Origin of the sequence: Paenibacillus sp. JJ-100 (genome assembly GCF_948329825.1) — a bacterium.
In the GTDB taxonomy this organism is placed as follows: Bacteria; Bacillota; Bacilli; order Paenibacillales; family Paenibacillaceae; genus Paenibacillus.
Genome location: NZ_CAOJCM010000008.1, coordinates 57,672 through 115,342, shown reverse-complemented (window position 1 = coordinate 115,342; position 57,671 = coordinate 57,672). Strand labels below are relative to the sequence as shown.

Genomic DNA, 57,671 nt, shown 5'->3' with positions numbered 1-57,671 from the left:
CGATCGTCTTCAGCAAGCCAATTCAAGCAGAGATGAAGTACAGTACGGCTCTGACTGACAAACTCGACGTAATTATCGTAAAAACAGCGATGGCTAAACCTGAAGAATTCGAAGCTGTATATGAAAAAGAAATAGCTGACTATATGTCTTTGGGTGGGGCTGAGCTGAAAAAAGAACTGGAAGCAGCTGAGCAATAAACAAGAAACGATGAATATGTAAAGCGAAGTATTTCGAGGGGCCTGTGCCGCCGCTTGGGCGACGGCACAGTGTTTCTTCGTTTGTGAGGAGGAGAGAGATATGATCACATACTTGAAGAGATACTGGCAACTGTATGCTCTGATTTCACTGCCCCTTATCTATTTTATTATTTTCCGTTATGGACCAATGTATGGTGTTCAGATCGCTTTTAAAGACTTTAACCTGTTTCAAGGAATTAACGGTAGTGAGTGGATCGGTTTCGATGCTTTTCGCGAGGTATTCGCAATGCCGGATTTCTACACTACATTGCGCAACACCTTTATGCTGAATTTTCTTGATCTGATCGTTTCATTCCCTGCTCCAATTATTCTAGCCATCATGCTCTATGAAGTAAGGTTCAAATGGTTTAAGAAAATTTCTCAGACCATTCTGTACATTCCTCACTTTATCTCCTGGGTTATCATCGGGGGGATTGTATATCAATTGTTCGGCAATCAATCCGGTATGGTAAACGGTCTTTTGGAGAGCATGGGCTTGAATCCGATTCCATTTTTGACAGAAAAGAACCCTTGGCTTGTTACCTACCTGTTCACAGGTGTGTGGCAAAGTGCTGGGTGGGGAACCATTCTATATCTGGCTGCATTAACCGGTGTGAACAAGGAATTGTTCGAGGCAGCAGAGATTGATGGCGCAACGCGGCTGAAGAGAATCTGGCATATTACGCTGCCAAGCATTAAACCAACCATTGTGACATTGCTTATCCTTAATCTTGGAAATATGGTCAGCATCGGTTTTGATCGGCCTTTCGTTATTGGTAATACGGCTGTGCGTGAATATTCCGATGTACTTAGTACCTTCGTATATAGAATGGGTATACAATCCGGCCAATATACACTTGCAACGGTTGTAGGCTTATTCCAGGCAGTTGTTGGATTAATCTTTGTCCTCGGTTCCAACTATATATCGAAGAAAACAACGGGAGAAGGAATTCTCTGATCCAGGAAAAATAATGAAGTGCGCGCCAATAGACTTGTTGCACGTATAGATCATCAGTAAAGGAGTTGTGCGCAGATGAGTGACCGCACCTCGAACCGAATTTTCGATATTGTTAATATCACCTTTATTTCTTTGTTTGTCATATTCTGTCTTGCTCCGTTTCTGCACACTATTGCCATATCCATGAGCTCGAACCGGGCCATTACATCAGGTGAAGTAACGATCTTCCCAAAAGAGTTCACTTGGGATGCATATGGTCAAGTATTTTCAGATAGTTCCATGATTTATTCCTTAGGATTCACAACGATTCTAACGATTGTAACGACGTTACTCTGTATGTTGTTTACCATTGCCGCAGCATACCCATTGACGAAGAAAAAATTAAAAGGTCGCAAGCTGTTTATGTACATCATTATCATTACGATGTTCTTCAGTGGTGGTATTATTCCTGAGTATTTGTTGATTCGTGATCTCCATTTGCTTAACTCGGTATGGGCACTCATTCTACCCGGGTTGGTGAGTCCATTTAACCTGATTATCCTAATCTCCTTCTTCCGTGGAATCCCGGATAGCTTGGAAGAGTCTGCCGAAATTGACGGAAGCTCTCATGTGCACACACTCTTTAAAATTATTTTGCCACTATCTTTGCCTGTGCTTGCTACACTGTCTCTGTTTTATGCGGTCGGACGTTGGAATGGCTTCCAGGATTCACTGATGTACATTAACGATCCGAAATTATATCCACTGCAGCTGAAGCTTTATCAGATGGTACAGAACAACATGGTGAGTGAGCTCACATTGCTAGAGGGTGCAAACCGTACAAGATTAACACCAGAGAGCCTTAAGGCAGCTACAGTTGTCTTTGCAACAGTACCAATCCTGCTCGTATACCCATGGTTGCAAAAGTATTTTGTGAGTGGCGCAATGCAAGGGGCTGTTAAAGGTTAATTCGTAGTCCCCATATACGAAAACATCACAATCGGGGAAGGAGAAGGAATGTTATATGCAGGGAAATGGCAAGGGAGAATACTCATTCTCGACATGTTGGAACATCAGGAGACATCCTGTAGGAGAAGACATGATTCGAGAGATCACAGAGCTTGGTTTTCGCCGGGTAGAGCTTAATTACAACGTAACGAAGGATATGCTTACTACAATTGAGCCGATGATCGAACGTGGAGAGATCGGGGTATCCAGTGTACACAACACATTTCCTCATAATCCTGACCCCGATTACGGAACGGACTCTGTATTGCTAGGCTTTGAGGATGAAGCGAAGCGTAAGCGAGCCATTGATCTGTTGGTTGGATCGGCTGAGTATGCACATCGATATGGAGCAGAAGCGGTCGTGGTACATCCAGGTGAGGTGCCTTTCCCATATGATATCAGCAAGGACCTGGAGAAGCTATATCGAGAGGAAGGAACAGATTCAGCGCAATACCGAAGCAAATGGTCGGAGTTAATGGAACGGCGCGAAGCCCTGAGTGCAGGGTATATTGAGAAAATTATCATCAGTCTGGATGAAGTTTGCAACCGGGCGTTATCCAAGGGACTGGACGTCCGTTTTGGAATCGAGACCCGCTCCAGACCGCAACAGATTCCTACTCTTGCTGAAGCGAAGATGATCATTCAAGCTCTTAAAGGGGCGCCTGTGGGCATCTGGTACGATACGGGTCATGCGATCATGATGGATCGATTGGGACTGTATGACAGTGTAGGTGAGATGCAGGGATTGATGGATGATATCGTTGGTGTTCATATCCATGAAACGCTGGGGCTGTCTGATCACTGGTGTCCGTACGTTCACAGTAAGGATATGCACTTCTATGATGCATACCTTCCTATGATTCGTAAGGCACAAGTGAAGGTGTATGAGCTGAAATCGGCCTGTGAGCCGGGAGCAATCCACGAGAGTCATCATCTGTTGATGCAGAAGCTTGCAGATTTAGAAGGATAGTTTAGAGGATGAATCAGATCGGTTGGCTAGGCCTTTTTGAAGCGCATAGCCTTCTGATCTTATCTTTTTAGCAGGTCAATTGACAGGAGTATTGCAGAACAATTGCACAGAGGGGGGACTGCAGATGTATAGACAGCTGGTAGAGAGCAACGACAGAGCAGCAGAACAAGGGATGAACCGACAGATGTTAGATCCGGATAATCGCTACTTTGGTGGGACGATTGATCCTTATACCGGGGTGGCGTGGGTCAATCATACGACTGGAACACCAACAGAGATGTGTTTCTGGGGAGCCGCTCTCTCTAATCCTGATTCTAAATACTATCGGAATGAAGCTTTGTTAGAGCGACTTCGGTTAGCGAGTGAGTTTGTGTTGCGTCAGCAGCATGATGATGGCTCTATATCACCCGGCTGGACCAATTATCATTCTCCACCTGATACTGCATTTGTTGTTGTAGGGTATTCGCAGTTGTATCAGCTTCTGAATCGGCAGGAATGGCCTCCGCTCAAGCCCGTACTAGATAATATGCGTTTGTTCCTGGAGAGAACCATCCCGGTGATGTTAACTGGAGGCTGCCATACACCAAACCACCGCTGGGTATTGTGTGCGGCACTTGGTTTCCTCCATGAGATATTCGGTATAGAAGAGGCAGTACAGCGCGCCGAGCAGTGGCTGGCAGAAGGGATAGATATTACGCCAGATGGGGAGTGGACAGAGCGCAGCAATGGAATCTACAATGCGGTGAGTGACATCATGCTAATTCATGCAGCGCGTCTGCTGGATCGGCCTGAACTGCTCGATCCTGTTCGTCAGAACCTTCGGATGATGGTGTATCTCGTGCACCCCACCGGTGAGATTGTGACGGATTATTCTGGTCGTCAGGATCTGGGCAGTATACATGACTTGTCTTCGTATTACTTACCCTATGCCATTCTGGCTACATTGGATGAAGACCCCGTTTTTGCAGGGATGGCTGCATGGGCAGAAAAGGCACTAACAGATCCTGGCGTGTGTTCGGTTAATACTCTGGTTCGATTGCTGCTGGAACCTGAGCTTCAACAGACAAGCGAGACAGCGTATGCCCTTCCGGAGCAATATGAAGTTATGTTGAATGAGCACTTTGTACGGGGAAATTATGTGAACCAGATGGAGAATGTGGGTCACCATGGGCGAATCACGCATAGCCGAATGCATACGGATTTTGGTGCCCCTGTTGCCCGAATCCGTGATGGCGAGACTAGCGTGACCATTATGACAGAGGTGCCGCCATTTTTTGCACTCCGTCACGGTAAAGTGCGTCTGCTTGCCGTGCAGTTGGCTTCCTACTTCAACCCTGGGTATATCCCCATGCAAAGTATGATTAAATTGTCTGAGGGATATCGACTGACCGGAGAACAGAAGAAAGGTTATTACGGCCCTGTACCTTCGGCTGATTTACCTGCTACAGCATCCTCATCAATCAGTCCGTGGTATTTGCTTCCACATCAGACTCGAACACTTACACATGAGCAGACATTCCGTGTTGGTGCTGAGGTACTTCAGACAGATAGCGGCTGGGTGATGCATCTGACTGGTGAGGAACCACAGGACATCATGATGCAGTTATCCTTTGTGTTTGGTAACGAAGGAGAGCTTAGCTGTGAGGATGGTATCGAGACCAGGGATGGAAGTATTATGTGGAGAAGTGGCAAGCTTCGTTACACATGTGGAGAAGACTGGCTTGAGATGGATGGAGGAGAAATGGGACATCTGGCGGCAACGGTGCGTGAGGCCAAAATGCCTGATAATTGCAAGGTTGTCCTTGTTAATTTTATGACTCCATTTGATAAAACAATAGAGATAACCCTGTCTCCATCACTTGCAAAAAAATGATTGAATTTCAATCCTCTAATGGATGGAGTGAAATAGTACAGAATGTTCGATACGGATGGCATTTCATTCATAACCGGGATGAAATGCCATCTTTTTTTGTATTTTTTTCATGAATGACATGAAACTACATATAGCAAAGAGAGTATAAAGATGTGGTATACTGAAGAGTATGAATGAAAGCAAAGAGGAGGTGCCTTGGAAGATGAAGGGCAAGCTAGTGCGGACCGAGGATCACCTTGCCAATATTATACCGATTCACTTGGATGCTTCTTTCTTTTTTGAAAGAGCTGTCCGCTCGCTGGACCGTAATCATGTCGACAAGGCATTGAAATATTTTCGTAAAGCTGTTGAATACGAGCCGGAAAATCCGGTGAATCATTGTAATATGGCGGGTATATTATCAGAGAAGGGTGACTATGAAGCTTCCAACTCTATTCTGGCTCATGTGCTGGATGTGATTGACCCGTCCATGACGGAATGTTATTTCTATATGGCGAACAATTTTGCCAACATGGATCAATTTGAGGAAGCCGAGCGTGCACTGGTGACCTATCTGGAGGAAGACTCGCAGGGGCAGTTCATGACAGAGGCCGAAGAGATGATGGAGCTTTTGTATTATGAGTTGGATCGTCCGGCCAAATTAAATCGAATCAAGTCACGTAAAGGTGTCGTAGAGCACGATCAGGCAAGAGAATTGCTGGAAGAGGGGAAGTTTGCCCAGGCCGCAGAGTTGCTTGAAGGCATGTCACCCGATTATCCGGATTATTTCGCTGCCCGTAACAATCTGGCTCTCGCTTATTATTATATGGGACTGTTCACCAAAGCAAAAGAGACGATCGCTGAAGTGCTGGAACAGGAACCCGGCAATCTCCACGCACTCTGTAATCTGGCGATCTTTTATCAAAATGAGAACCAGACGGACCAAGTGTTAATGCTGATCAAAAAATTACGTGTGATTGTGCCATACCAGAACGAACAGGTGTACAAGCTAGCGACGACGATGGGGATTCTGGGTCAGCATGATGCCGCTTATACCCATTTTCGTCGGTTGCTGAAGAATGAAGAGACGGCTGGTGATCCGGCTCTGGCACATTATGCAGCAGTGGCCGCGTACAACACAGAGCGTTATGATATGGCGAAGCGACTGTGGCATTACGTCAACAAGCTCGATCCCGGGTCAGAAGTGGCCAGCTATTATCTAGACGATCTTGAGGAAGTGCTTCAAGGGTTACAGGAGCCGAGTAAGCTGAGTTATCATTACCATCTTCCTTTTGACGAGCAGTTCAGGCAATGGGAGGACTATGGGAACGGCATTCCGGACGAGATGAAAAATGACCCATTAATTCGTTCCTCGTTTTTTTGGGCATTGCGTCATGGTGATCATGCAACTAAGCTTCAGGTTATTCATGCACTCGGCATGATTGGAGATTATGAGGTTCGGCAGGCACTACAGTCGTTTATTAATGAGCCTGGTGAAGATCCAGACTTGGTTAACGCGGCACAACATGTTTTAAGTGATCTGCAAATAGCTAAAGGTTATGAGCAGGAAGCAAGCGTGTCCCACCTTTTCTCTGGCGGGGATATAGATTCCATTCGTAATAAGGATCAAGCCCTAAATAGAGGAAATCTGTCAAGAATGGAGGCCCCACACTGGCAGGTCGTCGTAGATCGAGCGCTTCAGATGTCGGAGGCCAGAGCAGAGCTGCAACAAGAGATGGAACGAATCTGGATAGATTATGTTTCCAGGGTTCATCCCGAGTTGTCAGGTTCCAAGCAGATCGAAGGATGGGCTGCTGGACTGGAATACCTAGCTTCCAAGAACCATAGTCGACCTGTTACGTATCAAAGTGTTGCAGAACGTTATGGTATATCCGCATCCACTGTTAGCAAATATGCCAGACAGCTCCTTGAGATCTGTAGCACAACTCCGCCGAAAGGCTACAGCTGAGTCTTGTGAAACGAATGGAACAAGCAAAAATGTAATGTTGTTCTGAAGTGAAGGATACATTAACCGGGAAAACGGGTAAACTTAACGAATAGGTCTAAAATGTCTGTAGGATATCATCTTTGCAAGTTATTCGCGACTATTACACATTCTCAACCCGATGAAGGAGGCTGTATCTACATGTCTAAATACAGAACGATTGTGATCGGAACCGGACCTGCGGGTCTGACAGCAGCGATATATCTGGCTCGTGCTAATCTGAATCCACTGGTGATTGAAGGTCTGCAACCGGGCGGACAACTGACAACGACAACAGACGTTGAGAATTTCCCGGGTTTCCCGCAAGGTATCCTGGGTCCTGAACTGATGGACAACATGCGTAAGCAAGCAGAGCGTTTCGGTGCTGAATTCAAGAATGGCTGGGTGGAAGAAGTTGATTTCAGTAAGCAGCCTTTCAAAGTCACCGTTGGGGGCATGGGCGAACTGGAAGCAGACTCCATCATCATCTCCACAGGTGCTTCGGCTCGTTATCTCGGTATTCCGGGAGAGCAGGAGAACGTTGGTCGTGGGGTAAGCACATGTGCAACATGTGACGGATTTTTCTTCCGTGGCAAAAAGATTGTGGTGGTCGGCGGTGGTGACTCTGCGATGGAGGAAGCAAGCTTTTTGACTCGTTTTGCCACGGAGGTTACACTGGTTCACCGTCGGGACGAGCTTCGTGCATCCAAGATCATGCAGGATCGTGCTCGTAGTAACGAAAAGGTGAAGTGGGCCTTGAATCGCACACCGCTTGAAGTTGTACCCGACGCAATGGGTGTAAAAGGGTTGAAGGTGCGCAACAATGAGACGGGGCAAGAAGAGCTGATCGAGGCAGATGGTGTGTTCGTTGCCATCGGGCACACGCCGAACACTGGCTTCCTTGGAAATGCCATTACGCTGGATGAGCATGGTTATGTTGTCGTTAAACCAGGCACAACAGAAACGAATATTCCAGGCGTATTTGCATGTGGTGATGTTCAGGATACGAAGTACCGTCAAGCCATTACAGCAGCAGGATCAGGATGTATGGCAGCGATGGATTGTGAGAAGTTCCTGGAGGGAAGCATCGTCCACGACTGGAGCGAAACACTGGATAAGTAATAGGCATGATAGCCCTATGGATTAGAATAAGTAAGTTATAAGAGACAACGGGAAGTCTCATAAACGTGAGAGAAGCCGGAAGGCTTCTCTTTTTTTGAAACGATGATGGAAGTGATCTCGTATACATAAGGGGTATATTAGCTGTGAGGTGAAGAGGTTGGGGGAAATGATAAAAGAGTGGTTGCAGAATGTGACAGTGAGGCGTTTTCTAATCCTGCTGTTGTTCTGTTTAATTTTGTTCAGTATGGGGAGTATGCTCCATATGATTCTGCTGCTATTCTTGGTGACGTACGTCATGAACAGATTGCAGCATCTTATTACTAGAGGGTTGAATCGATTTTTTCCAATCAATTACAAAGTCGTAGTCATTCTACTTTATATGATTGTGATCGCCGGGATTGTACTCGGTATATCCAAATATTCTCCTCGGATTGTAGATCAGGTTGTGCAATTGACGAATGAAATTATGAAGTTCCTCGACACAGCCGATGGTGACAATTTTGCCTCCAAGATCGCAGGCTACCTGCAATCCTTTGACATTAAAAATTACACCAACGAAGCATTGAAATACATTTTCGCCTTGAGCAAATGGTTGGAATTCATTCTGTTGGTTATTATTTTGAGCCTGTTCTTCCTGTTGCAGAAGAAAGAAATCTACAAATTCACGTCTAAGTTTAAAACGAGCAAAATCGGCTGGTTCTATAATGAAGTAGCATACTTGGGCGACAAATTTGTATCTTCTTTTGGTAAAGTCATTGAAGCACAGCTGCTGATCGCCGTATTTAATACGGTACTAACCATGTTGGGACTATGGATCTTAGGTTACCCTTATCTGTTTGCACTGACCATTATGGTTTTCCTGCTCAGTTTGGTGCCTGTTGCAGGTGTGATGATCTCCCTCGTGCCACTTTGTCTGATCGGATATCAGATGGGTGGACTACAGATGGCCATCATTGTAATCGTTATGATCATCATTATTCATGCGCTGGAAACGTATTTCCTGAATCCAAAGCTGATGGCACACAAGACCAAATTGCCGATGTTCTACACCTTTATCGTGCTGATTCTATCGCAGCATTTCCTCGGAATCTGGGGATTGATCATTGGTATTCCAATCTTTGTCTTCATGCTGGACATTCTAGATGTGAACAAGATGGAGAAAACTGACGAGCCTGTGCGAGTAGAGACGAAGCTATGATCTAATCTTTCATTGAATGGTTAAAAAAGAATAAACGCCTCCAGTAGTTTGCTGGAAGGCGTTTTTTGCTGTACCCGCCCCTCTGAGGTGATGGGCACCGCTACAGATGTTTTATTGTCCAAGAGCAGAGGTCAGAGCTCAAAGCCAGCCCTTTTTCTCAGCGATGGAGACAGCTTCTATCCGGTTCTTTGCATTCAGTTTGGCAAATGCCTCCGACAGATAGTTACGTACCGTTCCATAAGACAGGTGTAGGGACGCAGCCATATGGCTTGTGCTCATGCCGGTTGCTGCCAGTTTCAGCAATTCTTTTTCTCGCTCTGTGAGTGGATTAACCGATCTGGCTGCACCGAATACAAGCTCTGGTGATACTTCACGGCCTCCGTTCATGACACGCCGGATGGCTTCAGCCAGACGATCACTAGGTTCGTCTTTGAGTAGATATCCTTGCACACCTGCCTGAACAGCACGTTCCAGAAATCCCGGGCGAGCAAATGTGGTAAGGATCATTATCCGGCAGTTTAGCCCAAGCTGCTGCACTTGTTCAGCAACATCCAGTCCGCTCATAACAGGCATCTCAATGTCCATCAGACATAGGTCGGGTTGGAGTGAGATGATACGTTTCAAGGCTTCCTCTCCGTTCCCGGCTTCACCAATGACCTCAAAATCATCCTCTAGATCAAGCAGGGAGGCTAAAGCGCCCCGAAGCATACGCTGATCTTCAGCGATCAATATACGAATCACATGGATGCACCTCCTTGAAGTTCAGTTGCGACGATGGGGAAGAAAAGGTCCAGCCGTGTACCTGTTGTATCAGAGTATACCTCCAAGGAGCCGTCAATCAGATGTAGCCGTTCCGACATGCCCTTTAGGCCGTTACCTGGAAAATAATCCTTTGGCATCCCCGTACCGTTGTCTTGAATTGTAATATACATTCCATCTGTTTTACGCTCCAGTAAAATACGGCTCAGGGTTGCCCGGCTGTGCTTCACAATATTAGTCACTGCTTCAAGTAGACACAAGCTAACCATGTTCTGGGTCAGATCTGGAACATCATTGCAGGTCTCCTGCTGAGCAACCAGCTGGAGATCAACATTTGCGCTCCGCAGCATCTCCTGAGCATCTGCTAATGCTTCCATAATGCTGATTGCTCGCATATCGGAGACAAGCAGACGCACTTCCCGCAAGGCAGCGCGGGAGGTGCGCTCAATCTCACGAGCTTCCTGAATGGCTCGTTCTGGATTTTTGGTTATAAGTTTTGTCACCAGCTCGCTCTTAAGCGTAATTAATGAGAGAGTGTGTCCCATCGTATCATGCAAATCTCTGGCAATGCGCATGCGTTCCTCACGTTTAATTAATTCTTCGATATGCTGCTGAGCCTCATCAAGTCTAGCTTCTAATTGTTGCCGATCCAACATGGTTCGAATGCCGTAGGGAGAGACCAACATAATGAGATAAAACGGGATGAAAAACAATAGCTTCTGAGGGCTAAGCTGGTTGTAAGCTACAGCCATAACGATTGGAAACGCCTGAATGATAGCAAATGCGAATGAAAATAATTGAAAGACTCGTTTTTCGGTGTACCATCCTATGAAATTGGCTGTAAAAAACCCAAGAAAAAACATGTTAAGATCAATAACCAAGGTGAGGATCAGAACGCATCCCATTTGCAGAACGAGCCAGTAAGAAAAAAGAAGGCTGCCTGCTGTCATATACAACTGTCTATAAGTCAGGACAAACACTATAAAAGCAGTAATCCCGATGTATTGTTCATGTCCACGAGCATCCGCCATGTAGTATAAAGGCATCGCTAAATAGATCATCCAGATGTAGGGGTAGATTCCGAAACGTTTAGGAAAAAGCTCAAATCCTCGAAGCATAGATTGAGATTACGCCTCCTTCTGTGTGCTGCGGATATATGTGGATAGTACCATAAATACCACCAGATAACCTGCCAAAAGAAGAATATCCCGTAATTGCGGCATACCACCGCCGACGATGATCCATGCGCCATTGCCAAAACTGTATGAAGGAAGCCACCGGCCGATCTCAGCAAGCCATTCTGGCATAACGTCGAGCGGCATCCACATGCCTCCGAGTAAGGCAAGGGAAAGATACAAGACATTGCTTAATCCATTTGCCGTATCCACCCGGCGGAATGTCCCAATGCAGGTACCGAGGGCAAGAAATGGTAAGGAGCCGGCGATAATCCATAGTGCTGATCCGATCCACTGGGCGAAGGTGAGAGAGACACCGTTAATCAAGTAACCGGATATAAAAATAACGATAATCGAGCACATATGGATGAAAGTCTGACCTATCATTTTCCCACCAAAATAAATGGAGTTCGGTAGTGGAGTGACTCTAAGGTAGGTAACCCAGCCATAAGCTCTTTCTTGTACGAGACGAATACCGAGGGTCATAATGGATGATCCCATCACACTGAAGCAGGTCATGGACATTAGATAGTGGGCATTCCATCGCTCTGCATCTACAGCATTGGTTGTAAATATACGTGTATATAGAACGTAAAACAGCACAGGAATTAGCAAAGACCAGAACATAAAGTAGACGTTACGGACCATACGAATTATTTCAGCCCGGGATTGAGCAAATAGCATAGACATATTATTGTTCCTCTCTAACATTATTCAACATAGAAGCATAGGCGTCGTCCAGTTGTCCAGCTTCTATGCGGATGTCCTGCACAGGGAGTTGCCTCAAAATAATCTGACGGATCAAGGCATCGGTATTTTGGGTATGAAGAATACACCGGTTCTGGTGATACGTTACTTGATCCACGCCGGACAACTCTTGAATCCAAGGGGGAGTGGGCGATGTATCAGTCTCTGAGGTTTTGGAAAAAGTAAAATCCCGATCCTCTGGGGGAGGAGGGTATGTAAAGGACAATGTTCGCCTCGTCATCCCATTTTTGATATGTTCTGGTGTTCCGTCAGCGACTATCGAACCTTCATTGAACAGAATGATTCGATCAGCGGCTGTATCGGCTTCTTGCAAGTAGTGCGTGGTGAAAACTACGGTTTTACCTTGCTGTGCAAAGGCACGGATATGAGACCAGAAAGTTCTGCGCGATTCGGCGTCAAGCCCAACAGTAGGTTCGTCAAAAAATAGAATGTCAGGGTTACCAGCCATTGCTAGTGCAAAATTCAAGCTGCGCTTCTGTCCCCCGGATAACTTCTCCGCTCTTCGGTTGAGATCAACCGGAGCCAGCCCAGTTAATTTCTCTAAAGCGGCTGTTTCCATGGGAGCTACATAATAGCTCTGTACCATGCGGATGATCTCGCGTACGGTGAGTAGATCCATAACACTGACATCTTGCATCATGACACCGATCCGTTGTAAAACCTGTTGGTGACCTGGAGGCATGCCTAGAATATGGATTTTGCCTGAGGAAGGGCTGGTCAGCCCAAGAATCATGTTAATTGTTGTTGTCTTTCCTGCGCCGTTAGGCCCGAGAATAGCGGTAACGGAACCTTGTGTAATCTGAAGTGAAACCTCGCGTACTGCCGTTGTATTTCCAAACTTTTTACTAACATGATCCATTTGAATAACAATCTTGTCTGAACACATATATCATCACGTCCTTTGTCTAATTTGGATGAGATATTTCCATCTTACCTATGAAGACAAGGGCCGTTTAGTAAACATTGTCACGAATATCAGGTGACAATTGTCATTTTTAATGAATGGAACGAGCAGAAATGAAATATGATGAGTTGAGATTCCCCCCTTTTCTATGAGGGAAGGAATGAGCATCGCGTTTTAATGGAGTGGAAGATTAATGTATACGCATTCAAAATATTCAAAAAAATAATTGTGATAATATTCACAAAATGGCAAGAGCTTGGCGTGTCCTAAGGTCTTATCGTCTTGACCCCGGCGTATCCTTCAATTATAGTTGGTACGTAGGACTAAACTATTTTAGATAAATAAAGGTGGCTTGCAGCATGTCTGAGAAAATCTACGTTGGGGTCGATCTCGGCGGAACAGCAATTAAAGTCGGTATATGTGATGATCAAGGTCAGCTTATGCATACGTATGAAGGACCGACTGAAGTAGATCAGGGCGTTGACACCGTTATCGCCAACATCGAGAAGTATGTCCGTCATATCGTTGCAGAATCACCATACAGCTGGGAACAGCTTGAAGGTGTTGGTGCAGGGGTTGCCGGTTTCACAAATGTACGCGAAGGTATTATTGTTCATGCTCCTAACATTGGATTTCGGAATGTAGCCATTCGTTCGGTTCTGGAAGAACGTTTGGGCAAGCCAGTCAAAATAGATAATGATGCGAACGTTGCTGCTCTCGGTGAAGCTTGGGCTGGAGCCGGGAAGGGTGTAGACAACTGTGTATGCTTTACACTTGGTACAGGTGTTGGTGGCGGTCTCATCCTGAATGGTAAAATCTATCAAGGCTTCTCGGGTATGGCAGGAGAACTGGGCCACATCTGTGTTGTGCCAGATCTGGAAGCAATTAAGTGCGGCTGTGGTAAAATGGGATGTGTTGAGACGGTATCATCTGCTACAGGTATCATTCGCATGGCAAAAGATGCTGTAGAGCGTGGTGATCATACGTCGCTTGCTCTGGTAGACAAGATTGCGGCCAAAGAAGTATTCGACGCTGCTAAAGCAGGGGATGAAGTGGCACTGCGTATTGTAAACCGTGCAGCTTATTATTTAGGTAAGTCCATGGCAACCGTAGCTGCTGTGCTAAATCCGGAAGTGTTCATTGTTGGCGGAGGTGTATCCAAAGCAGGTGATTTCCTGTTTGATGAGATCCGTACCGTGTTCGCTCAATTAACTCCGGAACCATTGCAACAGGGTGTTCAGATCTTGGAAGCTACGCTGGGTAATAATGCAGGTATTGTAGGTGCAGCAGGTCTCCTCTTGCGTTCGTAATAACCTCATAACAAGATATTCCGACGACAACAAAATGATAAGGAGGGGACATTTATGCTTGAAGGTGAAGGCTTACCAGGCACAGGCGCCACGCTCATTATCATTACAGGTATGTCCGGAGCGGGTAAAACGATAGCTGTGCAGAGCCTGGAGGATCTGGGTTTTTTCTGTGTAGATAATTTACCGCCTGTTCTGATTCCCAAATTCGCAGAGTTGATCGAACAGTCGAATGGTAAGATTGGTAAGGTAGCGCTTGTCATCGATCTGCGAGGACGTGAATTTTTCACGGCATTGTCTGAGTCTTTGAACTATATTAAAGATCATTTTACCATTCATTGCGAAATTTTATTCCTGGATGCAACGGATTCCGTACTAGTTCAGCGTTATAAGGAGAGCAGACGTAGACATCCGCTGGCTCCGGAAGGCATGCCTCTTGATGGCATTAAGCTGGAGCGCAAAATGTTAGAAGAACTCAAAAATTCAGCAACACAGGTGCTGAATACCAGTACGATGAAGCCGGCGCAACTGAAGGAGCGCATTATCTCGCGTTTCTCTCACTTGGAGAGTCGCACGTTGTCGGTGAATATAACATCCTTCGGTTTCAAATATGGCATTCCGATTGATGCAGATCTTGTATTTGATGTGCGGTTCTTACCAAACCCGCATTATATTGACCATTTACGCCCGAACACAGGGCAAAATAGTGAAGTGTATGAATATGTGATGAAATGGCCTGAAACACAGTCGTTTCTGACCAAGCTACTGGATATGCTGCATTTTCTGATTCCGCAATATCGGAAGGAAGGCAAAAGCCAGGTTATTATTGGAATCGGTTGTACTGGAGGCAAGCATCGTTCGGTAGCAATATCGGAATATTTGGGCAAGATGCTCGGGAGCAGCGAGACTGAAGCTGTTACCGTAAGCCATCGTGATGCTGACCGGGACCGTCATTGAAGAGGGTGAAGGGATGAAAGAGGCCGGACCACGAAGAGAACGTCCGAGAATCGTTGTAATGGGAGGCGGAACCGGACTATCTGTGATGTTACGCGGTTTAAAAGAAAAGCCGATGGATATCACAGCCATCGTTACGGTTGCAGATGATGGTGGAAGTTCGGGTATCCTGCGCAGTGAGTTGCAAATGCCGCCTCCTGGCGACATTCGTAACGTGCTTACCGCACTAGCGGATGTTGAACCACTACTCTCTGACATGTTAAAATATCGATTTAATACAGGCGCGGGGCTTGCAGGCCACAGTCTGGGTAATTTGATATTGGCTGCAATGACCGATATATCAGGCGACTTTGTTACCGCTGTGCGGGAACTTAGCCGCGTGTTTGCCGTTAGAGGTAAAGTGCTTCCAGCAGCCGGTCAGGCTGTTGTGCTGCATGCTGAGATGGAGGATGGATCGGTTATTACCGGTGAATCCAAAATTCCAGAGGCAGGTGGACGTATTAAGCGTGTTTTCCTTGAACCGGACCACGTGGAGCCGTTGCCAGAAGCTGTGGAAGCCATACGTCAGGCCGACGCAATTCTAATTGGTCCAGGTAGCCTGTATACAAGCATCCTTCCCAATCTGCTAGTGCCCAAACTGGCAGAAGCTGTCGTCGAAGCAGATGCAGTCAAGATGTTTATCTGTAACGTCATGACACAACCAGGGGAAACTGATGACTATACGGTGAGCGATCACCTTAAAGCGGTACAGGAGCATATTGGTCACCAGCTCTTTGATTACGTGATCGTGAACAATGGTGATATACCGCTACAAGTGCAAAATAAATATGCAGAAAAAGGTGCAAAACCAGTTGTACTTGATATGAATGTGCTTAAAAGTTCAGGTTATCAGGTTGTTGCAGATACGTTGGTTTTGTTCAAAACTTATCTGCGCCATGATGCCGACAAGCTCAGTCATCATATTTACCAGCTGGTTCAAAATTGGATGTTACGGAAGAGGTGAAGTCCCATGTCATTTGCAGCACAGACCAAAAAAGAATTAACGATGATTGAGAGCGAAACGTGCTGCGAACAGGCGGAACTTTCAGCCCTTATCCGTATGCTTGGTGCGGTGCAGTTATCGAATAAAAAAGTCATATTGGATATTTCGACAGAGAATGCTGCAATTGCAAGGAGGGCATACTCCCTGCTGAAGAAGCATTTTCAAGTGCATACGGAATTGTTGGTTCGCAAAAAGATGCGGCTGAAAAAGAACAATGTATATATTGTTCGCGTTCCGTCTATGGTTCAAGAGATTCTAAAGAGTCTGAGCATCGTCTCCGAAGGTTTTTTGTTTACGCCGGGCATTAATGCAGAACTGCTGAAGAAGAACTGCTGCAAGCGAGCGTACCTACGCGGTGCATTTCTAGCAGGCGGATCAGTGAATAACCCGGAAGGTTCCTCGTATCATCTGGAGATTGCTTCAATGTATGAGGAGCATTGTCAGGCGCTCGTAGATCTAGCTAATGAGTTTCATCTTAACGCACGATGTATAGAAAGGAAAAAAGGATTCATCCTATACATTAAGGAAGGTGAGAAAATCATTGAGCTACTTAGCATTATTGGTGCTCACCAAGCCCTGTTCAAGTTTGAAGATGTACGAATTATGAGGGATATGCGCAACTCCGTGAATCGGATCGTGAATTGTGAGACAGCTAATCTGAACAAAACAATTGGAGCAGCAGTCAGACAAATTGACAATATCCGTTTGTTACAAAAGGAAGTCGGCTTGGAATCGCTTCCGGATAAGTTGCGTGAGGTCGCTGAGGTGCGGCTCGCCCATCCAGACATCAATCTGAAGGAAGTTGGCGAATTGCTGAAGGGTACAGTAAGTAAATCAGGTGTGAACCATCGTCTTCGGAAAATTGATGAATTGGCTGAGAAAGTTCGTGCAGAACGTTACAGCTAAAGGGCACATTAAGGGGAAATAGACAGCTGCTTCACCTAAGGAAGTATGCTTCGTTTTTTCTGCTAGTGTCCTGCACGGGTTAATGGTATAATGTTATATAAATATAATTGTGTATTTAATGTCTAGATTTCATAATAGGGGGTAAGTTTCTATGACAAAGCACCCGGTAGTTGTCCGTTTAAAAACGGGTCTCCATGCAAGACCTGCAGCACTTTTCGTTCAAGAAGCGAATAAATACTCATCTGAAGTATTTGTAGAGAAGGACGATAAAAAAGTAAACGCAAAAAGTATCATGGGAATCATGAGCCTTGCAATTAGCACAGGTACTGAAATTCATATCAGTGCAGAAGGCGCGGATGCGGATCAGGCTGTAAACGCTTTAGTTAGTCTGGTAAGCAAAGAAGAGTTAGAGAACCAATAAGCTTGAATAAGTTCAAATGAATGAATGCAGAAAAGCCCTGAAAGGGGCTTTTTTGTGTTTTGCTCAGGTAAACTTATATATAAAAATTTTTGTAAGCGCAATTATAATCTGTAGCACAGGTGCAACATTATGGAATTTGTCCCGTCTGTTAAAGTATCAAATCGCTTCAAGTTTGAGAACCTAACATATGAGGAGGTTGGACGTAATGGGTAAACAATGGTTAAAGCCTTTCGGTGCAGTACTGGTGGCAAGCTCTTTGCTAGCTGGAGGATCGGCCTGGGTTGCACCAGGGAACTATGCGTACGCTGCGGAAGTTCAAGGGGTACAGCAGAATGTGATTAACGTTGTAGGTAAGGGTGAGATTCAGGTTAAGCCGGATATCGCTTATCTCTCCATTGGTGTGAACAGTAAAGCAGAGACTGCAGCTTCAGCTCAAAAGGCAAATGCGGCCAAAATTCAAAAAGTCACAAATCTGCTGAAGAACACGTGGAAGATCAGTGCAGATGATATTCAAACTAGTCAATTCTATGTTCAGCCGAACTATACTTACAGCGAGAAAGATGGACAAAAAGTCAAAGGATACACAGCACATCATACATTGACGGTTACCTACCGAGATATGGACAAGATTGGTGATTTGCTGGACGCGGCATCACAGGAGGGTGCCAACACGATTGAAAATGTACGCTTTACGGTAGAGAATCCGGAGAAATATGAATCCGAAGTGATTGCCAAAGCAGTAGCTAATGCCGATGTAAAAGCAGGAGCGATTGCCAAAGCGGTGAAACGTGAGTTGGGCACTGTCCTTTCGGTAAGCCAACCAGATGCGAATGTACCTGTATTTTACGCGTCAGAGCAGACAGCTAAAGCTCAAGTTATGAGTGATTCCAAAGCAAGCACACAGATTGAAGCAGGACAGGTCAAAGTGAGCACTGTTCTCAATATCACGTATGAGATGAAATAAGTAACACACTACACTACATTACATTTTAAAATTAAACAAAAAGAATTAAAAAGAAAAAAGAATGATAAATGACAAAAGTGCTGTCCGTTCGATAGTACTTTTTTTGTTTTATACACCGTCTTTGAGGAAGCACAGGGATACGTAGTATTTAATACTTGTAGAATAAAGGAGTCAAAACATGTCGTTTTTGTATCATTGTTCGTGACAAAGCGTTCATCTTCTTATCATTCTATGACGCGAGTTTCATCAACATTGTAACTGGGGCTGTAAACCTTTCCGGTTATAGGTTAATTATAATAAGAGAGCAAAAGGTCTTTAACATCCATTCTGCCTACTGCCTACTGATGTAATGACCTAATGGCAATTTGGAGAGGAGTTATATACATGAAATCATGGAAAAAGTGGACAAGTGCATTGTTAGCAACAGGAGTGATTATAGGGGGCAGCACAGCATGGGTAGATCAGTCTGCTCAAGCTGCAGCGGTATCTTCTAAGGTAATGGCACCAATCGAGGTGACGTTAAAATCTGGTGGCAAAACATTAACTCAAAAAGGGTTACTCCATGGTGGATCAACTTGGGTATCCCTCACAGCGGTAAAAGATGTCGCAGGCGGTACACTGCAATATGATGCAAAAACGAAGTCATATACGGTAAAAGCCGCTAACAATGCTATGACGGTTACTGTGATAGATGGCCAGACGAGCGTTTATATTAACGGTTATTATCCTCAGGTGGAGGCCAAACTGATTCAAGGCCGTCTATACATTCCATTCTCTGCGATGAGAGATTATTTGGGTGTACAGGGCGATTGGGAGGCCAAGACGAAAACATTGACCCTGAGTAAGGTGAAGCAAAATAAGTTACAGGTGAAATCAACTAAAAACAACGTTACTGTTAAACATGCTGAAGTGAATATTCAATACCCGCAAGTGAGCGGACTCGCCAATAAAGAAGCGGAAGCAGCAATTAACAAAGTGCTCAAAGAAGAAGTGGATACCGCTTTCGCAGCCTTCAAAAAACAAACGGCTGAATTCGGTGGCGCTACAGCAAGCGTTCCTTATGGATTCGAGACCTCCTATGTAGTGACTTACAATGAACAAGGTGTTCTTGGACTCATTACTCAACGTTACGAGAACTATGCGGGGGCGCACGGCATGACGTATCGTACAGGCCACACGTTTGACCTCAACACAGGCAAAGAGTTAACACTCGATGATGTGCTGCAAAACAGTAAATCCATGCGGGAGACGATCGGCAAAAAGGTAAGAGAGCGACTGAAATCGAACTCAGGATATTTGAACGGTTACAAAGGTCTGAACAAAGATCAGGATTACTATGTGACCCCTTCAGGTGTAGTGGTGTTCTTCCAGTTGTATGAGTACACATCGTATGCTGAAGGCTTCCCTGAATTCAAATTCGCGTACAAGGATATTTTACCTAAAGGTAGCGCACCATTCAGCAATCTACTTTCAGACAAGTAAGTTTGTTGGGCCGAAGAATAATGAACGATCAATAGCAGGAGAGCACTAAGAGCAAAGGTCACAGGGGACAAAAGGGACACAAACAGCACTGATACCTCTTCCTCGTGAAAAAGTAAACAAGAAGCCCGCGTCAACGTATCATGACGGGGCTTCTTGCTGGTTCAGGCAATACACCCCACTATCGGGTGGTGATATTGCCTGTTTACACAAATATAGCGCAGGACGGGCTCACCTATAGGAGGTGACACTCGCCCTGCGCTATTCTTGCTAGCTTCCCAGGTTAGAGTTAGATACCTTGGGAACCTACCTTTTGAATCACTTTATCGATGATACCGTAATCAGCTGCTTCAGCAGCACTCATGAAGTAATCACGATCTGTATCTTTTTCGATGCGCTCCAGTGGTTGACCTGTGCGTTCGGAGATGATGCGATTGAGCGTATCACGCATTTTCAGAATACGGCGTGCGCGAATCTCGATATCAGATGCTTGACCTTGTGCACCACCCAGTGGCTGGTGAATCATGATCTCACTGTTCGGCAACGCAAAACGTTTACCTTTTGCACCGGCATTCAACAGGAATGCACCCATCGAAGCTGCCATACCTACACAGATCGTAGATACATCCGGTTTGATGAATTGCATGGTATCGTAGATGGCCATACCTGCGGTAATCGATCCGCCCGGACTGTTGATGTATAAGTGAATGTCTTTCTCCGGATCTTCGGCTGCCAGGAACAACATCTGTGCCATAATGGCATTCGCCACAACGTCATTCACGTCGCTGCCAAGAAAAATGATACGATCCTTCAGCAATCTGGAATAAATATCATAGGCACGCTCACCCCGGTTGCTCTGTTCAACGACCATTGGAATATAACTCACGTGAAAAACCTCCTCGGAAATGTGAATATTAAATTGGTGTTTATTTTTACTGTTACCGTATTAACCACATCATAAACAATCTCAAACAAAAAGTCAAAGAAAGTCAAACTAACTTTGAAAAAAAAGAAACCTTTCCGGTTTCGTTGGTTAAATGCTTAATGAGCTGTTGAAAAATAGATGGCGCGCCCGCCAAGAATCGAACTTGGATCTCAGGCTTCGGAGGCCTACGTCATATCCATTGGACCACGGGCGCAAAATAATGTGACAGCATTAATGATTATATCCTATGGATTAGTGAATTGCAAGAAGTTGCTTTGGATGAAAAAACGGATATTTTCTTAGTTGAATAGTTTGAGGTGAGTTGGCTGCAAAGGATGATTGGAGTTATTCCGTAGACGGTTTGAATTAATCGGGAAATGATCATGCTAAAGAAGAATAATGCTTGCATTTAGGTGCATGCTATTAACTGTTTTGGACAAGCCTTGTAAAAGGGTTCATACAGCAAGATATAGATACGAATGATCGTGTTCCTTCTATATAAGGTATATAAGTTACTGTTCATGATCTAAGTGCTCAGGTTGTGAAAAAAGGCGCGTACAAATGTCCTCTAGAATGGGCGAAATAAGCATTTGAAACACTTGCATATCGCATTAATTTTAGGTAGAATAAACGTGGGACTTAAAAAGTTTACCCGGGACATTTTAGGGCCATGTAAAAGCTTGGAGCGAGAAGCTTGCGGGAGTGGAAAGCATGCGAACGATTTTAGAAGTGCAAAAGCAGCTTCTGCCCGATCTCATGGATGTGTTGAAAAAACGGTATACGATTCTGCACCAAATCATGTTATCGGATGTGATTGGGCGGAGAACGTTAGCGAATTCCTTAGAGATGACCGAGCGGGTTCTGAGAGCTGAGACGGATCTGTTAAAGGCTCAGGGACTTATTGAAATCGACAGTGCTGGCATGAAGATCAGCGAAGCGGGTTACAATCTGCTGCAGCAGTTAGAACCTGTCGCGAAAGAGCTGTTTGGATTATCGGAGCTGGAGGAACGAATCAAGGAAGTCTACGGTCTGCAAAAGGTAGTTGTAGTTCCCGGCGATTCAGATATATCTCCTTTTGCTAAGAGGGAACTTGGAAGGGCCGGAGCGAAAGCTCTTGGCAGTATCATTCATGACAACGACGTTGTCGCCGTTACAGGTGGATCAACAACGGCCGAAGTCGCAGAACAACTCACAGCACCGACGGCGCTGAAGGGCGTCTGGTTTGTACCAGCACGAGGTGGCTTAGGAGAAAGCCTGGAGATTCAGGCCAATACAATTGCATCCACTATGGCAAAGCGGGCAGGAGCCCAATACAAACTCTTGCATGTACCGGATTTGCTCAGTGACCATGCCTATGAGTCGCTAATCCAGGACCCGGGTGTTCAGGAGATTCTACAACTCATCAGGCAATCACGCATCGTCATACATGGTATTGGTGATGCTGTGGAGATGGCGAAGAGACGTAAGCTTGCACCGGAGATCATCGACGAACTTCAGGAGCAGGGGGCGGTATCGGAGTCCTTCGGGTATTACTTTAATGGTCAGGGTGAGGTGGTACATACCATGCTTACACTGGGGATGCGACTACAGGATATTGAACGAACGGACGTTGTTATAGGTATTGCGGGCGGCAAAAGCAAGGCGGCTGCCATTCATTCCGTACTTCGTTTCGGGCAGGAAGATATTCTGATTATCGATGAGGCTGCGGCCGAAGTCATCGTTGCGGAGATGGGATGATTCCTATTTTCAGAGCTGAAACAGTTTGTTTTTCACATAACTCTTGTTGTCTTGACGGACTTCACCGTCTGTCTTGAATATATAGTTTCAACAAAAAAATAAATCAAAACTTGGGAGGAACTTACTCATGATTAAAGTAGGTATTAACGGTTTTGGACGTATTGGTCGTTTGGCATTCCGCCGTATTCAAAATGTAGAGGGCATTGAAGTTGTAGCAATCAACGACTTGACTGACGCTAAAATGCTGGCTCATTTGCTCAAATATGATACAACTCAAGGCCGCTTCGATGGCGATGTTGAAGTACACGACGGCTTCTTCAAAGTGAACGGCAAAGAAGTTAAAGTTATGGCTAACCGTAACCCTGAAGAACTTCCTTGGGGAGATCTCGGTGTAGATATCGTTCTGGAATGTACTGGTTTCTTCACAACTAAAGAAGCTGCTGAGAAACACTTGAAAGGTGGAGCTAAGAAAGTAGTTATCTCCGCACCAGCAACTGGCGATATGAAAACTATCGTTTACAACGTAAACCATGACATCCTTGATGGTACTGAAACTGTAATCTCCGGCGCATCTTGCACAACAAACTGCTTGGCTCCTATGGCAAAAACGTTGCAAGACAAATTCGGAATTGTTCAAGGTTTGATGACTACAATTCACGCTTACACTGGCGACCAAAACACGTTGGATGCTCCACACCCTAAAGGTGACTTCCGTCGTGCTCGTGCAGCAGCTGAAAACATCATTCCTAACACAACTGGTGCTGCTAAAGCAATCGGTCTGGTTATCCCTGAACTGCAAGGTAAATTGGATGGTGCAGCTCAACGCGTACCAACACCAACAGGTTCCCTGACTGAGCTGGTTACTGTTCTGGGTAAAAAAGTAACAGCTGAAGAAGTTAACGCAGCAATGAAAGAAGCTTCTGATTCACAATCTTTCGGATACACAGAAGACGAAATCGTATCTTCCGACATCGTGGGTATCACTTACGGTTCCCTGTTCGATGCAACTCAAACTAAAGTTCTGACAGTGGGCGACCAACAATTGGTTAAAACTGTAGCTTGGTATGACAACGAAATGTCCTACACAGCTCAATTGGTTCGTACACTGGAGCACTTTGCAAAAATGATCAAGTAATATCTGTAATATCATAGAGCGGAAACAGATTGTTATTGTTTCCGCTCTTTATATATGGAACTTTTGCAAATTTCTCATGAACACCAGAACAGACAAGGGACTCAACCCTTGAAAGGTTCACCAAATACATGGGTGCGGAGGAAATACAGATGAATAAAAAAAGTGTACGTGATATCGAATTGAATGGAAAACGGGTATTTGTCCGTGTAGATTTTAATGTGCCGCTCGAAGATGGTAAAATTACAGATGACAAGCGTATTCGTGCAACACTGCCAACGATCAACTTCCTGATCGAAAAAGGAGCTAAAGTGATCTTGGCGAGCCACATGGGTCGTCCTAAAGGTGAAGTCGTAGAATCCATGCGTCTGACGCCTGCTGCTGAGCGTTTGTCTGAACTGCTTGGTAAAAAAGTGGTTAAAGCTGATGATTCTGTTGGCGAAACGGTTAAAGCTCAAATCGCTGAACTGAACAACGGTGACGTATTGTTGCTTGAGAACGTTCGTTTCCACGCTGGCGAAGAGAAAAACGATCCAGAACTCGCAAAACAATTTGCTGAGCTGGCTGACGTTTTCGTTAACGACGCTTTTGGTGCGGCGCACAGAGCGCATGCTTCAACAGAAGGAATCGCACACTTGCTTCCAGCAGTATCCGGTCTGTTGATGGAGAAAGAGCTTGATGTATTGGGTAAAGCAATCTCCAATCCTGAGCGTCCTTTCACAGCAATCATCGGTGGTTCCAAAGTAAAAGACAAAATCGATGTGATCGACAACCTGCTGAACATTGCAGACAACGTAATCATCGGTGGAGGTCTGTCCTACACGTTCATGAAAGCTCAAGGTCACGAAGTAGGTAAATCCCTGCTGGATGAGTCCAAATTGGACGTAGCACTTGGCTTTATCGAAAAAGCAAAAAAACTGGGCAAAAACTTCTACCTGCCAGTGGATATCGTAATCTCTGACGACTTTAGTGCGAATGCAAACACAAAAATCGTTGAAGTTGGCGACATTCCTGCTGAATGGGAAGGTATCGACATCGGTCCAAAAACACGTGAGATCTATGCTGACGTTGTTAAAAACTCCAAGCTGGTTGTATGGAACGGACCTATGGGCGTATTCGAAATCGAGCCATTCTCCCACGGTACGCGTGCAGTAGCTGAAGCTTGCGCTACAACATCTGCATATACCGTAATTGGCGGAGGCGATTCTGCGGCTGCAGCTGAGAAATTCAAATTGGCTGACAAAATGGACCACATCTCCACAGGTGGCGGTGCATCACTCGAGTTCATGGAAGGCAAAGTGCTTCCAGGCGTAGTTGCATTGAACGACAAGTAAGCTTTAAGCTATAGCATGAAGGAGTTGAAACCAATGAGAACACCAATTATTGCGGGTAACTGGAAAATGTTCAAAACGGTTTCCGAATCCAATGACTTCATTCAAGAAGTTAAAGGAAAAGCGGAAGTCGACGGCGTAGAAACGGTAATCTGCGCACCTTTCACAAACTTGCCATCCCTGGTAGAAGCTGTGAAAGGCACTAGCATCAAAATCGGTGCACAAAATCTTCACTTCGAAGACAATGGTGCATTCACTGGTGAAATCAGCGGAATCATGTTGAAGGAACTGGGTGTAGATTATGTAATTATCGGTCACTCCGAGCGCCGTCAATATTTTGCGGAAACAGATGAGACCGTGAATAAAAAGTTGCATGCAGCATTCCGTCATGGATTGACTCCAATCTTCTGTCTTGGTGAAACGCTGGAAGAGCGTGAAGCGAACCAAACAAAAGACGTATGCAAAGTGCAAACGGAAGCAGCTTTGGCAGGTTTGACTGCTGAGCAAGCAGCACAAGTGGTTATCGCTTATGAGCCAATCTGGGCGATTGGTACAGGCAAATCCTCTACATCCCAAGATGCGAATGAAGTTATTGCTTACATCCGTACATTGGTGAAGGATCTGTACAACGAGCAGGTTGCGAATGCAGTTCGTATTCAATACGGCGGTAGCGTGAAACCAGAAAACGTAACAGAATACCTCGGACAAAGCGACATCGACGGCGCACTTGTTGGCGGTGCCAGCTTGCAGCCAGCTTCGTTTATCGCGCTTGTTGAGGGGGCGAAGTAAGATGACAGCTCCAAAACCTGTAGCTCTGATCATCATGGATGGCTTCGGTCTGCGTAATACGGTGGAAGGCAACGCAGTTGCGCAAGCCAAGAAACCGAACTATGACCGCTTTATGAGCCAGTTCCCACATACAACCTTGACCGCATGCGGTGAGGCTGTAGGTTTGCCGGAAGGCCAAATGGGAAATTCCGAGGTAGGTCACCTGAATATTGGTGCCGGCCGGATCGTTTATCAGGATTTGACCCGTATCTCCAAGTCTATTCGTGACGGTGAGTTCTACGACAATGAGACACTTGTCAAAGCCGTGCGCGAAGCGAAAGAGAACGGTAAAAAACTGCATCTGTATGGCTTGTTGTCCGATGGTGGCGTACATAGTCACATCGAGCACCTGTTCGCTATGCTGGATCTAGCCAAAAAAGAAAACATGAGCGAAGTGTATGTTCATGCTTTCCTTGATGGCCGTGATGTAATGCCAGATAGCGGTAAAGACTTCATGCAGAAGTTGATTGCTAAGATCGATGAAGTCGGTGTAGGTAAAATCGCAACGGTTCAAGGCCGCTATTACGCTATGGACCGTGATAAACGCTGGGAGCGAGTGGAGAAATCCTACCGCGCTATCGTTTATGGTGATGGACCGAAGTACACTGACCCACTCCAAGCGGTTCAAGAATCGTATGAGAAATCCGTGTTTGACGAGTTCGTTGAACCAACGGTGATCGTTCAAGCGAATGGTGAGCCGGTAGGTCTGGTAGAGAGCGGCGATTCCGTTGTCTTCCTTAACTTCCGTCCTGACCGCGCAATTCAGTTGTCGCAAGTATTCACGAACTCCGATTTCCGCGGTTTCGATCGTGGACCGAAGTTCCCTGTGGGCTTGCACTTTGTCTGCCTGACACTATTCAGCGAGACTGTTGAAGGTTACGTGGCTTATGAGCCGAAGAATCTCGACAATACGCTGGGTGAAGTGCTGGTTCAGAACAATAAAAAACAACTGCGTATTGCAGAAACTGAGAAATACCCGCACGTAACTTTCTTCTTCAGCGGCGGCCGTGATGTAGAGCTTCCAGGCGAGACTCGCGTGCTGATCAACTCACCTAAGGTTGCAACCTATGACCTGCAACCAGAGATGAGCGCTTATGAAGTTGCAGATGCAGCAGTCCGCGAGATTGAAGCGGATAAACACGATGCGATTATCCTGAACTTTGCTAACCCTGACATGGTTGGACACTCCGGTATGCTGGAGCCAACGATCAAAGCGGTTGAAGTGACGGATGAGTGCATGGGTCGCGTTGTAGACGCGGTACTTGCCAAAGGCGGCGTGGTGCTGATCACAGCGGATCACGGTAATGCGGATATGGTGTTTGATGAGCAAGGACGTCCGTTCACAGCTCATACAACAAACCCTGTTCCATTTATCGTTACAGATCCGAATGTTACACTGCGTGAAGGTGGAATTTTGGCCGATATCGCGCCAACGATTCTTGACCTGATGCAGCTACCTAAACCGGAAGAAATGACAGGTACATCCGTTATTGCTTCCCGTAAATAAGCTGCACAGCCACTATATATGAAATTGGGAAGTTTGGCGTTTACCCCTGAACGAAGGTAGCAGAAATGGTCTGGAGAAGCGGTAGCGTTCGCCTTTATCACATGATTCCAACTTATGAGAATAAGTTCAAAGGAATCAGGGGATAACAGCGATCGAAAGACGATTCTGCTGACGTAGTGGATAAGGGGAAACACAAGGTGTCCCGATCTTAAATAAACTTAAAATTAAAGGAGACTATTACTCATGACTATTATTACTGACGTGTATGCACGCGAGGTCCTCGATTCCCGTGGTAACCCTACAGTTGAAGTTGAAGTATATTTGGAGTCCGGCGCACTTGGACGCGCAATCGTTCCATCTGGCGCATCTACTGGTGCCCACGAAGCTGTTGAGCTTCGCGATGGTGACAAATCCCGTTACCTCGGTAAAGGTATACTGCAAGCTGTTAAAAACGTAAATGAAATCATTGCTCCAGAAGTGATCGGTATGGACGCTACGGATCAACTGGGCATCGATAAAATGATGATCGCTTTGGATGGTACGCCAAACAAAGGTAAATTGGGTGCGAACGCAATTCTGGCTGTATCCATGGCTGTAGCTCGCGCAGCTGCTGACGCTTTGGAAATTCCACTGTACGTTTACCTGGGCGGATTCAACGCGAAAACTCTGCCAGTTCCAATGATGAACATCATCAACGGTGGTGAGCACGCTGACAACAACATCGACGTACAAGAGTTCATGGTTCTGCCAGTGGGCGCACCAACATTCAAAGAAGCTCTTCGCGTTGGCGCAGAGATCTTCCACAACCTGAAATCCGTACTGAGCTCCAAAGGCTTGAACACGGCTGTAGGTGACGAAGGTGGTTTCGCACCAAACCTGAGTTCCAATGAAGAAGCAATCACTACAATCATCGAAGCAATTGAAAAAGCAGGTTACAAACCAGGCGTTGACGTATTCCTGGGTATGGACGTTGCTTCCACTGAGTTCTACAAAGATGGTAAATATACACTGGCTGGCGAAGGTAAATCTTACACTTCCGCTGAGTATGTTGACCTGTTGGCTTCATGGGTTGAGAAGTACCCAATCATCACAATCGAAGACGGTATGTCCGAAGACGACTGGGAAGGTTGGAAATTGCTCACTGAAAAATTGGGCGACAAAGTACAACTCGTTGGTGATGACTTGTTCGTAACGAACACAGAGCGTCTGTCCCAAGGTATCGAAAAAGGTATCGGTAACTCCATCCTGATCAAAGTGAACCAAATCGGTACACTCACTGAAACATTCGATGCAATCGAAATGGCTAAACGTGCAGGATACACAGCTGTTATCTCCCACCGTTCCGGTGAGTCCGAAGATAGCACAATCGCTGATATCGCGGTTGCTACAAACGCTGGACAAATCAAAACAGGTGCACCTTCCCGTACAGACCGTATCGCGAAGTACAACCAATTGCTCCGCATCGAGGATCAACTGGATACACGTGCTCAGTACGTTGGTCTTAAAGGATTCTACAACCTTAAAAAATAAGCTGTGTACACAGCTTTGCAGGCAAGCTGGGTAACCGGCTTGTCTTTTTTTTAATAGCTTAAAGTAAATTTATATGGACATCAGGCATCTGTGGTATCGTGAATAATCTCAGTTTCCTTTGGTTGATTAAGGAAAATAGCGTGTAGTATAATACTTGTATCCATTCCATGGCTATGCTACAATTAAAGTAACTGTTTTTATGGTGAGATGCTATGCCCACATGGGTAGGAGGTGGATAGAATGGATATTGCTTTGAAATTGCTGCTTGTTGTCTTCTCGATCGGTCTAATCACTGTAGTATTGCTGCAGCACGGGAAAAGCGCTGGTTTGGCGGGTGCCATCTCCGGTGGTGCGGAACATCTTTTCGGTAAAACGAAAGCGCGTGGATTGGATCTTTTTCTGCAACGTGCAACGGTTGTACTGGGTGCAGGATTTATGATTTTGGCTATTATTGTTACGGTGGTCTCCAAGTAACTCTGGATTTCAACGACCAAATAGCTGAAGCTAATGGCTTAACGGACAAACCTTCGTTTCGTGCAGAAACGAAGGTTTTTTAATAAGTATAGATGCATCCAAAGAATTCCAATGTTGTGTTACTGACTGTAGATATTGCTTCTTCAATTCTTTGTTTCCAATGTGCTAATCCTCTTTTTCTTATTTTCTTCTGTCCGACCCCTTTCCTGTGCGACTATGCACCTCGATGCAATGAGGTAGAACGTAGTAAAATCCTTGCAAGCACTCTATATCCTGTTGCAATCCTTCAATTGATTTGATCTGTGGTTCCGCCTCTGATTTATTCATATGTCGAGCTGATCCAGATATCAGCATTCGTTCCGTTGCATAAAATGTTTTTAAAAAGAGCAAAGTGTAACGTGCGTCATTAGGGATGAAAAACAGGCTCTGACGGTTTTTTGGGAGGGTACGGATGGGCTGGATTGAATTCGTGTATACTAGGGTATGAGATAGTAAGGCTGCCGGGATAGACCTCAACAACTGATTATGCAGGACAGAACCTGTATGATTTGCGCACGAATTCCGATACATAAAGAGAAGAGACCTAATTAAACTCTTACGTTTCCCGAGGTGAAAACTAATGATAACCGAACAACAATTGCTTGAATTCATGCGGGAGACCGCTTATAAACCGATGACTTATCAGGAACTGGAACAGCACTTCCAGATTGAAGATGCTGCTGATTTCAGAGCCTTTTTGATTATGCTCAATACACTGGAGGAATCCGGTCAGATTTTGCTAACAAGTAACAATCGCTATGGTATGCCGGAACGAATGAATCTGGTACGCGGGCGCCTGCAGGCGCATGCGAAGGGATTTGCCTTTTTAATTCCTGAAGATCGAGATCACCCGGACGTTTACATCCATGCGAATGATATGAAAAGCGCAATGAATGGCGACATCGTACTCGTTAAAGTCACCTCCCAAGGCCCGTCTGGCGGACGTCTGGAGGGGGAGATTGTACGAATTGTGACGCGTGCGATCACACAAGTGGTGGGTGTTTTTCAGAGCCACGAAGTGTACGGATTTGTAATTCCGGATGATAAACGGATTAATCGTGATATTTTCATCCCGCGTACGAATTTTGCTGGTGCAGTGGATGGACAGAAAGTCGTTGCCAAGATTGTCAGCTATCCGGAAGGCCGTGCAGCGGCTGAGGGAGAGATTATTGAGATTCTGGGTCACAAAGATGAACCGGGCATTGATATTTTATCGGTGATTCGCAAGCATCAGTTGCCTGAAGCTTTCCCGGATGAAGTGATGGAAGAAGCCGATCAGGCGCCGGACTCCATTACGGAAGAAGAGATTATCGATCAGGGACGCCGTGATTTGCGTGGTCTTAACATCGTTACGATTGATGGTGAGGATGCGAAAGACCTGGATGATGCGGTGAACGTGGAAAAACTGCCAAACGGTAACTACCGTCTAGGTGTTCATATCGCCGATGTAGGGTATTACGTGCGTGAGAACTCGAAGCTGGATCAGGAAGCATACAACCGTGGATGCAGTGTGTATCTGGTGGATCGGGTTATTCCGATGTTACCGCAGCGTTTGTCCAACGGTATATGTAGCTTGAATCCGCAGGTGGATCGTCTGACATTGTCCTGTGAGATGGAGTTTAATGACCAGATGAAAGTCGTGAAGCACGATATTTTCACAAGTGTCATTAGAACGAAAGAGCGTATGACGTATTCTAACGTACGTAAAATCCTTGAAGGCGAAGAGCCGGAGCTGCTTGAGCGTTACAAAGATCTCGTGGATGACTTCCACTTGATGAAGGAGATTGCTTTGAAGCTGCGTGCAATGCGGATGCGCCGCGGAGCTGTTGACTTTGATTTTGAAGAATCCAAAATCATTGTGGATGAGAACTGCAAACCGATCGATATCGTCAAACGTGAGCGCTCGATTGCGGAGCAAATTATTGAGGAGTTCATGTTGGCTGCGAATGAGACCGTTGCTGAGCATTTCCACTGGCTCAAAGTACCGTTCATCTATCGTGTGCACGAAGATCCGGATCAGGAAAAACTGCAAAATTTTCTCGCCTTCGCGGCGAATTTCGGACACCACGTCAAAGGACGCGGCAATTCCGTTCATCCACGAGCGCTTCAATCACTCTTGGAGGATATTAACGGTACCAAGGAACAAACGGTCATCAGCACGATGATGCTGCGTTCCATGAAACAGGCGAAGTATGATTCCGAAATGTCCGGCCACTTTGGTTTGGCGGCAGAGTTCTACAGTCACTTTACATCACCGATCCGTCGTTATCCCGATCTGGTTATTCACCGGGTTATTCGGGAAGTGATTGAGAACAAAGGAGCATTACCGGAGAATCGTCAGGAGTATCTGGCAAGCCGGATGGCCGATATCGCACAGCAGTCTTCAGAACGTGAGCGTGTGGCGGTGGAAGCAGAGCGTGATACGGAGAAAATGAAAAAAGCCGAGTACATGCTCGACAAGGTGGGCGAAGAGTTCGAAGGTATTATCAGCAGCGTGACCAGCTTTGGTATGTTTATTGAGCTGGAGAACACGGTGGAAGGGCTGATTCGTCTCAGCGCTTTGACCGATGACTACTACCATTTTGATGATCAGCACATGGCGTTGATTGGTGAGCGCACCTCGAAGGTGTTCCGCATCGGTGACGAAGTGAAGATTCGCGTAGCACGTGTGAGTATGGAAGAGTATACGATTGATTTTGAGATGGTCGATATGAAACCTCGCAGAGAACGTGATGGTGGATTCGACCGTGGTGGACGCGGTGGTAAAGGCGGTCGTCCTGGAAGCGGCGGCGGACGAGGCGGAGCCAAAGGTGGTTTTGGTGGTGGCCGTGGCGGCAAAGGCGGTGCTAGTGCTGGTGGCGGCAAGCGTGAGCGTGGTGGCCGATCGGCAGAAGAGAGCGGCAGAGATCGTGGGGGACGCGGTGGAGCAGCAAGTGCAGGTGCAGGATCTTCCACTTCCAGCGGATATGCGGGTAAGGGCAGTGGCAGACCGAAAGGCGAGCATCGTGCAAGTGATGCGGGCGCTGGCAATTCAAACAGCCGCGGTAAAGGTGCGGTAAGCTTTAGTTTTGGCTCAGGTAAGGGCGGATATAGCTCCGCACCAGATAGTAGTTCCGCGGGTGGCCAAGGAAGTGGCCTTAGCGGCAGCCGAGGAGAAGGAAGCTTCAAGTCCGGTAAAGGCAGCAGTGGTAAAGGTGGCAAAGGCGGAGGTAAGCGTAAGAATACGTCGCCGAGCGGTATTTTTATCGGGGAAAATGCTACACCAGGCGGAGTGCAGGAAAGCGGAGCCCCACGTCGCAAACGTAAGAAAAACAAAGGTGGCTCTGGCAATGGAACGGCGGCTTTTGTCCGGAAGAAAAAGAAGTAAACGAAAAGTTATTAAAAAGCATTTGAAAAGTACTCAGAAAGTACTTGGAAATGTAGCAATATCCGTTACCTTGGAAGCTGGTATAGATATGGTTTCAAAGGGAACGAATCAGGTGTAATGAGAAGGGGCGGCAGAGACCGCCTCTTTCTTGATTTTAACAGCCGTCCTTGCTACAATTAAGGTCTGGCACAGGTGTTTTGGTGCGACATGGATGCTATGTTATTACAGCATAGTACGGTTGATTTTACGAAGAAGGAGTGAGGACATGGGCAAGAATGATGGGCAGAATAAAGTGCTTGCACAGAATAAAAAGGCTTCCCATGACTACTTCATTGAAGATACATATGAAGCGGGCATGGTGCTGACCGGTACGGAGATTAAGTCTATTCGTAACGGACGTGCGAACATCGGAGATGCATTTGCTACAATCCGAAATGGTGAGATTCACATTCATAACATGCATATTAGCCCTTTTGAACAAGGGAATCGTCATAATCCGCTAGATCCGACGCGTACACGTAAGCTGTTGCTGCATAAGGCGCAGATTCATAAGCTGCTGGGATTATCGAAGCAGGACGGATACAGTATTGTACCATTGAAAATTTATGTTCGTAACGGATACGCGAAGTTGCTGCTGGGCCTTGGTAAAGGTAAGAAGCAGTTCGACAAACGTGAATCCGCCGCGAAGCGGGATGCTCAACGTGATATTCAACGTGCATTGCGCGAGAAGCAGAAGGTTGCGCGTTAAGAGAGAGCTACGTTTTGTACGAGCCGCCAAGATATGTGATGTTAGTTTGTCTGCTAGGCAGTACGAGTCGCTAATACTGATTGCAGGAATCCCCGCGACTTGTGCTAGATTGGGTGAGTGTGGGGATTTTTCATGGAAAATACTGCGTAGGTTTGTTGAATGGTGGGTAAATTAATAAAACCAACGGTTTTCGATTTGCGTTGGAGTTTAGCGCTGTGCGCAACTCAAGACCGGTTCGAGACACCTAAGGATGGCAAGGATGTTAAGTCTGATCTTCTACAAGGATGTTAAGTTTGATCTTCTAGATGTTTAGAATGCTTTTAGATGAGTTGTCCACCGTTGGGTAAACTTTACTTCCGATGAGTCACGCGGTATAATATGTAGACGATTGAGCTTGATGTGTAAGGCTATATCCTATCGTTAAGGTTGGATAACCTTTCATCTATTCTCAGTAAGCTGGAATACCTTCCAGCAATCTGCACTATATTGGCGATCTTGGCTGTGATATGATTATACATGTAGCAGACAGGAATGCCGAGTATGTAAGAGACATCTTTTCACCTTGGAGGGATTAGATGTGCAGCACCTTTGCTCCGTATTCACGGATTAATCCTGGAGCCCTTCTTATATGAGGGGGCGTTTATGGATTCGACGGGGATAGTTCGAGCATGGGTAGCGGGTAGTGGGGACGCGTCCGCTTCATCAACGCTAAAGCCTATTAAACGGCAAACAACAAACAAACTACGCTTTCGCAGCCTAAGAAACTGTGTGCGTGCTTCTAACCTGCATCGCCCATGTGACAGGATTAGGGGCTAACAAGTAGTGGGATACGCTGTCACATCTCCGCCTGGGGTGTGCTGAAGAAGACAATCAGGCTGACCCAACGTATAGCCGGTTACGGGGCGATACTCGGGTGACATCAAAACTGTGACTACACCCGTAGAAGCTTATGTGTCGTTATCTTCGGACAGGGGTTCGACTCCCCTCGCCTCCATTCTGTAAATCCACACCTAAAAACAGGTGTGGATTTTTTAATATGCACTTACGTCATCTTTTCTACTTCCTGCACGCAGGTGTCTTGGATTCTCTTAATTTTTGTCACTAAAGCAGCTATAATTGTATTTAGTAACGAAGTGTAAAGAATTATCAAAAGGTTTGTTTTTTATTGAGTTTTCTTTATATATAAATTGCTCAGTGTACATCAATTATATATTATTATTCGAAAAACTCTCTAACCAATTAAGGAGATTACTCATGATCAACTTTCAAGATAAAGTAAGTTTCATTTGGTCAATCGCAGAGATCTTGCGAGGACCGTATAAACCAGAGGACTATGGTAAAATCGTTCTACCATTAGCAGTATTACGTCGTTTTGACTGCGTATTAGAGAGCACAAAAGAGGAAGTATTAACAAAGGCAGAGCAGTTTGCTGCAATGAATGAAGATGCTCGTGAGCCGATTTTAAATCGTGTTTCAAAGCAAAACTTCCACAACACAAGTAAGTATGATTTTAACAAGCTATTAACAGATTCTGACAACATTGCTGATAACTTACGTGACTATATAAATGGCTTCTCAAAAGTGGCTCGTGATATTATGGATCACTTCGACTTTGACCGCCAAATCGATAAACTTGAGCAAAACAACTTATTATACTTAACGATTAGACGCTTTAGTGAAATCGACTTACATCCAGAAACAGTTTCAAACATTGAGATGGGTTATGTATTCGAGGAACTAATTCGTCGTTTCAATGAGAATGCAGAAGCAGGAGATCACTATACGCCACGTGAAGTAATTCGTCTTATGACGCATTTATTATTCTTACATGACGATGCAAGTATTTTAACGAAGCCAGGTTTAACACAAACGTTATATGATTGTGCAGCTGGTACAGGTGGTATGGGTTCAGTTGCACAAGAATATTTACTAAGCCAAAATCCAACAGCGCATTTAGAGTTTTTTGGCCAAGAAATTAATCCTGAATCATATGCAATTTGTAAGGCAGACTTACTCATTAAAGGTGAAGATGCACGTAACATTCGTTTAGGGAACACGTTATCAAACGACCAATTCCCACGTGATAAATTTGATTACTTAATTTCAAATCCACCGTACGGGGTGGACTGGAAATCATATGAGAAGCCAATTAAAGAAGAACATGAGAAACAAGGTTTTGACGGGCGTTTCGGTCCTGGTACGCCTCGTACAAGTGACGGGCAACTATTATTCCTAATGCACTTATTATCAAAAATGAAGCCAGTAACAGCAGAAAATCCACAAGGCTCTCGTTTAGCCATTATTATGAACGGTTCACCATTATTTACAGGTGATGCGGGATCTGGTGAAAGCGAAATTCGTAAGTATGTGCTTGAAAACGACTTAATAGAAGGCGTCGTGGCACTGCCGAACGACCTTTTCTACAACACAGGTATTGCAACGTATATTTGGATTTTAACGAACAATAAAGCACCTCTTCATAAAGGGAAAGTTCGTTTAGTGAATGCCGCAGATTTCTCAAAAAAAATGAAAAAATCGATGGGGAGCAAGCGAAACGAAATTACAGAAGAGCAAATTAACGAGATTGTTCGAATATACGGCGATGCACAGCCAAACGAGTGCGTGAAGATCTTCGATTATGAAGACTTCGGCTACGCAAAAATTACAGTAGAGCGTCCATTACGTTTAAACTTCCAAGTCAATGAAGAGCGTCTTGCACATGTCGTAGAAGGAAAAGGCTTTGCGAACTTAGCAACATCGAATAAAAAAGGTGATGCAGGTCATTTTGAAATCGAAGAAGGCAAAAAGCTGCAAACACAAATTTTATATATTTTACGCACGTTAGCAAGTGATAAAGTATATAAAAATCGTGACGAGTTCACGAAAGTAGTGAAAGATGCGTTGAAGCAAGCTGGTATTACTATCGGAGCAACAGTTTTAAAGGCAATTATAGCGGGGCTATCTGAAAAAGATGAAACAGCTGACATGTGTATGAAAAATAAAACAGACATCGAGCCTGATACAGATTTACGAGATACAGAAAATGTGCCATTGAAAGAAAGTATTCATGACTACTTTGCTCGTGAAGTATTACCACACGTACCAGATGCATGGATTGATGAATCAAAAACAAAAATCGGCTACGAAATTCCATTTACTCGCCAATTCTACAAATACACAGCATTACGCAGTTCATCAGAAATTATGGACGAGATTCGTGCGTTAGAAGCGGAGATTGCTGTGCAGTTGAAGCAGGTGATGGGATGAGTAATAAGCTATGGCCAAAGAAAAAAATAACATGGTTATTCGATGTAATAGGTAGTGGCACTACACCTCCAGCATCAAATGAAATGTATTATAACTCTCCAGATATGGCTTGGTTAAATACAGGTGATTTAAAAGATAGTTATATAAAAAAAACATCTAAACACGTGTCTCAGCAAGCATTAGATGAATTTTCAGCCTTAACTGTTTTTCCTAAAGATTCTTTAGTTATGGCTATGTATGGGGCAACCATTGGTAAACTAGGCATAACTAAATATGAAACAACTACTAATCAAGCATGCTGTGTGTTATCAAAACCTAGAGAAATTATTACTAAATTTATTTTTTATTGGTTAATGGGACATCGTGCAGAAATTATTAATCTTTCTCAAGGTGGAGGACAGCCCAATATTAGTCAAGGTATTATTCGAAATATCAGAATAGCTGTACCACCAGTAGAACTGCAAAATAAAATAGTTAATTTCATTGATAAGAAATTTGAAGAAACTAATCAATTAATTGATAAAAAAGAAAAGATGATTAATCTTTTAGAACAACAACGCCAATCAATCATCACAGAAGCTGTTACAAAAGGTTTAAATCCGAATGTGAAAATGAAAGATTCAGGTGTTGAGTGGATTGGTGAGATTCCTGAACATTGGGAAGTAAAAAAAGTTAAACATTTTGCCAATCATGTAGGAAGTGGAAAGACTCCATCAGGTGGATCAGAGGTATATTTAGATGAAGGAGTACCTTTTTTACGAAGTTTGAATGTTCATTTTGATGGAATCCGTTTGAAAGATTTAGCATTTATTTCAGAAGAGACAAATGCTGAAATGAAATCTTCACAAGTTAACCCTTTAGACATTTTATTGAATATTACAGGAGCTTCCATAGGACGAACAGCAATTGTTCCTAAAGACTTCGGGAGAGCAAATGTTAACCAACATGTGTGTATTATTCGATTAAATCAAAAGAAAGTTTATCCATTTTACTTCAATATGTTAATGTCTTCAGACGTTATAAATCAACAAATTTGGTTTGCACAAAACGGTAGTTCGAGAGAGGGGCTAAATTTTGTACAAGTGAAAGAACTTATATTTGCTATTCCTCCGACATTAGAAGAACAACGTGAAATAAATAAGTGGGTATTTAATAAACAGAAAGCCATTTTTAATTTGACTTCGACAGTGAAAGAACAAATCGAAAAATTAAAAGAATACCGCCAGTCCCTTATCTACGAAGCGGTAACCGGCAAAATCGAAGTAAGTGAAATGGAACTCGATGAAGTGAGGTGAGTTGTGATGGCTGTGGATACTTCAGAAAAAGGTTTTGAAACGAATATTGAAATATCACTAATTGCGAATGGCTATAAAAAGCGTGTGTTAGAAGGAGAAGAGAGTGCTGCTTTCAAGCAGCATGCTATCGACGTAGAAGAGCTATTTTGTTTTTTAGAGGATACGCAGGAAAAACGTATGCGTACGCTAGAAAAATCGTATGGTCCCTCATATAAAGAAGAAGTTTTAAAACGTATTAAAGACCAGCTACATCGTCAAGGTTTGGTCGAATGTCTACGTAAAGGGATTAAAGACCGTGGTGTGACATTACAGCTTGCGTATAATAAACCTCCCACGGATATGAATAAAACATTAAATGAGCAGTATGGGAAAAACCGCTTTAACGTTGCTCGCCAAGTGTATTACAGTGATAAGCATAACAATAGCTTAGATATGGTGCTATTTTTAAACGGTTTGCCCCTTGTTGTGATGGAGCTAAAAAATCCATTAACAAATCAAACCGTTGAACATGCGATGAAGCAGTTAAAGACGGACCGTAATCCAATTGAGCAACTGTTTAAATTTAATGAGCGTGTTGCCGTTTACTTTGCTGTTGACCCAGATGAAGTATTTATGACGACAAAGCTTGATAAAGACAAAACATACTTCTTACCATTTAACAAAGGCAATAATGGTGGGAAGGGTAATCCGTTAACTTACGGTGACAATTATCGTACGCATTATTTATGGGAAGAAATATTAGCCCCAGATAGCTTGCTCGACATTTTATATCGCTTCATCTTCATTAAGAAGGACGACATTAAAGATTCAAACGGTGAAACGATTGGTGAGCGTCAAATGCTCATTTTCCCTCGTTTCCATCAGCTGGATGTTGTACGTAAGTTAGAAGCAGATGTTGCACAAAAGCTTGTCGGTCATAATTATTTAATTCAGCACTCTGCGGGATCGGGCAAGACGAACTCGATTTCGTGGCTTGCACACCGTTTAGCGAAGTTACATAACGAGGACAATGAATCCATTTTTAGTAGTGTAATCGTTATTACCGATCGCCGAGTGTTAGATAAGCAATTACAAGATGCGGTGTATCAGCTGGAGCATAAAGCAGGGATGGTAGAGCCGATTGATAAAGATTCAGAGCAATTAGCACGTGCCATTAATAATGAGACACGTATTATTATTACGACGCTTCAAAAGTTCCCGTTTATTTTAGAAAAAGTAGCGGGCTTTGAGCGTAAAAAGTATGCGGTCATTATTGATGAGGCACACTCATCCCAAGGTGGTAAAGCTTCAACAGCATTAACGAATGTGTTATCGGATAAAACGTTAGAAGCGGCTTATGAGGAAGACCGTATTGCGGAAGAAAACTTAGATGATGTGGACGAAAAAATCGTTGAAGCAATCATGAAAAGTGGTAAGCAAGATAACGTATCTTTCTTTGCATTTACGGCGACACCAAAGCCGAAGACATTAGAGAAATTCGGTACAGTTGGTGTAGATGGTAAGCCAGCAGCATTCCATCAGTACACAATGCGACAAGCAATTGAAGAAGGTTTTATTTTAGATGTGCTTGAAAACTATACGACCTATAAAACATTCTGGAAAATTGCAAAGACAGTAGACGATGACCCAGAGGTATCACAAAAACAAGCAACGAAAAAGCTAGCGCAATACGTGTCACTACATCCGCATAGCATCGCACAAAAAACAGAAATTATTATCGAGCATTATCGTAATTTTGTACAGCGCAAAATTGGCGGTCGTGCAAAGGCAATGGTTGTAACAGCGAGCCGTTTACATGCAGTACGTTACAAACTGGCTTTCGATAAGTATATTAATGAAATGAACTACAATGATTTAAAAACAGTAGTTGCTTTCTCAGGTACTGTGAAAGATGGCGAGATTAATTATACCGAGCCAGAAATGAATCAGTTCTCTGACAAAGAGTTGCCTGAAAAGTTTAACTCTGACGAATACAAAGTGCTACTTGTAGCGGAGAAATATCAAACTGGGTTTGATGAACCACTGTTGCACACAATGTATGTAGACAAGCCATTAAGCGGTATTAAGGCGGTGCAAACACTATCTCGTTTAAATCGTACATGCCCTGGTAAAGACGATACATTCGTATTGGATTTTGTAAATGACCCAGAAGAAATGAAGGCGTCTTTCCAGCCTTATTATGAATCGACAAGTCTATCAGAAATTACTGATCCAAATATCCTTTATGATATGCAGGCCGAGCTTGAGCCATATCAAGTGTTTACGGAAGAAGAAGTGCAAAGGGTGAATGAGCTTGAGGTAATAGGCGGTGTGAAGAAGTCTACGAAGGCTCAAGCCGAGTTAAATGCGGTCCTCGATAAAGGTGTGGAGCGTTTTAAAAAGCTTTCGGTAGAAGAACAATTCGCATTTAAACAAGCGGCTACGAAATTTACACGTACGTATGGCTTTATTTTGCAAGTTGTAACATTTATCGATCTAGGTCTGCACAAGGAATATATTTATTTAACGTACTTTTTGCGTAAATTACCACGTGGACAAGGAGACAAAGACGTTTATTTGGCTGATGATGTAGCACTTGAATATTATCGTAATCAGAAAATGTTTGAAGGTAGCATTGTGCTTGAGAAAATAGGCGGCTACGACCTAGATCCTCAGAAACATGGTGCTAGTGGTGCAGCTGAGGATGAAATAGTTCGTTTATCGAGCGTGTTAGATAAGTTAAATGAGCGCTTCGGTACACAATTCACAGAAACGGATTTCCTTTCCCGCGAGCAAGTAAAAGAAGACATTTTAAATGATGAAGACATTCGACAAAGAGCAAAAAATAATACAAAAGAAAATTTTAAATTTGCCTTTGAAAAATCCTTTATGAATTTTGTTATTGACCGTATGAGCAGTAATCAAGGCTTTTTTATGAAGATATTGGAAAATGATGAATTTAAAACTGTGATTATGGAAGATATGATGAATGAAGTTTATATGGAAGTAAATGGTTAATTAAATCATTTATATAGGGACACTTAACTAGGTGAAAAAAATATAAAAGAGTTACTTTTACGAGTTTAGACTTAAGATACCTCTCTGGAAAAGCTACATACATTCATTGCGGCCGTATATCAATCGCATTCGTATGTTAATCAGCAAATATCGCTTTTATTTTAGGAAGCTAGGGCGTTCTGTTTAAACATGAAGGGATTTTCTTTTGAAGTGAGGAGGCTGTAGACTACCTCCTCGAGCTATCTAGACATTAACTGTCGGAGAATTGTGGTTTAGCACAACCACGGTTCGCCTCCAGTAGAGTCAAGAAACCATCAACCAGCGTTCTGGTTGGTGGTTTTTCTGTTTATGATATAATAAAGTATATATTTAGATTGGGGGATTCAAGATGATAGAGAATCGAGAACAGCTCCAAGAAATTCTAAAGAAGGCAAATCAACATGCGCGGAAGCAGGCTAAAGAATTAGGTGCTTCTATTTACTATATAAAGAATAACAAACGTATTCGCGAGGATGCGGAAGGTAACAAGTTCGAAATCACATTTGATGCTGCTGGGAAACGTCAGGAGTACGAATATCATGAATAAAACTAAACCCGTTATGACTGTGTTCGCTGGAACCAACGGAGCAGGGAAGAGTACACTCAGTATGCAAATGAGAGATTGGCTGGGGAAACTGGTAGATCCCGATCAGATTGCAAGAGAGTTGAAGCCTGATAACCCTCGTAGTGCTGACCTATCTGCTGGAAGAGAAGCTGTGAAACGAATTCGATCGCTCATCAAAAATGGTGAGGACTTTGCCATAGAAACGACATTATCTGGATCATTTGTTCTAAAACATATGGAAAGTGCTAAACAGAGAGGTTACGAAATTGTCCTGTATTACATCGGCCTTCAAGATGTGCAGATGCATATAGATCGTGTAGCTTCTCGTGTCGAGCAGGGAGGGCATTGGATCGCCGAAGAGGATATTCGTTATCGATATGGTGAGTCATTGAAGAATCTTACGCCAGCTCTAGCCATCGCAGACCAGGTTATCATCATTGATAATACATACGAGCCTTTAATTGTTGCGGAAATCACACAAGGGACTTTAATCTATTGTGTAGAGTCTATACCCGCTTGGGCTAATCCTGTTTTGGTTGGATATTGAATTTCGGGTGCCATCAAAACCGTTATTAAACCCCTAGAAGCATATATGACGTTATCTTCGGACAGGGGTTTGACTCCCCTCGCCTCCATTAGTAGTATAAGAAAAAGCACCCAAGTGGTGCTTTTTTGTTTTTGGTAAGTTGGAAAGGGATCGATATTTTCTTCTCTAAAAACATGTAAATGACACAATGCTTCTTAGATCGACTCCAGTAAACATCCATCTTCGACCGGTCCATCTAAAACCTGCAACGGATGTACGCCCTACAAAGGTGGGGAAGAACCAGAACGCGTTCCCATTTCTCAGCCACACATATGTGTTGCGGAATAAACAACCGACAATAGCTCCGGGGTCGATGGCGAACGCTGTAGCAGCGGGTTGCGGTGGTGTGAATTGTGGAGGAGGAGAGGATGGTGGCTGCTGTACTCCTTGTGGTCCTTGAGGTGGCATGAATGCCATAAGATTTCACTCCTTAATGATAGGATTAGGCTTGGGTCAGGCCTATAATAATGAAATGGCGAGTAAATTGAATAGCACTAGGGGTAATACGACATCATTTTGGAAACCAGGAACAAAGCCTCGATTAGTCATAGGGCTTGGTAGTTTTAAGTATAAAATTCCCCTTTCACTGTGGATGAGTAACCCTTCAAAAACATCGCCATCTACTGTCTCCACTCGAACAAGTGTATTAACATGGTTTTTACATATATTTGTTACATGGTCTTGAATGGATTTTAAGTTATTCATAGTGGTTGGATCCATTCGAAACAATGTTTGTTCTTGTTGCCCCTGCAGTTGCAAGTTCATGGTCATGACCTCCAATTTAGATTCGTTCATTTTCTCCATTCTATGCAGAAGCCTATAGGGGAGTGACGGTCTGCATGCGATTGATAATAGGTTTCCATTCTTTTAAACGGATGACCCGAAGGAGATCGAGTGAGAGGGGGACATATGTTTATGATGGCTAGTGGTTCCTTAACAAACTAATTTCAGGTGACATCAAAACCGTGACTAGACCCGTAGAGGCTTATATTCGTTATCTTCGGACAGGGGTTTGACTCCCCGTGTCTCCACACCATCCTTTAGGATGGTGTTTTTCATATTTAGGGCATAACTGTAATAGGGCGTGGTGTCAGGAATACTTTACGGGATTATGCGGTGCATACTCCTATGTTATAATTAGTAAGTGTAATATCTTTTGAAAAATCACATTTCACATTTCTATATATAAATCTATTGGACAAGGAGTACATTGACTAACTATGCACGATGATCAGGCTATATTGCACCACCAATTAATTATAATCGGCGCAGGCGCATCAGGGCTTATGGCCGCTATTACTGCGCGGGATTTAGGTATGGATATCGCCATTCTGGAGGGGAATGACCGGATTGGGAAGAAAATCTCCATGACAGGCGACGGTCGTTGTAATATTACGAACGATTCCACTGCGACGGGTACGGATGACGAAGCGGTAGCCTTATCGCGTAAGTATTACGGCAGTCAGGCTGAATTCACGCTTCCTGTGCTGCAACAATTCGGCATCAGTCAAACCATTGATTTTTTTCAGGTGCTCGGGCTGCCGCTCACGAAATTAAAAGAGGGTTTAATGTATCCGATGTCACTACAGGCGGCATCTGTGGTGGATATTTTCGATCTTGCTCTAGAGGAGCGGAACATTCCGGTATACCTTAACAATAAAGTGATTGATGTCACCGTATCGGCAGATCAACCGCGATTTACAATTACATGTCGAACGGAAACAGAGGAGCAGGTGGTCTATACTAGCGAATATCTATTTCTCTGTACGGGTGGTCTTACCGGCCAGAATGCGGGGACGGATGGGTCCGGATATACCATTGCCCAGCGAATGGGGCATTCCTTGGTGGAGCCTGTTCCGGCCCTTGTGCAATTGAAGGTGAAATATCCATATCAGAAGGCACTATCCGGCATCAAACTCCAAGGACGAGCCGACCTCCTCGTGAACGGCAAAATCGTCCGCAGTGAAACAGGCGAAATTCACTACACCGATTACGGCTTCTCCGGTCCAGCGGTCCTACAGCTTGGCCGGAAGGCGGCCGTTCACCTCGGGAAAGGGGACAACGTCACCCTATCTATCGATTTGATGCCGAACCGCACGGAGGAAGAGGTTATCGAATTTCTGGAGACAAACTGGGGGACGTTCGCGCACCGAACGGTCGCGGAGTCTTTCGTCGGTTTTTTACACAAGAAAATCGTCTCCGTCCTGCTGAAGGAAGCGAAAATTGACCAAGAGTCGGGCCTGCTATGCCAAGATCTCTCGTGGAAAACCAAAAAGCTCTTCTATAAGCTATTGAAGAGTTGGGAGTTTAAGGTGACCGAAACGCAAAGCTTTGAGCACGCGCAAGCAACAGCCGGCGGCATCACTACGAAAGAGCTCGTCGCAGATACAATGGAATCCAAGCTTGTGCCTGGGCTCTATTTGACCGGTGAGATCATGGATGTCGATGGCGAATTGGGTGGGTATAACCTGCAGTGGGCCTGGAGCTCCGGGTATACGGCCGCGATGGCGTTAGGGAAGCACATTTTCAGATAAAGCTATTAGATAAAGGAATGAATTCAACATATATGTATAAATCGAAATCTACGATGCACCATAAGTTGTTTATTATCGGTGCAGGCGCCTCAGGTCTCATGGCCGCCGTTACTGCTCGTGACCAAGGGATCGATACTGCGATTATTGAGGGCAACGACCGTCTTGGCAAGAAGGTCCTAACGACTGGTAATGGGCGCTGCAATATTACGAACCAATCTACGGTGACAGGTGCAGACGAAGCGGCCAATTTGTCAGTCAAATATCACAGCAATCAGGAGGAATTTCCGCTGCCTGTATTGCGGCAATTTGGTGTTCGGCAAACGATCGATTTCTTTAATACACTCGGACTTCCGCTGACCGCGATTGAGAATGGTCGAATGTACCCGATGTCGCTGCAGGCTGCTTCGGTGTTAGAAGTTTTCCGGATTGCCCTGGAAGATCGGAATGTTCCGATATACTACAAAACCAAAGTATTGGACGTTACCGTGTCGGAGGAACATCCACGATTCACGATTCATTGCGAGACGGAGGCAGAGGGGAAGGTCACCTATACCAGCGATTATCTCTTCATCTGCACAGGCGGCCTTACCGCTCCGAAAACAGGAACAGACGGCTCCGGTTACACACTTGCCCAGCGACTGGGACATACCTTGATCCATCCTGTACCCGGAATTGTCCAATTGAAGCTGGATAGCCCACATCTGAAGGAAATTACCGGAGTTAAGTTCGAAGGATGGGGGCACATCATCGTTAATGGTGAAGTGATCCGAAGTGAGTATGGAGAGGTGCTGTTTACGAATTATGGGGCTTCCGGCCCGCCGATTCTCCAGTTAAGCCGAAAGGCTGCATTCCAACTTGGAAAGGGAGAAAAGGTAATCTTATCGCTGGATATGATGCCAGACCGAACTGAGGAAGAGGTTATTGATTTTCTCGATACACATTGGGGAATGTTTGGACACCGGACGGTGGCTGCTTCCCTGATCGGCATCTTGAACAAGAAGCTGATCCCCGTCCTCTTGAAAGAGGCAGGAATCAGCGATCGGGATCAGAATCTGTTGTGTCAGGATCTCTCGTGGAAAACTAGAAAGGCGTTATGCCGCCTCATGAAGAAGTGGGAATTTATCGTGACCGATACCAATGGTTTTCCGGCCGCTCAAACGACAGCTGGCGGCATCGACACGACAGATTTAAAAGAAGGAACGCTCGAATCGAAGCTTGTGCCAGGGCTCTATTTTGCCGGCGAGGTGATGGATGTGGATGGGGATTGCGGTGGCTATAACCTGCAATGGGCCTGGAGCTCCGGTTATTCTGCCGCGATGGCACTTACTGATCATCTTCGCAGGCATAGTGTATAAAGATGGATCGTTGTTTGGCTCTTACCTAGGAAATGCACATCGGCGAATTGTGGTATTGTATGGCAACGGTTCGCCTCCATTAGAATCAAGAAAGAAACCATCAATCAGCGTTCTGGTTGGTGGTTTCTCTGTTTATGCTATAAGCAGGCTAAATCTTTATTTAATATCTTGGGTTCTCATCTTCATAAGTTCTTTATTTCTCTTTTGCTGTAGCGATTTTCTACCTACATTCCATTCCGAGATCAGGAAGAGTAAGCCTAACAACAAGTACAGTGTGAAGCTTAGGACACTCTGATATCGATCTGTGACCAACATCCATATAGAGAATGCGATATATCCCAGGGGGATGAGTGCCCCCCAAAGAATATGATTTCGAGTGGATAGCAAATACTGAAGTGCTAGTATTCCCACAATGATGAATAGATTGTATATATCTGTCATAATTAATCTTTCCTTTCTGATTTGTACTTTTCGATAATTAGTTTTGCGTCTTCCAGACTGATCCGGTCATCGATGGATAAATTCTTAATAAATTTGATGAAGTCTTCATTCTTCTCTACCTCATTAACCTTTATCTTCTCAATTAATCGATCGAGTTTGATTCGAACTGTAGGGTACGAAACTTCATATATTTTGGCAATCTCTTTTAAGGATCCGGATGTGAGAACAAACTTCTTTATGAACTCAAGGTCCTCATTTTCCAAAGAAAGTACCCAGTTAGGCAGGTCTCCTCTTTCCATAATTCCCCTCCTCTCGAAATGATAATAACACACTTATAAATAAAGTTAAACTATTTTTTAATAATATTAAAAATAATAATAAAATAAACATGAATAAAATGAATAATAAAGATATCTCACGCTAAAAGTTACACGCTAAAGTATGTTGCCGACAAGGATATCATCGGCTATATAAAGATTTGAGTGGTTGTACGAAATTCAAATGCTCTAATTTGTCTTCATACCAATCAAGAGAATCAACGGATTATTTATAAGATCTTAGATCTTAAACCTATTCATGATATGATCCCAATAGATAAGCATTAGTGCTAGTAGCGCCTCGAGATCAGTTGAAGTGAAAAGGGAGTGAACCCAAATGGCCGAAAAACATTGGCTTGTTGTGCAATATCCCCTGAAAAGTGCGAAAGGCAGTAAACGTGATCAGTGGTTAAAGGAAAAGGTAATGGAATACTTAGAGGTTGCTCTGAACGAGCACGAGTTGGGAGAGGTGGACGGATGTGACCAAGGGAGCAGTATGGCCGATCCGAACAAATATGTGATGAACATCTTCTGTGTCGTGGCGGAGGAAGAGCGGGGCATTGCGCTGGTCAAAAAAGTACTGCGAGAGAGTCGTCTGGATTACACTCGTATTCTAATTGCAACCATGCCTTACGGCAAAGAAGGAAGCTATACACTGAAATATGCCTCTAAAAAGGATGTCACTGAGTTCTCGTTATAATTCAATCTCCCCATCCACCTTTATTTCTCTAATATGATGCGATCTTCACATCTAACAGTGGAGGTCGTTTTTTGTCGTCTCACCTATATCCATACTCAATGCACCTTGTCTCTACCTACCTCATCATTTCTACGATCACGAAGCAGAGTATGGCAACATGTCCATAAAAGATATTAAGCCCCCTTCCAGATTCAGGCATATCATATACAATTGTATAAATCCGAGAGAGTTACATGATCGGAAATGTTAATCCATGGGAGGGTCAGATGTTGAAAAGGAAGTTTCATCTAAAGTTTCACTTGAAAGAGTTTATCCAGCGCAAGCCCAAGACACTCGCCTTTAAAATCCCCTTTGCGTACTTTGTCATTATTCTGCTAACGGTAGCGTTTAGTGCACTGGTGCTGAACCGCATTTCGGAAAATGACGCGCAGCAGAAAATCAATGAAGCATCGCTGCAGACGATTACGTCAATCCAGACGAATGTGAACCTCATGATCGAGAACGTCAACAATTATTCGAAAATGATATTCTCTGATCCCAATCTGCAGAACCTGCTTCGTCAGGGTAATGTGTACTCCAATTTGCAGACCCAATCCAAGGTTAGCTCGTATCTGACTAATCTTATGCAAGCGGTACCAATTATTGATTCGGTCTACATCTACGACAATTCGGGGCATCGCTTTTCGGTCGGGACACAGGAGTGGCCTATGTTTCTCGAAGCGAATGTGCAGGATGCACCCTGGTATGAACAGGCTTTGAACTACAAAGGGCGATACGTACTTAGGTTAAATGACAGCAAAAATGAAGACGATCGCTCGAATTCTAGGGAAGAGGAGAAGGAGAAGGAGGAGGGAGAAAATGTGGTCTCGTTTATTCGTTTGATCCGAGACTTGGATGATACAGCGCCGCTGGGTTTTCTTGTTATGAACATCAAAGAGAAATCCATTGCCCAGGCTTATGCCAATCTGTCTGCACCTGATTCATTCCAAGTGGCTATTTTGGACGAGCATCTGCAGATCATCGCAACAAATGCCACATCAACTGCTACATCAAATGCTACATCAAATGCCACCCAAAACGCTACAACCAATAACTCAATAAACACTGCTTCTACAGCATCTGCAAAATATAACGCCCTTGATAACGTCCTTGCAGCAACTCCAGTATCTCTAGCATCTCCGAAATTAGAAGGGTCTTTTGCATCCCAAGCATCCATGTTCGGTACTGAAAAGCAGACAGGGATGCACGAGATTCTAGAGACGAATCAGGTCAAGTTAAAGCAAGCCTTTCAGGAGCATCCCTCCGGCTCTGTGACGTTGCATTCCGGCGGACAGGATTACGCAGTAACCTACCGCTCGGCTGGTGATGATCAGTGGAAGTACATCAGCATGAGTCCATACCGTGCCACAGATACCCGCAATAAATCCTTGGTTTTGCTGGCTCTCATGCTGCTGGCGGTAAACGGGTCTGTCTTTTTCATCAGTTCATTCATCATCTCTCGCAGTGTGATCAAGCCGATTCATAAGTTACTCCGATCCATGCAGAAAGCACCAAGTGGTAACTTCCGCAAAGTCCAAGTGGAACTGAACAGTTACGAATTCGAACAGCTTTATAGCGGATACAACCAGATGATTGAGCAGATTGAAGAGATGCTGAGGCGCATGATTCAGGAGCAACAGACGATCCGCCGAGCCGAGCTAAACACCCTCCAAGCACAGATCAAGCCACATTTTTTGTACAACACCCTCGACTCTATCACATCCCTTGCAATGTCTGGTATGAACGACAAAGTGTGCGAGATGCTGGAGGCCCTCGGAAGTTACTACCGTCTGAGTGTGAGCAAAGGTAATGAAGTCATTACACTACGCGAAGAAGTTGAGATTGTTCGTCATTATCTGACCATTCAGCAGGTACGGTATCCGGGCGTAGTTGAGGTACAGTACGACATTGATTCAGACTGTGCGCAGGTGATGATTCCAAAGCTCGTACTCCAGCCGCTGGTGGAAAATTCCCTATATCACGGCATTCGCGCCAAAGGCAGCCCCGGCATGATACGTATCGAGGCCCGGCTAACGGGGGACGTCGTCATGCTAACCCTTGCGGATGATGGAGTGGGGATGTCTGAGGAACAAGTGCAGCAGATCCAGCTTACAGCATTGAACAAAGCGAGCCGTCCCACGGCTAACATGAATGCAAGCTTTGGTCTGTGGGGGACGATGGAGCGGCTGCGTATTTTTTATGATCGAGAAGACGGACTGCAACTAGAGAGTGTGATTGGAAAAGGAACCACGATAACCATTATCATCCCGAAGGGAGAAGCTGCATCATGGAACAACAACTTTTAAAAGTATTAATCGTGGATGACGAGTATCTCATCCGTAATCTGCTACGAATGCGCATGGATTGGCAGCAGCAAGGCATGCAGATTGTTGGTGAGGCCTCGAATGCTGCGGAGGCATTAGAGCAAGTGGAGTTACTGCATCCGGATATCGTGTTCACAGATATTTATATGCCCACGATGGACGGCATTGAGCTGAGTGGACTGATTCTGGACCGTTACCCCAGTGTCAAAATCGTAGTGGTGACGGGACATGATGAATTTGAATATGCACGTCAGAGCGTGAAGCTGGGCATATCTGATTTTATTTTGAAACCGATCCGGGCTTCTGAATTAGTACAGGTTACCACGAAGCTGCGAGCCGCTATCGAGCAGGAGAGAGGAAGGGAATATGAACTGGTCAAGTTGCGGGAGGAGATGAAGCGCAGTCTGCCGTATCTTAAGGAACGTTTTGTGAATCAGTGGTTGCAGGGTGTGTTGCATGAGGAGGAAGTGCGCGAGCAGGTACGTTTCTTCGGGATTCCCCTCTCTTCTCATATTCTGGAGGTTCAGGTAGCTGTTATAGAGATAGAGGCTTCTGTTCAACAGCAAGCTGAATGTAAACACTCAGACTCAGAGGAGATTCAGATCCTGCTACGCATGGAGGGGTTGAAGCATGTTCAGGTCTATTACGAACCAGATATGCAAAAAGTGATCGTAATGGACACGCGTAACCGGATTGTCATTCTCGCAACGGCCCCAGACGCCAGTCTGACTGCTCAGGTGGAGCCTCTTCAGGAAAAATTACAACAGGCACTCACTGCCGAGGGCATTGAAGTCAATGTGACGATTGGTATTGGCAAGACGCACTCAGGGTGGGGAGAGGTGTCTGTGGCATATCGGGAAGCTTGTCGTGCTCTGGAGTATCAGACGTTTGTAGGGAAAAATCAGGTGATATACTTCGAGGATCTCGTAATAAACAGCGTAATAAACAGTCATGACCCAAGTCAGTCTTATTGCTCCGATACAGGAATGCTTCAACAACTGCAATTCTGCATTAGTGTTGGTGCAGGGGAAGAAGCTGTGTCCCGACTCGAGCAGATCCTGTCTGCTCCATTCTCCACCGTAGGACAGTTCCGCATGGCAGCTATGGATGTAATCACCGAATGCCAGCGTGCAGTAATGGAACAGCAGCTTGAGGGGGAGCAGGTGTTCAACAACGAAGCTGTTGCTAGCATGCTAATGTCAGAGTATTTACCCGACCTGAGAATAATGCTGGAACAGTATGTTCGTACAGTGGCAGATCTGATTCAGATGAAGCGGCAGGCCAGGGAAGGGAATCTTATTGATCAGGTCAAGGCGTACCTTGAGGAGCAGATGGGCAATGCAGATGTGGGGTTATCGAGTACAGCTGCGGCTTTTTATGTAAGTCCGGGTCATTTGGGGCGTTTGATGAAAAAAGAAACCGGGCAGACGTTTGTTGAATATTTAACGCAGCTTCGCATGAAGAAGGCCGAATCACTGCTGAAGCAGACCGATTTGAAAGGATATGAGATCGGGGAACAAGTGGGTATCCCGGACCCGCACTATTTCAGCGTGTTATTCAAAAAACAGTTCGGCCGCTCCATGAACGAGTACCGCAATGTTAGAAGTTAATCTTACGTATTTCAGGATTTGGTCACGCTTTCATATGTGTTCGAATATTACAAGTCAATGCCTGTTTTCTAAATGGAGAACACCGTGCTCAATTACTAAAATGTGGATATAACCAATAAAAGATCAGGGAGGTCATATGATGAGAGCGCTATTCAAGAAATCATTAAGTCTATTACTGACTATGGGGCTTGCAGGTAGCCTGGCGGCATGCTCATCCGGGTCAGACGGCGGCGCACAGGGAGAGAGCAATGGCAAGATTAAGCTGACGCTGTGGGATCAATCGGTTGGTACAACAGATCCCTCCGCCAAGCTGCTGCCCGAGATCGTGGAGAGATGGAACAGCGAACATCCCGACATCCAGGTTGAACGTACAGGCACAACAGGTGAGCAATACAAAACTAAAGTGAAAACGTCCATTGCAGCCGGTGAATCACCAGACCTGTTCTACGGTATGGGCGGAGGCAGCTTTATGCAGCCATATATCCAATCCGGTAACGTGCTGGAGATTACCAGTTATCTGACAGATGATATCAAGGAACGCATGGGTCCGGGGATGGCTGAGGCCATTAATATGGATGGCAAAATCTACACACTGCCTGTGTACACACACATTGCCAATCTCTACGTGAATACGGAACTGTTCGAGCAGGCGGGTGCCAAAATCCCGACTACATATAACGAGTTGCTGGACGCTGTGACCAAACTGAAAGCGGCAGGAATCACCCCGGCGGTAATTGGCGAGAAAGACCGCTGGCCGGGCATGTACTGGTATGACATCATCGCGATGCGCCAAGCGGGGAATGCAGCGGTGATTGAAGCATTTAAAGACCCGTCCAAGTGGGATTCTCCAGATTTTATCGCGGCGGCTACCAAGATGCAGCAGCTGGCACAGGCCGGGGCATTTAACAGCAGCATGTTCAGTATGAGCTATGACGAGATGCTTGGTGCATTTAATGCAGGCAAAGGAGCGATGATGTTCCAGGCCAACTGGGTCAATGCAGGCATTGAAGATCCATCTTCCTCGGCAGTCAAAGGCAAAGTGAAGGTGATCCCGTTCCCTATCTTTGAAGATGGCAAAGGCACAAGCACCGAGATCTTCGGTGGCGCGGTTGACGGATTCTATATCAGCCAAACAACTAAGCACCCGAAGGAAGCTACGGAGTTCTTGATGTATCTGAGTGAGCAGCTCGGTACGCAAGGTTTTCTCGCGGGAGCGGGACTGCCAAGCTGGAAGACGGATTCACTCGACACCTCCAACCTGTCCTCTCTCGATCTGTCTGCTGCGGACATTATGAAAACGGCAACCTCGTTCATCGCTTGGTGGGATAATATCTTGCCAGCCGAGTCTGCGGAAGCACACAAAAATCTGATCGCCCAGCTGCTGGCTGGTGATGTGACGCCTGAGGAATTCTGCAAACAGATGGCACAGCTGAAACCAACGGAGCTAAGTCTATAGGTTTAACAGGCAACAGGTGGAGATAGGTTTGAGGTAAATTTGTGTTCGTGCAAGCGGCACCTGCGTTAACACTGAAATGAATGCCCAAACGAGGCGTGGTCCGGGGTTTCCCGGTCACGCCTTTGAGAGGAGAAGAGTCATGAACGCTGTATTTTCCAATAAAGGTACGATTGCCGTTTTTGTTTTGCCTACACTGATCCTGTTCTGCGGTATTGTGCTGATTCCGATCTTCGTTTCCAGCTATTACAGTCTGCTCGATTGGAATGGTGTAGGGAAAGGCACATTTGTCGGTCTGGACAACTATGTAGAGATGTTCAAGGATACCCGAGTGATCAACTCGATCCAAAATTCCCTTCTGTTCGCTGGCGCTTCCGTATTCATTCAACTGCCCATTTCACTGGTGCTTGCGCTGATTCTGGCTTCCAATGTGAAGGGAGAGGGCTTCTACCGGACGGTATATTTCATTCCTGTACTGATCTCCACGGTGGTTATTGCCCAGTTATGGTCCAAAATCTACAACGCGGATTACGGTCTCCTGAACGTGCTGCTGCAAAATATCGGTCTATCCAGCTGGGCGCAGGATTGGCTGGGTCAGAAGGAAACGGCTCTGACGGCTTCGTTTATACCCACCCTGTGGCAGTACATGGGATACCACATGTTACTCATGTATGCAGGAGCAAAATCGGTGTCTCAGGATGTGCTGGAGGCGGCACGAATGGACGGTGCTTCCCGGATGCGTGTGGCGTGGTCGATTATGATTCCGCTGATGAAGCCCATTCTGAAGGTGTGCCTTGTATTTTCGGTGATCGGGGCGTTTAAGGTGTTTGACCTGATCTATGTACTGACGGGTGGCGGACCCTTTTACAGCACAGAAGTGCCGAGCACGCTGATGTATACGACGATTTTTGATACCTTCCGGTACGGATACGGCAGTGCAATTTCGGTCTTTATTATTGTGGAATGTCTGGTATGTACCATCCTCATTAATTCATTATTCAAAACAGAGTAGAGGAGGGAAGAAGCATGAGTACCATTAACATTATGTTGCAAAAAAAGACCCAGCCTCAGCGCTCCATGACCAGAGCCATCGGCAAAGTGCTGCTGCAGGCGTTCTTGCTCCTGATCGCTATCATTCAGATTTATCCGCTGATCTGGCTAGCACTGTTCTCCCTGAAGGATAACAGTGAGATTTTCAGCGGCGACGTGGCAGGGCTGCCCAAAGCCTTTCTGTGGAGCAACTATACCAAGGCACTATCTGACGGGCATGTCCTGAACTATTTTATGAATAGCGTGCTGGTCACGGTGGTCTCGATTATTCTGGTGTTGATCCTGTCCTCGATGACGGGATACGCGATTACAAGAATGAACTGGAAGCTTAGTGGGCTGACGATGACCATGATTCTGCTGGGCATGATGGTGCCGATTCATGCGGCGCTGCTGCCGTTGTTTATTATTTTGAAAAACCTGAGTCTGCTGAATAGCTACTGGGCCTTGATCATTCCCTATGTAGCCTTTGGGATTCCGATGGCGGTCTTCATCCTGGGCAGTTTTTTCAAAGGCATCCCAAGAGAGATGGAGGAGTCGGCCGTCATGGATGGTTGCGGGATTTACCGCACGTTTTTCTCTATTATTCTGCCGCTCGTAACCCCGGCGATCTCGACGGTAGCGATCTTTACGTTTTTGTCGTGCTGGAATGAACTGATGTTTGCAGTAACGTTTATTAACAACACAGCTTATCAGACGCTGACGGTAGGTATGATGTCCATGGTCGGAACGTACATTACGCAGTGGGGCATTATTGGTGCAGGGTTAATGATTACGACAGTGCCAACGGTGGTGATCTATCTGCTGCTGAACAAACAGGTGCAGAAGAGCATGATTGCGGGTGCAATCAAAGGTTAAAGAGGGAATCGAAAAAATCTGGGGTTATCAGCGATTGGAGTTTCATTCTGTCATTCGAGAGCCTGTGTAAACATAACAAGTTGAACGTATATGGACTAGACCACAGCTTACAATCATGGAATAATAAGGGAGAGTTGATCCGAGCAGTCAGAGAGGGGAATGTGGTTACATGATGGAACAGTTGGTCGAGCAGGTATCTGTGCAGGAAAAGGTTGTAGCTTTTACGTTTGATGATGGCCCGCATCCGGTATATACCTATCAAGTGCTGGAAATCTTCCGCCGCGCAGGTGGCCATGCGACATTTTTTATGATTGGCAAGGAGATGGAGGCTTACCCGGACATTGCAGCAGAGGTGCACCGTGAAGGACATGAGATTGCCAATCATACATATACCCATCCGAACCTGACCGAGCTCACGCTGGAAGAGGCTGATGAGGAGCTGCGGCAAGCCGAACGTCTTGTTCAGGAAGTCACGGGCAAGTCCGCCCGCAGTTTCCGGCCGCCTTTTTTTGGCGTGAATGAGGACATCCTAGCTCTGGCTGCGGAACGTGGATACCGCACCATTGGTGCGGTGAACGGCGATGCTCGGGATTGGGACAATCCCGGGGTTGAACACATTCTGGAGCATACCCGTTCCGTGGTGAAACCGGGTAGTGTGTTAATCTTCCATGATGGGTACGGAGATCGCTCCCAGACCGTAGAGGCCGTGCGTGTGCTGGTGGAAGAACTGACGGCTGAAGGATATCGAATGGTCACTGTGAGTGAGTTGTTAGAATTGGCTGAGTGATCAGCTAAGTTGTCTAAGCTTCCCAATGAAGTGGCATCATATAGCCAGACCCATCATTCTATAGAATGAGAGGGTCTTTTTGTTGTGCATAAGTCGATATGAATCCCGCACAAAAAAGGGGTTCAAACCTGTGCAGAATATCCTTCGTTCATTTTACTTTACTATAGAATCTACTCTATAATAGTAGGTTAAACTAGACTGTGACAGGAGGTCATTATGGATCTAATTAGAAACCAGTTAGAGGAACTGGGAATGAGTGAGCCGTACCTTGGGTATCTTTCCAATGTGATTATGATACTATTTATTGCGCTAATTTCGATGATTGCGAATTATATTGCTAAACGAATTGTAATTAAGATTGTGCATCGGATTGTGAGCCATAATCGGTTCAAATGGGGGCACATTGTCGTCGAGAAAAAGCTGTTCCAGAGACTATCGCACCTTGTCCCAGCGATTATCATCTATTACACCGCATATATTTTCCCGGGTTATCAGGCTCTAATTGAAAAAGCGGCAATGACCTACATGATTGTGGTCATGATTACAGTGCTGAATGCGCTACTGAATGTATTTGACGATATCTATCGGACCTATGAAGTATCCAAAATCCGCCCGATTAAGAGCTACATTCAGGTGGCGAAGATCATTCTGTTTATCATCGGTGGTATTATTGTGATCTCGAGTCTGGTTGGGCAGAATCCGTTAATTATCCTCAGTGGACTAGGGGCTTTGTCCGCAGTATTGATGCTGATCTTCAAAGATTCCATCCTGGGTCTGGTTGCCGGTGTACAGCTGTCATCGAATGATATGGTACGTGTAGGCGACTGGATCGAGATGCCGAAGTACAATGCTGATGGTGACGTAATTGATATTACCTTGAACACGGTGAAAGTGATGAATTTCGATAAGACGATCACCATGATTCCAAGTTATGCATTGATATCAGACTCGTTCCGGAACTGGCGAGGTATGCAGGTGTCTGGTGGCCGAAGAATTAAGCGAAGCATTTTTATTGATATTAGCAGTATCCGTTTTTGCGATGAAGAGATGGTGGCGGAGTTTGAGAAAATTCACTACCTGACCGATTATATCACTTCGAAATTAAAGGAAATCGAAGCCTATAACACAGAACATCAAGTGAATAGAGAAAGTAATGTGAATGGTCGGCAGCTCACCAATATTGGTGTGTTTCGTGAATATATCCATCAATATTTGAAAAATCATCCGAAGATCAATCAGAACATGACGATGATTGTGAGACAGCTTGCTCCGGAGGATCGCGGGTTACCTCTCGAAATCTATGCATTCAGCAATGACACCAATTGGAGTGTCTATGAGACTGTGCAAGCGGATATTTTTGACCATATCTTTTCGGTGGCATCGACATTCGGGTTGCGTGCCTTCCAGAATCCGACGGGTCACGATATTGTGCAGCTCAAGGAAAATAGAGAATATGTGCGTGAATATTAGTTTTGCATAGGGAAAAGCCCGCATGATGTAACAACTCCAGATGGGGAATCTGCTCTGTATGACGAGTTAAGATCCATGGATTTGATTCAAGCTGGTGCGGAGGGGTAGAATAACGAGAGAACCGATTCATATTATCTTGTCCAATCCTTGCATAGAAAGATCATATCACCTTTTACAAAGGAGAGTTACTGACATGAATCATATCCCCGAGTACACGTTGAATGACGGCTTGAAGGTGCCTGCTATTGGATTTGGTACGTACAGTTTGAAAGGAGAAGCGGGCGTTCAATCCATAATGTCTGCGTTTGATGTAGGATACCGCTTGATCGATACGGCGTACAATTATGAAAATGAAGCAACGGTTGGTCGAGCAATCAAACAAA

General features: G+C 45.0%; 48 protein-coding genes, 1 tRNA gene and 1 other RNA gene (2 of these 50 cut by a window edge). 41 read left to right on the top strand and 9 right to left on the bottom strand.

Going from position 1 to position 57,671, the window contains the following annotated elements:
* From PQG66_RS22365 to PQG66_RS22330, 8 genes are all read left to right on the top strand, one after another.
* A protein-coding gene (locus PQG66_RS22365; protein ID WP_272040044.1) for an extracellular solute-binding protein crosses the window boundary here: on the top strand, positions 1-197 show its 3' end. It extends 1,387 nt beyond the left edge of the window; only the last 197 of its 1,584 coding nucleotides appear in the window; its start codon lies beyond the left edge, outside the window; it ends in the stop codon at positions 195-197.
* A 100-nt stretch (positions 198-297) separates the two neighbouring features.
* Positions 298-1,194 (top strand): ABC transporter permease, encoded by an 897-nt coding sequence (locus PQG66_RS22360; protein WP_272040043.1) that lies wholly within the window; start codon positions 298-300, stop codon positions 1,192-1,194.
* A gap of 75 nt (positions 1,195-1,269) precedes the next feature.
* A complete protein-coding gene (locus PQG66_RS22355; protein ID WP_272040042.1) occupies positions 1,270-2,142 on the top strand; it encodes a carbohydrate ABC transporter permease in 873 nt (290 codons plus the stop codon).
* Between the two features lie 55 nt (positions 2,143-2,197).
* Entirely contained in the window at positions 2,198-3,151 is a 954-nt protein-coding gene (locus PQG66_RS22350) for a sugar phosphate isomerase/epimerase family protein (protein ID WP_272040041.1), read from the top strand.
* Positions 3,152-3,275: 124 nt separating this feature from the next.
* A complete protein-coding gene (locus PQG66_RS22345) occupies positions 3,276-5,024 on the top strand; it encodes a hypothetical protein (RefSeq protein ID WP_272040040.1) in 1,749 nt (582 codons plus the stop codon).
* Positions 5,025-5,226: 202 nt separating this feature from the next.
* Positions 5,227-6,972: a tetratricopeptide repeat protein gene (locus PQG66_RS22340; RefSeq protein ID WP_272040039.1), complete on the top strand. Its 1,746-nt coding sequence runs from the start codon at positions 5,227-5,229 to the stop codon at positions 6,970-6,972.
* Between the two features lie 177 nt (positions 6,973-7,149).
* A complete protein-coding gene (trxB, locus tag PQG66_RS22335) occupies positions 7,150-8,109 on the top strand; it encodes a thioredoxin-disulfide reductase (RefSeq protein WP_272040038.1) in 960 nt (319 codons plus the stop codon).
* 166 nt (positions 8,110-8,275) lie between these two features.
* Positions 8,276-9,307: an AI-2E family transporter gene (locus PQG66_RS22330; RefSeq protein WP_272040037.1), complete on the top strand. Its 1,032-nt coding sequence runs from the start codon at positions 8,276-8,278 to the stop codon at positions 9,305-9,307.
* A gap of 138 nt (positions 9,308-9,445) precedes the next feature.
* Here the strand turns inward: PQG66_RS22330 and PQG66_RS22325 are convergent, their stop codons facing one another.
* Genes PQG66_RS22325 through PQG66_RS22310 form a run of 4 tightly spaced genes read right to left on the bottom strand, consistent with a single transcriptional unit; the run spans position 9,446 to position 12,868 of the window.
* The gene (locus PQG66_RS22325) at positions 9,446-10,048 is read right to left on the bottom strand and encodes a response regulator transcription factor (protein ID WP_272040036.1); all 603 of its coding nucleotides are present in this window, start codon (positions 10,046-10,048) and stop codon (positions 9,446-9,448) included.
* Positions 10,045-11,184, bottom strand: a complete 1,140-nt coding sequence (locus PQG66_RS22320) for a sensor histidine kinase (RefSeq protein ID WP_272040035.1) — start codon at positions 11,182-11,184, stop codon at positions 10,045-10,047. Before PQG66_RS22320 ends, PQG66_RS22325 begins: the two co-directional genes overlap by 4 nt.
* 9 nt (positions 11,185-11,193) lie before the next feature.
* Positions 11,194-11,931, bottom strand: a complete 738-nt coding sequence (locus tag PQG66_RS22315; RefSeq protein ID WP_272040034.1) for an ABC transporter permease — start codon at positions 11,929-11,931, stop codon at positions 11,194-11,196.
* Between the two features lies 1 nt (position 11,932).
* Positions 11,933-12,868: an ABC transporter ATP-binding protein gene (locus PQG66_RS22310; RefSeq protein ID WP_272040033.1), complete on the bottom strand. Its 936-nt coding sequence runs from the start codon at positions 12,866-12,868 to the stop codon at positions 11,933-11,935.
* Between the two features lie 404 nt (positions 12,869-13,272).
* On the opposite strand from PQG66_RS22310, the gene PQG66_RS22305 reads away from it, so the two are divergent.
* From PQG66_RS22305 to PQG66_RS22275, 7 genes are all read left to right on the top strand, one after another.
* On the top strand, positions 13,273-14,223 hold the full coding sequence (locus PQG66_RS22305) for an ROK family glucokinase (RefSeq protein ID WP_272040032.1): 951 nt from the start codon (positions 13,273-13,275) through the stop codon (positions 14,221-14,223).
* A gap of 54 nt (positions 14,224-14,277) precedes the next feature.
* Positions 14,278-15,177 (top strand): RNase adapter RapZ, encoded by a 900-nt coding sequence (gene rapZ / locus PQG66_RS22300; RefSeq protein ID WP_272040031.1) that lies wholly within the window; start codon positions 14,278-14,280, stop codon positions 15,175-15,177.
* 13 nt (positions 15,178-15,190) lie between these two features.
* Complete coding sequence (locus PQG66_RS22295) at positions 15,191-16,177, top strand: gluconeogenesis factor YvcK family protein (protein ID WP_272040069.1); 987 nt, start codon at positions 15,191-15,193, stop codon at positions 16,175-16,177.
* A 6-nt stretch (positions 16,178-16,183) separates the two neighbouring features.
* The gene (gene whiA, locus PQG66_RS22290; protein ID WP_272040030.1) at positions 16,184-17,122 is read left to right on the top strand and encodes a DNA-binding protein WhiA; all 939 of its coding nucleotides are present in this window, start codon (positions 16,184-16,186) and stop codon (positions 17,120-17,122) included.
* Between the two features lie 151 nt (positions 17,123-17,273).
* Positions 17,274-17,543 (top strand): HPr family phosphocarrier protein, encoded by a 270-nt coding sequence (locus PQG66_RS22285; protein ID WP_090924792.1) that lies wholly within the window; start codon positions 17,274-17,276, stop codon positions 17,541-17,543.
* A gap of 205 nt (positions 17,544-17,748) precedes the next feature.
* Positions 17,749-18,507: an SIMPL domain-containing protein gene (locus PQG66_RS22280; protein WP_272040029.1), complete on the top strand. Its 759-nt coding sequence runs from the start codon at positions 17,749-17,751 to the stop codon at positions 18,505-18,507.
* Positions 18,508-18,891: 384 nt separating this feature from the next.
* Positions 18,892-19,989: a stalk domain-containing protein gene (locus PQG66_RS22275; protein ID WP_272040028.1), complete on the top strand. Its 1,098-nt coding sequence runs from the start codon at positions 18,892-18,894 to the stop codon at positions 19,987-19,989.
* A 286-nt stretch (positions 19,990-20,275) separates the two neighbouring features.
* Here the strand turns inward: PQG66_RS22275 and clpP are convergent, their stop codons facing one another.
* Positions 20,276-20,872, bottom strand: a complete 597-nt coding sequence (gene clpP, locus PQG66_RS22270) for an ATP-dependent Clp endopeptidase proteolytic subunit ClpP (protein ID WP_272040027.1) — start codon at positions 20,870-20,872, stop codon at positions 20,276-20,278.
* Between the two features lie 178 nt (positions 20,873-21,050).
* Positions 21,051-21,125: transfer RNA gene (locus tag PQG66_RS22265), tRNA-Arg, on the bottom strand.
* A gap of 497 nt (positions 21,126-21,622) precedes the next feature.
* Between PQG66_RS22265 and PQG66_RS22260 the strand changes: the two genes are divergently transcribed.
* From PQG66_RS22260 to PQG66_RS22190, 15 genes are all read left to right on the top strand, one after another.
* Positions 21,623-22,648 (top strand): sugar-binding transcriptional regulator, encoded by a 1,026-nt coding sequence (locus PQG66_RS22260; protein ID WP_272040026.1) that lies wholly within the window; start codon positions 21,623-21,625, stop codon positions 22,646-22,648.
* 127 nt (positions 22,649-22,775) lie between these two features.
* On the top strand, positions 22,776-23,783 hold the full coding sequence (gap, locus tag PQG66_RS22255) for a type I glyceraldehyde-3-phosphate dehydrogenase (protein ID WP_272040025.1): 1,008 nt from the start codon (positions 22,776-22,778) through the stop codon (positions 23,781-23,783).
* A 149-nt stretch (positions 23,784-23,932) separates the two neighbouring features.
* A complete protein-coding gene (locus PQG66_RS22250; RefSeq protein WP_272040024.1) occupies positions 23,933-25,114 on the top strand; it encodes a phosphoglycerate kinase in 1,182 nt (393 codons plus the stop codon).
* Between the two features lie 33 nt (positions 25,115-25,147).
* Positions 25,148-25,900: a triose-phosphate isomerase gene (tpiA, locus tag PQG66_RS22245; RefSeq protein WP_272040023.1), complete on the top strand. Its 753-nt coding sequence runs from the start codon at positions 25,148-25,150 to the stop codon at positions 25,898-25,900.
* 1 nt (position 25,901) lies between these two features.
* Positions 25,902-27,446 (top strand): 2,3-bisphosphoglycerate-independent phosphoglycerate mutase, encoded by a 1,545-nt coding sequence (gene gpmI, locus PQG66_RS22240; protein WP_272040022.1) that lies wholly within the window; start codon positions 25,902-25,904, stop codon positions 27,444-27,446.
* Between the two features lie 243 nt (positions 27,447-27,689).
* Positions 27,690-28,976, top strand: a complete 1,287-nt coding sequence (eno, locus tag PQG66_RS22235) for a phosphopyruvate hydratase (RefSeq protein WP_272040021.1) — start codon at positions 27,690-27,692, stop codon at positions 28,974-28,976.
* A gap of 240 nt (positions 28,977-29,216) precedes the next feature.
* The gene (gene secG / locus PQG66_RS22230; protein ID WP_111270229.1) at positions 29,217-29,450 is read left to right on the top strand and encodes a preprotein translocase subunit SecG; all 234 of its coding nucleotides are present in this window, start codon (positions 29,217-29,219) and stop codon (positions 29,448-29,450) included.
* A 619-nt stretch (positions 29,451-30,069) separates the two neighbouring features.
* The gene (gene rnr, locus PQG66_RS22225) at positions 30,070-32,856 is read left to right on the top strand and encodes a ribonuclease R (protein ID WP_272040020.1); all 2,787 of its coding nucleotides are present in this window, start codon (positions 30,070-30,072) and stop codon (positions 32,854-32,856) included.
* A 265-nt stretch (positions 32,857-33,121) separates the two neighbouring features.
* Positions 33,122-33,604 (top strand): SsrA-binding protein SmpB, encoded by a 483-nt coding sequence (gene smpB / locus PQG66_RS22220; RefSeq protein WP_111270227.1) that lies wholly within the window; start codon positions 33,122-33,124, stop codon positions 33,602-33,604.
* 632 nt (positions 33,605-34,236) lie between these two features.
* Positions 34,237-34,601: a transfer-messenger RNA gene (ssrA, locus tag PQG66_RS22215) on the top strand.
* Positions 34,602-34,858: 257 nt separating this feature from the next.
* On the top strand, positions 34,859-36,871 hold the full coding sequence (locus tag PQG66_RS22210) for a type I restriction-modification system subunit M (RefSeq protein ID WP_272040019.1): 2,013 nt from the start codon (positions 34,859-34,861) through the stop codon (positions 36,869-36,871).
* Positions 36,868-38,166, top strand: a complete 1,299-nt coding sequence (locus PQG66_RS22205; RefSeq protein WP_272040018.1) for a restriction endonuclease subunit S — start codon at positions 36,868-36,870, stop codon at positions 38,164-38,166. Before PQG66_RS22210 ends, PQG66_RS22205 begins: the two co-directional genes overlap by 4 nt.
* A gap of 6 nt (positions 38,167-38,172) precedes the next feature.
* Positions 38,173-41,163 (top strand): type I restriction endonuclease subunit R, encoded by a 2,991-nt coding sequence (locus tag PQG66_RS22200; RefSeq protein ID WP_272040017.1) that lies wholly within the window; start codon positions 38,173-38,175, stop codon positions 41,161-41,163.
* Between the two features lie 388 nt (positions 41,164-41,551).
* The gene (locus PQG66_RS22195) at positions 41,552-41,749 is read left to right on the top strand and encodes a hypothetical protein (protein WP_272040016.1); all 198 of its coding nucleotides are present in this window, start codon (positions 41,552-41,554) and stop codon (positions 41,747-41,749) included.
* The gene (locus tag PQG66_RS22190; RefSeq protein WP_272040015.1) at positions 41,742-42,314 is read left to right on the top strand and encodes a zeta toxin family protein; all 573 of its coding nucleotides are present in this window, start codon (positions 41,742-41,744) and stop codon (positions 42,312-42,314) included. The genes PQG66_RS22195 and PQG66_RS22190 overlap by 8 nt, the downstream gene beginning before the upstream one ends.
* Positions 42,315-42,479: 165 nt before the next feature.
* Here PQG66_RS22190 and PQG66_RS22185 read toward each other — a convergent pair whose 3' ends face one another.
* Positions 42,480-42,770: a transporter gene (locus PQG66_RS22185; protein ID WP_272040014.1), complete on the bottom strand. Its 291-nt coding sequence runs from the start codon at positions 42,768-42,770 to the stop codon at positions 42,480-42,482.
* Positions 42,771-42,812: 42 nt separating this feature from the next.
* Entirely contained in the window at positions 42,813-43,118 is a 306-nt protein-coding gene (locus tag PQG66_RS22180) for a hypothetical protein (protein ID WP_272040013.1), read from the bottom strand.
* Between the two features lie 455 nt (positions 43,119-43,573).
* On the opposite strand from PQG66_RS22180, the gene PQG66_RS22175 reads away from it, so the two are divergent.
* Entirely contained in the window at positions 43,574-44,887 is a 1,314-nt protein-coding gene (locus tag PQG66_RS22175) for an NAD(P)/FAD-dependent oxidoreductase (protein WP_272040012.1), read from the top strand.
* 17 nt (positions 44,888-44,904) lie between these two features.
* Positions 44,905-46,242 carry an NAD(P)/FAD-dependent oxidoreductase gene (locus PQG66_RS22170; RefSeq protein ID WP_272040011.1) on the top strand — a complete coding sequence of 446 codons (1,338 nt, stop codon included), beginning with the start codon at positions 44,905-44,907 and terminating at the stop codon, positions 46,240-46,242.
* Between the two features lie 443 nt (positions 46,243-46,685).
* Here PQG66_RS22170 and PQG66_RS22165 read toward each other — a convergent pair whose 3' ends face one another.
* On the bottom strand, positions 46,686-46,982 hold the full coding sequence (locus tag PQG66_RS22165) for a DUF2089 family protein (RefSeq protein ID WP_272040010.1): 297 nt from the start codon (positions 46,980-46,982) through the stop codon (positions 46,686-46,688).
* A gap of 355 nt (positions 46,983-47,337) precedes the next feature.
* On the opposite strand from PQG66_RS22165, the gene PQG66_RS22160 reads away from it, so the two are divergent.
* The 9 genes from PQG66_RS22160 to PQG66_RS22120 all read left to right on the top strand — a co-directional run.
* Complete coding sequence (locus tag PQG66_RS22160) at positions 47,338-47,700, top strand: hypothetical protein (protein ID WP_272040009.1); 363 nt, start codon at positions 47,338-47,340, stop codon at positions 47,698-47,700.
* Positions 47,701-47,966: 266 nt separating this feature from the next.
* Positions 47,967-50,045 (top strand): cache domain-containing sensor histidine kinase, encoded by a 2,079-nt coding sequence (locus PQG66_RS22155; RefSeq protein ID WP_272040008.1) that lies wholly within the window; start codon positions 47,967-47,969, stop codon positions 50,043-50,045.
* A complete protein-coding gene (locus PQG66_RS22150) occupies positions 50,027-51,673 on the top strand; it encodes a response regulator transcription factor (protein ID WP_272040007.1) in 1,647 nt (548 codons plus the stop codon). The genes PQG66_RS22155 and PQG66_RS22150 overlap by 19 nt, the downstream gene beginning before the upstream one ends.
* A 136-nt stretch (positions 51,674-51,809) precedes the next feature.
* A complete protein-coding gene (locus PQG66_RS22145; protein ID WP_272040005.1) occupies positions 51,810-53,129 on the top strand; it encodes an extracellular solute-binding protein in 1,320 nt (439 codons plus the stop codon).
* 139 nt (positions 53,130-53,268) lie between these two features.
* The gene (locus PQG66_RS22140) at positions 53,269-54,138 is read left to right on the top strand and encodes a carbohydrate ABC transporter permease (protein ID WP_272040004.1); all 870 of its coding nucleotides are present in this window, start codon (positions 53,269-53,271) and stop codon (positions 54,136-54,138) included.
* A gap of 14 nt (positions 54,139-54,152) precedes the next feature.
* Positions 54,153-55,031, top strand: a complete 879-nt coding sequence (locus tag PQG66_RS22135; RefSeq protein WP_272040003.1) for a carbohydrate ABC transporter permease — start codon at positions 54,153-54,155, stop codon at positions 55,029-55,031.
* A 169-nt stretch (positions 55,032-55,200) separates the two neighbouring features.
* Positions 55,201-55,818 (top strand): polysaccharide deacetylase family protein, encoded by a 618-nt coding sequence (locus PQG66_RS22130; protein ID WP_272040002.1) that lies wholly within the window; start codon positions 55,201-55,203, stop codon positions 55,816-55,818.
* Between the two features lie 216 nt (positions 55,819-56,034).
* The gene (locus PQG66_RS22125; RefSeq protein WP_272040001.1) at positions 56,035-57,288 is read left to right on the top strand and encodes a mechanosensitive ion channel family protein; all 1,254 of its coding nucleotides are present in this window, start codon (positions 56,035-56,037) and stop codon (positions 57,286-57,288) included.
* A 193-nt stretch (positions 57,289-57,481) separates the two neighbouring features.
* Positions 57,482-57,671 carry the 5' portion of an aldo/keto reductase gene (locus PQG66_RS22120; protein ID WP_272040000.1) on the top strand. It continues 662 nt past the right edge of the window, so only the first 190 of its 852 coding nucleotides appear in the window; it begins with the start codon at positions 57,482-57,484; the stop codon falls past the right edge of the window.

Coding starts and splice junctions, on each gene's coding strand:
- PQG66_RS22360 (WP_272040043.1), top strand. CDS start 298: ATGATCACATACTTGAAGAGATACTGGCAACTGTATGCTCTGATTTCA.
- PQG66_RS22310 (WP_272040033.1), bottom strand. CDS start 12,868: ATGGATCATGTTAGTAAAAAGTTTGGAAATACAACGGCAGTACGCGAG.
- PQG66_RS22145 (WP_272040005.1), top strand. CDS start 51,810: ATGATGAGAGCGCTATTCAAGAAATCATTAAGTCTATTACTGACTATG.
- PQG66_RS22205 (WP_272040018.1), top strand. CDS start 36,868: ATGAGTAATAAGCTATGGCCAAAGAAAAAAATAACATGGTTATTCGAT.
- secG (WP_111270229.1), top strand. CDS start 29,217: ATGGATATTGCTTTGAAATTGCTGCTTGTTGTCTTCTCGATCGGTCTA.
- PQG66_RS22180 (WP_272040013.1), bottom strand. CDS start 43,118: ATGAACTTGCAACTGCAGGGGCAACAAGAACAAACATTGTTTCGAATG.
- PQG66_RS22350 (WP_272040041.1), top strand. CDS start 2,198: ATGCAGGGAAATGGCAAGGGAGAATACTCATTCTCGACATGTTGGAAC.
- trxB (WP_272040038.1), top strand. CDS start 7,150: ATGTCTAAATACAGAACGATTGTGATCGGAACCGGACCTGCGGGTCTG.
- PQG66_RS22160 (WP_272040009.1), top strand. CDS start 47,338: ATGGCCGAAAAACATTGGCTTGTTGTGCAATATCCCCTGAAAAGTGCG.
- tpiA (WP_272040023.1), top strand. CDS start 25,148: ATGAGAACACCAATTATTGCGGGTAACTGGAAAATGTTCAAAACGGTT.
- PQG66_RS22250 (WP_272040024.1), top strand. CDS start 23,933: ATGAATAAAAAAAGTGTACGTGATATCGAATTGAATGGAAAACGGGTA.
- PQG66_RS22170 (WP_272040011.1), top strand. CDS start 44,905: ATGAATTCAACATATATGTATAAATCGAAATCTACGATGCACCATAAG.
- PQG66_RS22345 (WP_272040040.1), top strand. CDS start 3,276: ATGTATAGACAGCTGGTAGAGAGCAACGACAGAGCAGCAGAACAAGGG.
- gap (WP_272040025.1), top strand. CDS start 22,776: ATGATTAAAGTAGGTATTAACGGTTTTGGACGTATTGGTCGTTTGGCA.
- PQG66_RS22355 (WP_272040042.1), top strand. CDS start 1,270: ATGAGTGACCGCACCTCGAACCGAATTTTCGATATTGTTAATATCACC.
- PQG66_RS22315 (WP_272040034.1), bottom strand. CDS start 11,931: ATGTCTATGCTATTTGCTCAATCCCGGGCTGAAATAATTCGTATGGTC.
- PQG66_RS22165 (WP_272040010.1), bottom strand. CDS start 46,982: ATGGAAAGAGGAGACCTGCCTAACTGGGTACTTTCTTTGGAAAATGAG.
- PQG66_RS22195 (WP_272040016.1), top strand. CDS start 41,552: ATGATAGAGAATCGAGAACAGCTCCAAGAAATTCTAAAGAAGGCAAAT.
- PQG66_RS22330 (WP_272040037.1), top strand. CDS start 8,276: ATGATAAAAGAGTGGTTGCAGAATGTGACAGTGAGGCGTTTTCTAATC.
- PQG66_RS22260 (WP_272040026.1), top strand. CDS start 21,623: ATGCGAACGATTTTAGAAGTGCAAAAGCAGCTTCTGCCCGATCTCATG.
- eno (WP_272040021.1), top strand. CDS start 27,690: ATGACTATTATTACTGACGTGTATGCACGCGAGGTCCTCGATTCCCGT.
- PQG66_RS22155 (WP_272040008.1), top strand. CDS start 47,967: ATGTTGAAAAGGAAGTTTCATCTAAAGTTTCACTTGAAAGAGTTTATC.
- PQG66_RS22135 (WP_272040003.1), top strand. CDS start 54,153: ATGAGTACCATTAACATTATGTTGCAAAAAAAGACCCAGCCTCAGCGC.
- PQG66_RS22295 (WP_272040069.1), top strand. CDS start 15,191: ATGAAAGAGGCCGGACCACGAAGAGAACGTCCGAGAATCGTTGTAATG.
- PQG66_RS22285 (WP_090924792.1), top strand. CDS start 17,274: ATGACAAAGCACCCGGTAGTTGTCCGTTTAAAAACGGGTCTCCATGCA.
- PQG66_RS22320 (WP_272040035.1), bottom strand. CDS start 11,184: ATGCTTCGAGGATTTGAGCTTTTTCCTAAACGTTTCGGAATCTACCCC.
- PQG66_RS22130 (WP_272040002.1), top strand. CDS start 55,201: ATGATGGAACAGTTGGTCGAGCAGGTATCTGTGCAGGAAAAGGTTGTA.
- rapZ (WP_272040031.1), top strand. CDS start 14,278: ATGCTTGAAGGTGAAGGCTTACCAGGCACAGGCGCCACGCTCATTATC.
- PQG66_RS22185 (WP_272040014.1), bottom strand. CDS start 42,770: ATGGCATTCATGCCACCTCAAGGACCACAAGGAGTACAGCAGCCACCA.
- PQG66_RS22150 (WP_272040007.1), top strand. CDS start 50,027: ATGGAACAACAACTTTTAAAAGTATTAATCGTGGATGACGAGTATCTC.
- PQG66_RS22140 (WP_272040004.1), top strand. CDS start 53,269: ATGAACGCTGTATTTTCCAATAAAGGTACGATTGCCGTTTTTGTTTTG.
- PQG66_RS22175 (WP_272040012.1), top strand. CDS start 43,574: ATGCACGATGATCAGGCTATATTGCACCACCAATTAATTATAATCGGC.
- PQG66_RS22340 (WP_272040039.1), top strand. CDS start 5,227: ATGAAGGGCAAGCTAGTGCGGACCGAGGATCACCTTGCCAATATTATA.
- whiA (WP_272040030.1), top strand. CDS start 16,184: ATGTCATTTGCAGCACAGACCAAAAAAGAATTAACGATGATTGAGAGC.
- smpB (WP_111270227.1), top strand. CDS start 33,122: ATGGGCAAGAATGATGGGCAGAATAAAGTGCTTGCACAGAATAAAAAG.
- PQG66_RS22125 (WP_272040001.1), top strand. CDS start 56,035: ATGGATCTAATTAGAAACCAGTTAGAGGAACTGGGAATGAGTGAGCCG.
- PQG66_RS22275 (WP_272040028.1), top strand. CDS start 18,892: ATGAAATCATGGAAAAAGTGGACAAGTGCATTGTTAGCAACAGGAGTG.
- PQG66_RS22305 (WP_272040032.1), top strand. CDS start 13,273: ATGTCTGAGAAAATCTACGTTGGGGTCGATCTCGGCGGAACAGCAATT.
- PQG66_RS22210 (WP_272040019.1), top strand. CDS start 34,859: ATGATCAACTTTCAAGATAAAGTAAGTTTCATTTGGTCAATCGCAGAG.
- PQG66_RS22280 (WP_272040029.1), top strand. CDS start 17,749: ATGGGTAAACAATGGTTAAAGCCTTTCGGTGCAGTACTGGTGGCAAGC.
- PQG66_RS22200 (WP_272040017.1), top strand. CDS start 38,173: ATGGCTGTGGATACTTCAGAAAAAGGTTTTGAAACGAATATTGAAATA.
- gpmI (WP_272040022.1), top strand. CDS start 25,902: ATGACAGCTCCAAAACCTGTAGCTCTGATCATCATGGATGGCTTCGGT.
- rnr (WP_272040020.1), top strand. CDS start 30,070: ATGATAACCGAACAACAATTGCTTGAATTCATGCGGGAGACCGCTTAT.
- PQG66_RS22190 (WP_272040015.1), top strand. CDS start 41,742: ATGAATAAAACTAAACCCGTTATGACTGTGTTCGCTGGAACCAACGGA.